At 38.6% G+C, this 48,813-nt stretch carries 33 protein-coding genes; 29 read left to right on the top strand and 4 right to left on the bottom strand.

Annotated elements, in window-relative coordinates; all coding sequences use genetic code 11:
- From ACIQZ6_RS05990 to ACIQZ6_RS05925, 14 genes are all read left to right on the top strand, one after another.
- Window positions 1-2,650 (top strand): PVC-type heme-binding CxxCH protein (locus ACIQZ6_RS05990; RefSeq protein ID WP_395809166.1); only part of this gene is annotated, 2,650 nt, incomplete at its 5' end.
- Window positions 2,651-2,780: 130 nt separating this feature from the next.
- On the top strand, window positions 2,781-4,319 hold the full coding sequence (locus ACIQZ6_RS05985; protein WP_395809164.1) for a N,N-dimethylformamidase beta subunit family domain-containing protein: 1,539 nt from the start codon (window positions 2,781-2,783) through the stop codon (window positions 4,317-4,319).
- Between the two features lie 80 nt (window positions 4,320-4,399).
- Window positions 4,400-6,016, top strand: coding sequence for a N,N-dimethylformamidase beta subunit family domain-containing protein (locus ACIQZ6_RS05980; protein WP_395809162.1), 1,617 nt, complete (start codon window positions 4,400-4,402; stop codon window positions 6,014-6,016).
- Window positions 6,017-6,060: 44 nt separating this feature from the next.
- Window positions 6,061-9,213, top strand: coding sequence for a PVC-type heme-binding CxxCH protein (locus ACIQZ6_RS05975; RefSeq protein WP_395809160.1), 3,153 nt, complete (start codon window positions 6,061-6,063; stop codon window positions 9,211-9,213).
- A 27-nt stretch (window positions 9,214-9,240) separates the two neighbouring features.
- A complete protein-coding gene (locus tag ACIQZ6_RS05970) occupies window positions 9,241-10,065 on the top strand; it encodes a DUF1080 domain-containing protein (RefSeq protein ID WP_395809158.1) in 825 nt (274 codons plus the stop codon).
- Between the two features lie 88 nt (window positions 10,066-10,153).
- Window positions 10,154-11,524 (top strand): DUF1080 domain-containing protein, encoded by a 1,371-nt coding sequence (locus ACIQZ6_RS05965; RefSeq protein WP_395809156.1) that lies wholly within the window; start codon window positions 10,154-10,156, stop codon window positions 11,522-11,524.
- 98 nt (window positions 11,525-11,622) lie between these two features.
- Window positions 11,623-12,909: a Gfo/Idh/MocA family protein gene (locus ACIQZ6_RS05960; RefSeq protein ID WP_395809154.1), complete on the top strand. Its 1,287-nt coding sequence runs from the start codon at window positions 11,623-11,625 to the stop codon at window positions 12,907-12,909.
- 580 nt (window positions 12,910-13,489) lie between these two features.
- Window positions 13,490-14,242, top strand: coding sequence for a phytanoyl-CoA dioxygenase family protein (locus ACIQZ6_RS05955; protein ID WP_395809152.1), 753 nt, complete (start codon window positions 13,490-13,492; stop codon window positions 14,240-14,242).
- A gap of 5 nt (window positions 14,243-14,247) precedes the next feature.
- On the top strand, window positions 14,248-15,207 hold the full coding sequence (locus ACIQZ6_RS05950) for a hypothetical protein (protein WP_395809150.1): 960 nt from the start codon (window positions 14,248-14,250) through the stop codon (window positions 15,205-15,207).
- A gap of 208 nt (window positions 15,208-15,415) precedes the next feature.
- The gene (locus ACIQZ6_RS05945; protein ID WP_395809148.1) at window positions 15,416-16,831 is read left to right on the top strand and encodes a glycoside hydrolase family 28 protein; all 1,416 of its coding nucleotides are present in this window, start codon (window positions 15,416-15,418) and stop codon (window positions 16,829-16,831) included.
- Window positions 16,832-16,896: 65 nt separating this feature from the next.
- Window positions 16,897-18,168: an MFS transporter gene (locus ACIQZ6_RS05940; RefSeq protein WP_395809146.1), complete on the top strand. Its 1,272-nt coding sequence runs from the start codon at window positions 16,897-16,899 to the stop codon at window positions 18,166-18,168.
- 50 nt (window positions 18,169-18,218) lie between these two features.
- A complete protein-coding gene (locus ACIQZ6_RS05935) occupies window positions 18,219-19,124 on the top strand; it encodes a hypothetical protein (protein ID WP_395809144.1) in 906 nt (301 codons plus the stop codon).
- A gap of 7 nt (window positions 19,125-19,131) precedes the next feature.
- A complete protein-coding gene (locus tag ACIQZ6_RS05930) occupies window positions 19,132-19,953 on the top strand; it encodes an HpcH/HpaI aldolase/citrate lyase family protein (RefSeq protein ID WP_395809142.1) in 822 nt (273 codons plus the stop codon).
- An 85-nt stretch (window positions 19,954-20,038) separates the two neighbouring features.
- On the top strand, window positions 20,039-20,992 hold the full coding sequence (locus tag ACIQZ6_RS05925) for an aldo/keto reductase (protein ID WP_395809140.1): 954 nt from the start codon (window positions 20,039-20,041) through the stop codon (window positions 20,990-20,992).
- Window positions 20,993-21,295: 303 nt separating this feature from the next.
- Here the strand turns inward: ACIQZ6_RS05925 and ACIQZ6_RS05920 are convergent, their stop codons facing one another.
- Complete coding sequence (locus ACIQZ6_RS05920; RefSeq protein ID WP_395809138.1) at window positions 21,296-22,567, bottom strand: serine hydrolase domain-containing protein; 1,272 nt, start codon at window positions 22,565-22,567, stop codon at window positions 21,296-21,298.
- Window positions 22,568-23,142: 575 nt separating this feature from the next.
- Between ACIQZ6_RS05920 and ACIQZ6_RS05915 the strand changes: the two genes are divergently transcribed.
- From ACIQZ6_RS05915 to ACIQZ6_RS05865, 11 genes are all read left to right on the top strand, one after another.
- The gene (locus ACIQZ6_RS05915; RefSeq protein ID WP_395809136.1) at window positions 23,143-26,400 is read left to right on the top strand and encodes a SusC/RagA family TonB-linked outer membrane protein; all 3,258 of its coding nucleotides are present in this window, start codon (window positions 23,143-23,145) and stop codon (window positions 26,398-26,400) included.
- Between the two features lie 14 nt (window positions 26,401-26,414).
- The gene (locus ACIQZ6_RS05910; protein ID WP_395809134.1) at window positions 26,415-27,893 is read left to right on the top strand and encodes a RagB/SusD family nutrient uptake outer membrane protein; all 1,479 of its coding nucleotides are present in this window, start codon (window positions 26,415-26,417) and stop codon (window positions 27,891-27,893) included.
- Between the two features lie 163 nt (window positions 27,894-28,056).
- Entirely contained in the window at window positions 28,057-29,292 is a 1,236-nt protein-coding gene (locus tag ACIQZ6_RS05905) for a sialidase family protein (protein ID WP_395809132.1), read from the top strand.
- Window positions 29,293-29,451: 159 nt separating this feature from the next.
- Entirely contained in the window at window positions 29,452-30,387 is a 936-nt protein-coding gene (locus ACIQZ6_RS05900; RefSeq protein WP_395809130.1) for a dihydrodipicolinate synthase family protein, read from the top strand.
- Window positions 30,388-30,662: 275 nt separating this feature from the next.
- On the top strand, window positions 30,663-31,913 hold the full coding sequence (locus ACIQZ6_RS05895; protein ID WP_395809128.1) for a sialidase family protein: 1,251 nt from the start codon (window positions 30,663-30,665) through the stop codon (window positions 31,911-31,913).
- A 105-nt stretch (window positions 31,914-32,018) separates the two neighbouring features.
- Window positions 32,019-33,080, top strand: a complete 1,062-nt coding sequence (locus ACIQZ6_RS05890) for a hypothetical protein (protein WP_395809126.1) — start codon at window positions 32,019-32,021, stop codon at window positions 33,078-33,080.
- 252 nt (window positions 33,081-33,332) lie between these two features.
- Window positions 33,333-35,666: an aminotransferase class III-fold pyridoxal phosphate-dependent enzyme gene (locus ACIQZ6_RS05885; protein WP_395809124.1), complete on the top strand. Its 2,334-nt coding sequence runs from the start codon at window positions 33,333-33,335 to the stop codon at window positions 35,664-35,666.
- A gap of 234 nt (window positions 35,667-35,900) precedes the next feature.
- On the top strand, window positions 35,901-36,788 hold the full coding sequence (locus ACIQZ6_RS05880; RefSeq protein WP_395809122.1) for an aldo/keto reductase: 888 nt from the start codon (window positions 35,901-35,903) through the stop codon (window positions 36,786-36,788).
- A 220-nt stretch (window positions 36,789-37,008) separates the two neighbouring features.
- Window positions 37,009-37,932, top strand: a complete 924-nt coding sequence (locus tag ACIQZ6_RS05875; RefSeq protein WP_395809120.1) for a Gfo/Idh/MocA family protein — start codon at window positions 37,009-37,011, stop codon at window positions 37,930-37,932.
- A gap of 2 nt (window positions 37,933-37,934) precedes the next feature.
- Window positions 37,935-38,717, top strand: coding sequence for an SDR family oxidoreductase (locus ACIQZ6_RS05870; RefSeq protein ID WP_395809118.1), 783 nt, complete (start codon window positions 37,935-37,937; stop codon window positions 38,715-38,717).
- 76 nt (window positions 38,718-38,793) lie between these two features.
- On the top strand, window positions 38,794-39,585 hold the full coding sequence (locus tag ACIQZ6_RS05865) for an SDR family oxidoreductase (RefSeq protein ID WP_395809116.1): 792 nt from the start codon (window positions 38,794-38,796) through the stop codon (window positions 39,583-39,585).
- Window positions 39,586-39,608: 23 nt separating this feature from the next.
- Here ACIQZ6_RS05865 and ACIQZ6_RS05860 read toward each other — a convergent pair whose 3' ends face one another.
- Window positions 39,609-40,475 carry an AraC family transcriptional regulator gene (locus tag ACIQZ6_RS05860; RefSeq protein WP_395809114.1) on the bottom strand — a complete coding sequence of 289 codons (867 nt, stop codon included), beginning with the start codon at window positions 40,473-40,475 and terminating at the stop codon, window positions 39,609-39,611.
- 330 nt (window positions 40,476-40,805) lie between these two features.
- Here ACIQZ6_RS05860 and ACIQZ6_RS05855 point away from each other — a divergent pair, with 330 nt between their 5' ends.
- The 4 genes from ACIQZ6_RS05855 to ACIQZ6_RS05840 all read left to right on the top strand — a co-directional run bounded on the left by ACIQZ6_RS05855 (window position 40,806) and on the right by ACIQZ6_RS05840 (window position 45,345).
- Window positions 40,806-41,795 carry a 3-hydroxyacyl-CoA dehydrogenase family protein gene (locus ACIQZ6_RS05855; RefSeq protein WP_395809112.1) on the top strand — a complete coding sequence of 330 codons (990 nt, stop codon included), beginning with the start codon at window positions 40,806-40,808 and terminating at the stop codon, window positions 41,793-41,795.
- Between the two features lie 119 nt (window positions 41,796-41,914).
- Window positions 41,915-42,850 (top strand): 3-hydroxyacyl-CoA dehydrogenase family protein, encoded by a 936-nt coding sequence (locus ACIQZ6_RS05850; RefSeq protein WP_395809110.1) that lies wholly within the window; start codon window positions 41,915-41,917, stop codon window positions 42,848-42,850.
- Between the two features lies 1 nt (window position 42,851).
- Window positions 42,852-43,934, top strand: a complete 1,083-nt coding sequence (locus tag ACIQZ6_RS05845; protein WP_395809108.1) for a dipeptidase — start codon at window positions 42,852-42,854, stop codon at window positions 43,932-43,934.
- A gap of 19 nt (window positions 43,935-43,953) precedes the next feature.
- Window positions 43,954-45,345, top strand: a complete 1,392-nt coding sequence (locus tag ACIQZ6_RS05840; protein ID WP_395809106.1) for a hypothetical protein — start codon at window positions 43,954-43,956, stop codon at window positions 45,343-45,345.
- Between the two features lie 80 nt (window positions 45,346-45,425).
- Here the strand turns inward: ACIQZ6_RS05840 and ACIQZ6_RS05835 are convergent, their stop codons facing one another.
- Window positions 45,426-46,418: a Gfo/Idh/MocA family protein gene (locus tag ACIQZ6_RS05835; protein ID WP_395809104.1), complete on the bottom strand. Its 993-nt coding sequence runs from the start codon at window positions 46,416-46,418 to the stop codon at window positions 45,426-45,428.
- A 96-nt stretch (window positions 46,419-46,514) separates the two neighbouring features.
- Entirely contained in the window at window positions 46,515-47,750 is a 1,236-nt protein-coding gene (locus ACIQZ6_RS05830; RefSeq protein ID WP_395809102.1) for an MFS transporter, read from the bottom strand.
- Window positions 47,751-48,813: the final 1,063 nt, after the last annotated feature.

Raw genomic sequence — 48,813 nt, 5'->3', positions numbered from 1 at the left:
TAAGCGAACTGAATTTGCCACTGACTTAACTTATCCCAATGGGATACTTCCCTGGAAAGGAGGAGTGTTTGTTACCTGTTCGCCAGATTTATTTTATCTGAAAGATACCAATGGTGACGGTGTTGCGGATATTAAAAAAGTAGTGCTTACTGGTTTTTTTGCCACTCAAACTGCCCAGATCAGAACGAGTCACCCGATTCTGGGACTCGATGGCTGGATCTATGTTACTGGAGGTTTGAATGGCGGAACTATTACTTCTCCTGAACATCCCGAACGCCCAGCAGTATCCTATAAGTCTGCCGACGGCCGCTTTCATCCCGAAACCCTTGAATTTCAGGTTACAGGAGGTAAAAGCCAGTTCGGTTTAACATTCGATCCTTATGGCAGACGTTTTGGATCCTCAAACCGTCATCCCGTTATGCATACTGTGATGGAACCTTGGTATTTGAAGAGGAACCCAAACTTGCTTTTCAATGAAAGTGTGCAGAATGTTTCTAAAACTGAGGCCGATGCCGTGGTGTATCCGATCTCACATGCAGTAACTAGTGCTGACTTCATTCCAAAACTTATTGGCCGCTCACATGCGGGTACGTTCACGGCGGCCAGTGGACTGCTTTTCTTTAACGGAACGGCTCTAACACCGGCTCATCAGGGTAATATATTTATTTGTGAATCGGCGCAGAATCTGGTTCAACGACAGCTTGTTAATCCCGAAGGTATTTCCTTTCGTTCTAAAATTCCTTACCAAGGGCGCGAGTTTTTATCTTCAACAGATGAATGGTTCCGCCCTGTATTTCTGCAACATGGCCCAGAAGGGGCACTCTATCTAGCAGATATGTATAGGAAAGTGATCGATCATCCTGCTTATATACCTGAAGAGGCGCGAGCAGGTCTTGATTGGGAAAGTGGAAAAACCGATGGCAGAATCTACCGTATTGTTAGAAAAGACTTTAAAGATAATATAGCAGAGATCTCTTCCCGACTAAGTTCCAAAAGCAGTATGGAAAAGATTTTGGCCGCTCTGGCATCTTCTGAGGAGTGGGAGCGTGCAACTGCACATCGTTTATTGCTGCAGAAAAATGATGCTTCTGCGACACTAGTTAATGGACTTCGCAAAATTGCATCAGAAGGAGTCTATCCCGAAAGCCGTACACGTGCTTTATGGTTGCTTCATTCACTGAATTCTCTGAACGGCTCAGTTGTTAAGTTGGCCTTGAAGGATAAGGTTTCTGGAGTTCGTGAGCAGGCAGTATTGCTTGCCGGAGGTTTGAGTGATAGATATCCTGAATTGGTGCAAGTGTTACTTTTATCTGCAAAAGATGAAGCCATGCGCGTTCGTTTTAATACGGCGTTGGTATTGGGCTCTTTGGAAGGTTCAGGTGTGGTAAATGCAATGGCCGTAGTTGCAGCACGTGATGGTGCTGATCAATGGGTTCGTGCTGGAGTATTAAGCGGAATTGAGAAACGTATTCCTCAGTTTTTAGCAGCATTCAAAGCACAGAAAAATGCCGATCCAATAGCGTTTTCATTAGTGATGCAAGATTTGGGTCGATTGCTTGGCAACGGAGGCTCTGTTGCCGATTCCCGTATTTTTATGAAGGATGTTTTGAACGCTCCTTCTGGTATGGACTGGCGTATATCAAGCTTGCTGGGATTAGCTGAAGGGGCCTCTGGTAGGGCAAAAGACTTTAACAGTTCAAGTAAGGGATTTATTTATGCTTTGCATGGAGAACAAGCTTCAGATATTCAATTAGATAATTTTATTTCAGCAACTAGTAAGATCGCCGAGAATCCTACTGTGGCAAGTGCAGCGCGTGTTCGCGCAACGGCCTTGCTTGGGTTTACTGATTTTGATCGTGCCAATAAAACATTACAGAAATTGCTTGACCCTGGTAATCCACCTGAACTTTTATTAGGAGTGGTTTCTTCGATCTCACGTTTGAATGATGCAAGAGGCGCAGCTATGCTTACGGCCAAGCAATCCTGGTCGGCATATACGCCTAGACTAAAATCAGCAGTAACCTCGGCATTGGTTTCTAAAACAATATTTATTAAAGAGCTATTTAAGGCTATTGAAAAAGGTGATATCCAAGAAGCCGAGATTTCATCTGCCGACCGTACTCGCCTACTTTCAAGCAAAGATGTTCAGGTAAGTGATCAGGCAAAGCTGCTGTTTAAGGAATTAGAGGGGGGTGATCGAATGAAGGTTTATCAGGATTATAAACGTAGTATCAGCGCTTCATCAGATGGAAGGTTGGGGAAAGCTGTTTTTCAAAAATCTTGTTCAGCATGTCATACCTATCAGAAGGAGGGTGGTAAAGTAGGCCCAGATTTGACAGGAGTAAAAAATCAACCGGCAGAGGCATTATTACTTCATATTTTGGTTCCTAATTACGAGGTTTTACCCGCATACCAATCAGTTTCAGTAAATACAAAAGACGGTCGAACGATTAGCGGATGGCTGGTTTCAGAAACTGAGAACAGCCTGACCTTGCGTACAACTTTTGGTACAGATGAGGCCGTTTTGCGTAAGAACATTGCTGCCCTGGGTAATTCGGGACTATCATTGATGCCCGATGGATTGGAACAAAATATCACTAAAGATGAAATGTCAAAACTGATCGCTTACCTGAAGGGAGGCTCCTTATAAATAGTTAAAGCATATGATTTCAAAAGGGTATAAATTTTATAGTCTAAAAGGAATATCAAAAAATTATTGCTTTCTTTTAAAAGGCCAAATAAAACATATTAAGTACTAATCCTACTGTTAAACTGAGAGAATGAAAAATAGTATAACTAACTTATCACGTCGTAAATTGCTTAAAAATGCTGCTCAGGCTGGATTAGCAGCAACATTTTTGCCATTATCGGGCTTCACAACGATCAATCAGCAAAGAAGAGGCTTGATTGAGGCTGAGAATAAAAAACAAGGTTCAACAGACTGGCAGTTAACCCGTGTACGTCCCGATCGTGATGGTCAGCGTTGTCCTTCTATTGAGGGTTATTGCTCAAAACAAAGTGTTAAAGCCGGCGAATCCATTGATATTATGGTTTCAACAGACCAGAATGTGAAATTTGAGATCGAGATTTTCCGTACCGGCTATTATGGTGGATGCGGTGCCCGATTGCTACAAAAGATGGGCCCTTTTGAGGGCTATTCGCAGCCTGTACCTAAACCCGGGCTTAAAAATTTGCATGAATGTAAATGGAAGCCTTGTACTTCAATTACTATTCCCGATGATTGGTTAAGTGGAGTTTACCTGGGTCGTTTAACAACGTTACCCGGCGATGAAAATATTCCTTACTGGCAAAGTTATGTTATTTTTATAGTCCGCGATGACCGTCCTGCAGACATCCTTTTTCAGTGTTCTGATAATACATGGCAGGCATATAACAGATGGCCAAATAACTATTCGGTTTATACGCACCCTAAAGGTAATGAAGGTCCTTGGGCTGATGTTAGCTTTGATCGTCCATATGGTCGTCAGTCGCAATATACAGGAGTTGTAAATGACCCCCTTTCCTTTGGTTCGGGCGAATTTCTTTCACTCGAGCATCCATTAACTTATTTTCTTGAAGAACATGGATATGATGTAAGCTATTGTTCTAATAGCGACATGATTTCATCTGAACGTGGGCTAAAATGTAAATCTTTTATCAGTGTTGGACATGATGAATATTGGGATATCCGTCAGTATAACAGTGTGGTAAAAATGCGTGATGAGGGTGTAAATCTGTTGTTTTTATCAGGTAATTCAGTTTGTTGGGTTACTCCATTTCGGGCAAATAGCAATGGGCAGGAAAACCGAATAATTTTTAGAGGTGGCCCATATGGAGCTCAAAATAAGTATGCCATTGATCGCGAGAATCTAAACGGACCATTTCCTGAGCGTGGCCCTGATGAAGGATTCTTAATGGGGGTTCGAAATATTGATCCTATTACTGGAGGTGGCGATTGGATTATCACCAAACCTGAACATTGGATGTTTAAGAATACTGGGATTAAAAAGGGAGATCGTATTCCAGGGCTTATTGGCTGGGAATATATGGGCGAGCCGGCACCAATTCCAGGACTTGAGATTGTTGCCGAAGGCACCGCATGGAGTGGCGGAGTAAAACCTCAGCAATGGACATCAACGATCTATACTGCTCCAAAAGGAAATATTGTGTTCAGTGCTTCAACCATATTTTGGGCGCAGGCTTTGGGTATGCCTCCAGGTCATACGCTACCTTGGTCGCACTGGAGTCGTCCGCATGGTCCTGATAAACGGGTTCAGCAAATTATGCATAATTTGTTGCGTAAATCAAGAGCTTTATAAATCGTTTAAACACTGATTAAATTAGTTGAAAATGAGTGCCAATATGTGTTTTTCAATGATGATCTTGAATTTCAATTAGAATGAAGAAGTCAAAAAATAAAATAAGTCGCCGGGATGTTCTTAAAGGGGCTGTAAATGCAGGATTGGCGGCTGCTCTGCTACCATTGTCTGGTTTTTCAAATGCTGAGCAGCAAAGAAGCACCCTGATTGTTGCCGAGAATAAAAAGCAGGGCACTACTGATTGGCAGCTAACTTATGTTAAATCTGAAGAACTACGATCCAAAGAAATAGAAGGATACTGTTCCAAAATGAGTCTTCGTGCCGGCGAGTCAATCGATATTTTTTTAAGTGCATCATCCCAAACTGATGTTAACATTGATTTCTATCGCATGGGATATTATGGAGGCAAGGGTGGACGTTTCATGCAAAAATTGGGACCCTTCTCTGTGCAGCCACAGGTTGTTCCTCCAATTGCGGAACATCGTTTGCGAGAATGCAATTGGAATAAGTCTACATCATTTAAAATTCCTGAAGATTGGATCAGTGGAGTGTATGTAGGGAAACTTTCCTGTACTGCACACCGATACGAGAGTTATATCATTTTCATAGTAAGAGATGATAGAAAGGCTGATTTGATGTTCCAAACCAGTGATACTACTTGGCAAGCTTATAATAAATGGCCTGATACCAGGCACTCACTTTATACCAGTGACCCTCCCCTACAACCGCACAGCGCAAGAACTTGGTCGAGCTTTAATCGCCCTTTTTCGAAATATCCGCAGGTAGTGGATCAGCCACTTTCACAAGGATCAGGTGAGTTTTTACTTTGGGAATACCCACTTTGTTACTGGCTGGAAAAGGAAGGATATGATGTTACTTATTGCAGTAATATTGATACCCATACAGATGCTAATGGCCTTGACCGAGTAAAATGCTTCCTATCCATAGGTCATGATGAATACTGGACGCTTCAAATGTTTGATAATGTGAAAAATGCAGTAGCTCGAGGGCTTAATGCTGCATTTCTTTCTGGGAATTCATTGATGTGGGTGATTGATCTAAAGCCGGAGGTAAAAATTCATTCTGCAAAACTTAACAAAGATGCAGGCCTTGCAAAGGATGGGGGCGATCAAAAACGGGTTGAAAGTGATGCCAATGAAAATCCGTATCGTACAATTTTTAGAATTGGTCGTTTTGGAGGGGTTAGCAAGGTAGAGGAAGCTTTAGGTATCATGGGGCCATTTGAACGGAATGACTGGCCTAATGAAAATACTCTGATTGGTGCCAGAACCATGTATCCATTCAATGGTTCTGCCGACTGGATTGTGAGTAAACCCGAACATTGGATATTTGAAGGTACAGGCATGAAGATGGGGGATAAGATACCCGGGCTTGTAGGATGGGAACATCATGGCGATCCTGCAGATATTCCAGGTTTAGAAGTGGTGGCCGAAGGCGAAACAATCAATACTACTAATGCTAAATCACAGTATGCAGCAACGGTTTATCCCGGAGGAAAAGGTAATTGGGTTTTCAATGCCGCAACTATCTATTGGTCATTTGGATTGTCGCAGCCTCCTGGAATTATTGTTCCATACTCACATTTTGGGCGTTCACATGGCGTAGATGAGCGGGTCCAAAAAATTACAACTAACTTTTTAAACCGTTGCGGGATAAAAACCGCTTCTAAGAAATAATTTCAATTTAAACAGCGTACCATTTTAAAATTTACAATAAACAAATGAACTATTTTACAAAAGTCTTTAAATCACCTTTTCAGCTAGCTGCAGTAGTAGTCCTTTCTGCCAGTGTCTTGTTTTTCCTTGGCAATAAAGAAAAAGAAACGGCTGTTCCTGAACTCGATGGGCTCCAAGTTCCAGAAGGTTTTACCATTGAACGAGCAGTTGATCCCGGAATGATCTCCTATCCCATGTTTGCCTCTTTTGATGGAGATGGCAGGTTATTTGTATTTGAATCGGATGGTAGTTCACCTACAAATCAAGGAATGTTGAAAGACCCTCCTTATCACATTCGTTTGCTTGAAGATACCAATGGCGATGGGAAATTTGATAAGAGCAAGATATTTGCCGACTCATTATCCTTTCCTAAAGGAGGTGTATTTTATAATGGAAGTTTATATGTTACCTCCTCACCAGATCTTTTGCGCCTTACCGATACAGATGGAGATGGTGTTGCCGATAAGCGAGAGGTAGTATTATCAGGATGGGTTTTGAATTCTAATGGGGCATTATTGGGAGGTCCTTTTCTTGGACCTGACGGATGGCTATATATGACTGATGCTCGTCGTGGATTTGACATTACTACTAAAGAGGGGGTAAATCTGAAAGGAAATACTGCACGTATTTGGAGATGCAGACCTGATGGTAGCGGGCTAGAATCTATGGCCGGCGGTGGCTTCGACAATTCGATTGAGCTTGCATTTATGCCATCCGGTGAAACCGTTGGAACAATGACCTATTTTATCGAACCTCAGGCAGGTATGCGTGATGCAATTATGCACTGGGTAGAAGGAGGAACTTATCCAAAAAATAATCCGGTGATTGAAAAGGATAAATTTATTTTAACCGGCGATCTGATGCCAGTGATGAATAAAATGGCCAGAGTAGCTCCTTCTGGGATTATGCGTTATCGTGGAAACACCATGGGTAAAGAAAATCAGGGTAGCCTCTTTAGTGCTGAATTTAATACAGGGCGCATCATGCGTCATAAGGTAATTGCCGATGGGGCAACTTATAAAACTGCCGATGAGCCATTCGTGACATCAAACGTTCAGGATATGCACCTTACAGATGTGTTGGAAGACGCAGATGGCAGTATGCTAATACTGAATACCGGAGGTTGGTTTATCTTGGGATGCCCACTATCCAGGGTTGCAAAGCTGGATGTTCCAGGAGGAATTTACAGGATTAGAAAAACTGGTGCTGCTAAAGTTAATGATCCCTGGGGTACTAAATTGAACTTGAAATCAATGGCTGTACCTGCACTTGTTACCGCAACCAAAGACTCTCGTATCGCAGTTCGTGACCATGCCATTGAGCTATTGATTAGTAAGGGAGAAGCAGCAGTTTTGCCAATTAAAAGTTCATTGCTGAAGTCTACAAGTGAAGAAATACGTGCTGCAGGAATATTTGCACTTTCGCGTATCGCTACGCCAAATGCCATGATAGGAGTACGGTCAGGCCTGATTGATCCTTCGGCAGTAGTAAGAACTTCTGCTGCCCGTGCTTTGGGGCTGGCCAGAGATAAGCTATCTGTAGACAAACTGATGGAACTAGTTCAGAAAGATAGATTTGCTGTCCGCAGACAGGCTGCAACAGCCTTAGGTCAGATTGGCGATAAACGTGCCGTTCCTGCATTGTTGAAAGCATCAGCAATCAATAATGATCGTTTTGAAGAGCATGCATTAATTTATGCCTTAATTAAATTGAATGATGCGGTTCCATTGCAGGAGGCATTGAATAACCCATCTGCCAATGTGAAAAGAACAGCCTTAATTGCACTTGATCAAATTGGGGGTACAGCTCTTAAGAAAGAAAATGTATCTCCTTTCCTAACAAGCAAAACTCCCCAATTACAGAAGATCGGAATCTGGGTTGCTTCCCATCATCCCGATTGGTCGGATATTATAATCGACTTCCTTAAAGGTCGTATGAATACTCTTGAAATTGCTGGTACAGATAATACAGCTATACGCGATTTAATGATCACCTTTAGTAACGATAAGCAATTACAGATTTTTCTCGCTGAACAGCTGGGAAGCAATTCAGCATCAGATACAAAAAAGATATTCTTACTAGATGTGGTGGCCCATGCTTCGGTGAATACTATCCCTCAAGTTTGGGTTCAGGCATTATCCAAACTATTGGATAGCGGAAGCACTGAAATTAAATCCCAGGTTTTGGGACTGATTGAATCTAGAAGAATTAAAGCATTGAATGGTCAGTTGAGTCAGATTGTGCAGAATGAAAATACAAGTCCTGATTTTCGATTGAAAGCCTTGAGCTCTAAATTACTTTCGGTACCAGTTTTGTCGGATACGGAATTTAGTATGGCATTCTCTTTTCTAGGGAATAAAAATGAATCGCCAATCAGGCAAATGTCTGCCCGCTTGCTTTCAAATGCAAAACTAACAGATGATCAACTGCTTCAACTTGCGCAAGAGCAGGTAGCAAAAACCGATGTTTACCTCTTGCCAAACCTGATAAGTGCATTTAAAAATAATAAAAGCGAGCAAGTTGGTATAGCCTTGGTGGCTGCTTTAAGTGCTAGCCCTGATCGACTGGATAATGTTTCAGAAGAAGAATTGAAAGGATTATTGAATACGTATTCTCAAAAAATTAAGAGCTCGGCAGATCCTTTATTGACAAAATTAGCAGAAAAAAATGCAGGAAGATTAGCAGAATTGACAAAACTTGAAGCAAGTTTAACGCGGGGTGATGTGGCCTCAGGAGCAAAAATATTTTTTGGGAAAGGCATCTGCTCCTCTTGTCATGCTGTGGCCGGAAAAGGTGCAATTTTTGGACCAGACCTAACCAATATCGGTCAAATTCGCTCTGGACACGATATTCTAGAAGCTATTTTATACCCAAGTGCCAGCTTTGCCCGCGAGTATGAAACGAGTAGAATTATCACAAAAACTGCAACATATACCGGTGTTCTTAAGGAGCAATTGCCAGATGCTATACTTATTGCAACTGGTCCGGGATTACAGGTTAGAATTCCACGGTCAGAAATTACAGGAATTGAACCACTTGACATTTCATTGATGCCTCCAGGACTCGATAAAATGTTGAGTCCGCAGGAATTATCAGACCTGATGGCTTATTTGAATACCCTTCCGGATGGCTTAGGGAACTTAGTAAAAAGAAAATAATCAAATTAATAATTATCTATCCATATCATGAAAAAAATATTTCTATTCGCCCTGGCCCTTATTACGGGTTCATTCATCTTTGATGGATGCGGTACCACTAAATCAAAATCAAGTGCTGCAACTGTCAGCAACACAAAATCCATTGCTCTATTCAATGGTCAGAATCTGGATGGTTGGTACAAATTTGTAAAAGGTCGCGGACGCGGTATTGACCCAAAGAATGTATTCAGCGTAGAAAAAGGACTGATCCATATCTCAGGAGAGGAATATGGATGTATTACTTCAAATGAGGAGTATAGCAATTATAAACTAACTGTTGAATTTAAGTGGGGACCTAAAACATATGCACCACGTGTAGATAGAGCAAGAGATGGTGGTATCCTTTTACATTCAATTGGTGCTGATGGCGGTTATTCCGGAACATGGATGTATTCTATTGAATGTCAGATTATTGAAGGCGGCACAGGCGATTTTTTGGTAGTTGGCGATGGTAGCAAAAAGTTTTCTTTAACCAGCAATGTGGCCCCTAAGCAGCAGGGTAAAGGCAATGTATATTTGGCAAGCGGGCAGCCATTAACTATCAATGGTGGCCGAATTGATTGGTTTGCCAGAGACCCTGAATGGAAGGATGTTCTGGGATTCAGAGGTAAGAATGATGTTGAAAAACCAGTTGGGCAATGGAATAAAGTAGAGTGTGTGGTTATAGGCGATAAAGTTTCTGCTTATTTAAATGGAGTTTTGGTGAATGAAGCTTATCATGTGAGCCCCACCAAAGGAAAGATTCAGATTCAGTCTGAAGGAGCAGAAATGTTCGTCAGAAAAGTTGAAATCGTACCTCTTACTGTAAACTAACATTTTATAAATCAAGTGAATCTGATTTTAATTTCACGATATAAAAGCTAAATTCAACGCTATAATTTAATCTTAAAAAAAGGAAAATATGTTTTCTCCAAAAAAAATTCGTCCATTTCTTCTGGCTGTATTAGTTCTTCCTGCAATTTTTGCATTGGCAGAGAATTCTATATCAACAAACGCTGTTGGGCAGACTATTGAGAACCCTCAAATGAATGGCTTTACCGCCTTATTCAATGGCAAAGATCTTACAGGCTGGAAAGGCCTGGTTGCTGACCCGATCAAAAGGTCGAAAATGGATGCTAAAACTTTGGCAGCAGAACAGGTAAAAGCTGATGCAGAAATGCGTGAAAGCTGGAAAGTGGTCAATGGCGAGCTTCAATTTACTGGGCATGGAAATAATATTACTACAGTTAAGAAATATGGCGATTTTGAGATGATGGTTGACTGGAAAATCATTGACAATGGAAAGCAAGAGGGTGATGCTGGTATTTATCTCAGAGGAACACCACAGGTACAGATTTGGGATAATGCCCGTGTAAAATCAGGGGCGCAGGTTGGTTCAGGAGGATTATACAACAATCAGGTTAATGAAAGCAAGCCTTTAAAAGTGGCCGATAAGAAATTGGATGAATGGAATACGTTTCGGATCATTATGAAAGCTGATCGCGTGACCGTTTATTTGAATGGTGAGTTGGTTACTGATAATGTGATCTTGGAAAATTACTGGGACAAGAACCTGCCAATATTTGCTGAAGAACAGATTGAGCTGCAGGCGCATGGTTCGCCGGTTTCTTATCGCAATATTTACATCAAGGAATTACCACGTGCAAAACCATTTGAGCTAAGTAAAAAGGAACAGAAAGAAGGGTTTAAAGTGCTTTTTGATGGAACTAATATGTATAGTTGGAGGGGGAATACCAGAGATTACATCACCGAAAATGGCAATTTGGCTGTTCGCCCTAAACCTGGAAAAAGTACCCTTGGCAATAATTTATTTACCAAAGAAGAATTCAGTGACTTTGTTTTTCGTTTTGAGTTTCAGCTTACTCCGGGTGCTAATAATGGTTTGGGTATCAGATCACCTATAACCGGTGATGCAGCTTATGAAGGCATGGAATTACAAATACTGGATAATGATGCACCTGTTTATAAGGATCTAAAAGTATATCAGTATCATGGATCTGTTTATGGTACAATTCCTGCAAAAAGAGGTTCTTTAAAGCCTGTTGGCGAATGGAATTATCAGGAGGTGATTGTGCAGGGACCAAAGATCAAAGTTATTTTAAATGGCACCGTGATTCTTGATGGCGATATTACAGATGCCAGGAAAAATGGTGCTGCCGACGGACAGAAACACCCGGGATTACAAAGAGATAGCGGACATATCGGATTTCTGGGACATGGTTCAGAATTACAGTTTAGAAACATCAGGATTAAGGATTTAAGCAGGAAATAAGAATAATTTTTGATATGGTATTTGGAATGAGCAAGAAGCTTTGGATCTAATAACAACTTTCTCACATCTCAAATCTCACATCTCAAATCTAAATTTATATGAAATTGATTTCAAATCGTAGAGAATTTTTAAGGAAAACCAGCATTGCCGGGATGGGAATGTTAATGTTTCCTGACATGCTGCGCAAGGTAGCTGCAAGTGATCGCTTACGAGTTGCCCATATTGGTCTTGGTGGAATGGGTAATGCGCATATGAAATGGTTTGCAGCAATTCCGGAAGTTGAAATAGTAGCCTTATGCGACGTGGATCAGCTTCATCTAGATTCTACGATGAAAACTCTGGACACGCTTCGTCCCGGGCATAAAGCACAGGCTTACAAAGATTTCAGGCATATACTAGATCGCAAGGATATTGATGCTATAAGCTGTGCCACACCAGACCATTGGCATAGTCAAGTTGCTACTCTTGCGTTTAAGGCTGGTAAAGATGTTTATTGTGAAAAACCTTTGTCTCATGATGTTAGAGGGGGGCAGGAGATGCTTAAGAATCTAAATCGGTACGATAGGGTTTTCCAATTGGGTACCCAGATTCATGCGGGTGATAATTATCATAGGGTTGTGGAGTTGGTTCGTTCGGGTATTTTGGGTAAAGTTCATACGGTACGCTTATGGAAATCTGGTTTTCCTCCTGATTTTGGTCCGGCAGCATATCAGCCGGCTCCAAAGAATCTGGATTGGGATATGTGGCTTGGCCCAGCTCCAATATCGGAGTATGATCCACAGCGTTGTCATTTTAACTGGCGCTATTTCTCTGATTATGGTGGTGGCGTTTTTGGCGATTTCTGGTCACATATTGCCGACGTAGCTTTTTGGGCTCTACAACCTAAAGGATTGAAAAGCATCAATGCCAGAGGTGAACAAAATACAGGAATTTCTAATGTTCAGCGTTGGATTGATGTGGACTATGAATACCAAGACTTAAATATATTCTGGACTAGTCAGGCTCCCAACGTGCCTGGAGCGGCCAGTCGGGGTAATATCGGTGCTTATTTTGAAGGTGAAAAAGGAACGTTGATTTGTGATTATAATACACATGAGGTTAGAATAGGCGGAGAGCTTATGCTTGATTTAACTAAAGTTCCGATCACCGTTGAGCGTTCGCCAGGTCATCAGCAGAATTTTGTGAATGCAGTTAAATCACGTACACAACCAGAATCTAATTTGGAATATGCCCGCAAACTTACGCTGCCTATGCATTTAGGACTTATCTCCTATAAAGTGGGCAGAAAGCTTGAATGGAGCGAGAATAGAGAGAAATTTAAAGGGGATCGCGAAGCAAACAGCTTATTGTCAATAGAAAAGCGGAAGGAATGGGATTTGACGTAAATTGTTTGGGGTGCGTTAGAATACTGCCCAAAGGCAAACTCGAATTGTCTTTGCGTCTTGGTATATTCTTAAGTCCTTTCCGACTTACGAAGTCAAAAATATGCGATCGGAAAGAGAATCGTCAGTCACATTTGGACTTCCCCGATTAAAAGTTGTTTTGCATTTTAAGAAGGTTTACCACATTCAAGAATAATCTAGAAATTGTTCTTGTGGGCTATTCTTTGCCTTTAACCATATTTATTATTTAAAATAATAGTCTAACAAGTACCCTACAAAGGCTTACCATAGTTGGTTTTATAGGCATTTTTTCCTTAAATCACCAGGCTTTGCAGGTTCCGTTGAGTTAGAAACACAACTGGAGTTCTTTTCTTTGACATTTACTAATTTGTAATGCCTATAGAGATAGGCTTAAGAAGCCGTTCAGGAGAAGAATGTCGGGCACTACTGATCTTTTTACACCAGGTATTATTTAGTGTAAAATAGTGTTATCAATTCATATAAATGTGGAAGAGATTGACTTTTAATACATATAAATTTGAATAAAGTAGTATTTGATGCTGCAATACTTTAAATATGTTTTATGAAAGATAAGAATGTTATTAAAGAAGATTTTCAAAAGGATGGTTATGTTTTCCTTCCCGGTTTTCTTTCTGAATATGAGGTTGAAAAGATCAGGCAGAATTTTAATAGGGTGATTGATGAAATCGTTCCAACAATGCCTTCAAATCTTGTAATGTATGAAGATAAAGAGAATCCCTCAACACTCAAACAGTTGATTGATATTCATGCTTATGATCCCTTTTTCGAAGATATTTTAACTAATAGTAAGTTCAAAGATTTGGCTGAACTATTTCTTGAGGAAAGGGTTATCGGGAAAACTCTTGAGTATTTTAACAAACCACCTCTAGTTGGAAAACCTACTCCTCCTCATCAGGATGGATATTATTTCATGCTAAATCCATCGGTCGCAATAACTATGTGGATGGCTTTGGAACCTGCTGACGATGAAAATGGATGTGTAAAATATGTGAAAGGTTCACATGCTAAGGGTATGAGATTACACGGAAGAACAAAAATATTAGGCTTTTCGCAAGAAATAACCGATTTCGGAACTGATGATGATATGGCGAATGAGGTAAGTTTCCCGGCAAACCCTGGTGATCTGTTAGTCCATCATTCTTTAACCATACATCGTGCAGATGGGAATACAAGTATTTCCAGATCTAGAAAAGCCTTAGGGCTTATTTATTTTGGAGAATCTGCTAAAGAAGACGTTAAAGCAAAGGTTGCTTATCAGAAAAAGCTTCAGGAAGAAAGATTTTCTGAATCCTGATATTTATGCTAAGCAAAGCTTTATATATTATTGGACATAACTCTCATCAATATGAAGTAGTGAAAGGATGGGGAGATTTAAACTCTAATGAATATCCCGTTGCCGATTGCCATGAAATGGTTATCGATAAATCAGGAAAGATATTTCTTTTAACTAATGAAACTAGGAATAATATTCTGACCTATGATAATTCCGGTAAATTTGTCGGTAGCTGGGGGCACAGTTATTCGGGTGGTCATGGTCTGAGTATTACCGAAGAGAACGGTGAAGAATTTCTGTTTATTACAGACATTATCAGGCACCAGGTAATAAAAACTACCCTTAGCGGGAGAGAGATAATGGTTTTAAATTATCCGAATGAAATAGAAGCATATCGTTCTGCTGAACAATTTAATCCTACCGAAACTGCTATAGCGCCTAATGGCGATATTTATGTGACCGATGGTTATGGATTGCAATTTGTTATTCAGTATGATTATTTTGGTAAGTATATCCGGCATTGGGGCGGTTTGGGGCAAGCTGCAGATAAACTTGATTGTGCCCACGGGATCACAATAGATTGGCGCAATCCATCAAGACCCACGTTATTAATAACCTCTAGGAACCACAATGCCTTCAAAAGATTTAGTATGGACGGCCACTACCTTGGTTCAATTTCTTTACCGGGTTCGTTTATTTGTAGGCCCGTTATTAAAGATAAATTTCTCTATGCGGCGGTCTTCAGATCTGGTACCAATACTAACTTTGGATCTGGATATATCACAATTCTTGATGAGAATGATAAAGTAGTATCTACCCCTGGTGGTTCAGAGCCCGAATATATAAATGGTATTCTGCAAACGCAATATCAGGATAATAATATTTTTATTCACCCACATGATGTTTGCATTGATGAAGATAATAATATAATTGTCTGCCAGTGGAAATCTGATCAAACTTATCCCATTAAGCTGAAAAGGGTTTAATTCAGGATTTTTTTAGTAAAACATGGATACTTTGCCTAATCGATATTAATTGGAATATTTCATCTAGTGTATTTTGGAATATAAAATAGGGAGTTCCTTCAAAAATAGTGTCATTAATGCAAAATAAAGTAGCATTAATTAATATTCTTAAAGAATATATTTGAAATAATCAACTGTTAAGCGTAATGCTGAAATGATACATACCTCAATGACAAGAATAAAAAAATATAATCTTATCGGTCTGGCAATTTTTATATGTCACTTCAGTGCTATTGGACAGCACATCTCTCAAAGTTATAATATTTTAGATTATGGTGCAAAGGCTGATAGTATAACAATCAATACACAAGCTATCCAGAAAGTAATTGATATATGTTACGATAAAGGCGGAGGTATAGTTATTATCCCTAATGGAATATTCATCACTGGTACATTGCAACTGAAGGACAATATTACCCTCCATTTGGAAAAAATGGCTGTGCTTCGCGCGAGCATTGATACTTTAGATTTTCCAGGTGGCGTGGACACCCAAAGCCTTATTTACATCAATCAAGCTAAAAATGTTTCTGTTAATGGTGAAGGAACAATTGACGGAAGGGGCAGTTCATTCATAGTTAACAAGTCTAATCCTGATAACCGCCCTAATCTGATATTGGTAAGAGACTGCAAAAATATCAGAATAGAAGATGTAACGCTTAAAAATTCGGCTTATTGGACACTTAGGTTACAGGGTAATGAGCATGTGTTCATTAAGGGAATCTCTATTTATTCGCATGCCAATCTTAATAACGATGGTATTGATATTGACAGCAAAGATGTAGTCATATCAGATTGCATTATTGATACTGATGACGATGCATTATGCTTCAAAAGCAGCCAGAAAACCCCCTGCGAAAATGTAGTTGTAACCAATTGTATTATTGCATCTAACTGCAATTTTATAAAAATGGGAACGATGAGTCGTGGAGGTTTTAAAAATATTACGATAAGTAATTGTGTTTTAAGGCCCGCATCAGAATCAAATTTCCGGGCATGGAACAAAAATTTGACTGGTATTACCGATTCAATTACAGGGATTTCTGGAATTGCCCTTGAAGTAGTTGATGGTGGGTTTTTGGATCAGGTAAGCATTACCAACATTAGTATGGAAGGTGTTCAAACTCCTGTATTTATTCGACTTGGTAGCCGAGAAAATCCTACAGGATCATTAAAAAATGTACTCATAAGTAATATTATTGCCACAACAAAAAGTTTAATATCAAGTTCTATAACTGCTGTACCGGGGTTTTATGTTGAAAACGTTATATTAAGGAATATAATTATTAATTGTAAAGGTGGTGGTACTTTGTCAGATATTAATAGGTCAGTGCCTGAAGTAGAAAAAAATTATCCAGAGAACCGCATGTTTGGTAATACTTTACCAGCTTATGGCTTATATGTACGTCATGCCCGAAATATTACCCTTGATAATGTTCAATTTAAACTATTGCAACCAGATGCACGATTTGCTCTTTGGTTAGAAGATTCCCACGATATCACAATAAAGGATTTTAAGACTTCTAAATCTCAAAGAAAAAACGAAATAATAAAAAAAATAGAAACATCGGGGATTATAATACGGTAACGAAACACACGACACGAAAAGAAAGCACTAACGCATAAATCTTTCAACCGTTAATAGAATATTTTATGGCTATAGCGTACGATAATGTAATTACATCAAAAAACGAAAAACCAGCCTTCGCCGCATGGCTGGTAGTTGGATTGCTGTGTGTTGTGGGGGCACTGAATTATTTAGATCGTATTATGATCACCACAATGCGGGAATCAGTAGTACAATCAATTCCGATGACTGATGCGCAGTTTGGATTACTAACCTCCGTTTTTTTATGGGTTTATGGTTTATTGAGCCCTTTTGCCGGATTCCTGGCAGACCGTTTTAATAGAAGCCGGGTTATTATCTTTAGTCTGTTCGTTTGGTCGGGAGTGACCTGGCTTACAGCGCATGCAACAACCTATGAAGAACTGCTTGCTACCAGGGCGCTTATGGGAATAAGTGAAGCCTGCTATATTCCTGCCGCACTTGCTCTTATAGCCGACTATCATAAAGGAAGTACACGTTCTATAGCAATTGGGATACATCTGGGAGGGGTAACAGTAGGACAAAGCCTTGGCTTTTTAGGCGGTTGGATTGCTGAGAAACATCAGTGGAATGATGCGTTCAGTATTTTTGGAACAATTGGTATGGTTTATTCATTCATATTATTTTTCCTTTTACGCGATGCAAAAGCCGGTATTAGTACTTTGGAAGAACGAAATGATTTAGCCAATATTAGTTTCCCCTCGGCTATAAAAAACCTCTTTTCCGGAAAGTCATTTATTCTTTTGCTAATGTTTTCGGGCCTGCTTGGAGTGGTTGGCTGGATGATCTTAGGCTGGCTCCCAACATACTATAAAGAACATTTTAGCCTGTCACAAACAAATGCAGGAATATATGCAACATTATATTTGTTCCCATTAAGTATAGCTGGGGCACTATTTGGAGGTTATATTTCAGACAGATGGAGCAGGAAAAATAAAAAATCGCGTATTCTCATGCCAATAATTGGCTTGTGTATAGCTACTCCCTGTGTCTATATAGCCAGCAACACTGATATACTTTATATTGCAATTGCAGGTTTCATGCTTTATGCTTTTACGCGCGTATTCAGTGATACTAATCTCATGCCTATTTTGTGCATGATTGCAGACAAGCGCTACATTGCTACCGGGTACGGTGTCCTGAATATGTTTGCAACTATAATAGGTGGGTTAGGAATATATGCAAGCGGCGCATTGCGTGATGCCCATGTAGATATGTCTCTACTCTTTAAGATAGCGGCATTTACTATGATAATTTGCGCAGGTCTTTTGTTCCTTGTAAAAAAAGAAGTAGAAAAATCCTTTAATAGTCAGGAATGATGATATTTTATATATTAACAGGTATTATAAATTTCATAAATATATCCCAAATGGAAACTATTTCGCTTTCTATTCAGGAGAAAAAAGCCATTACTGAATTAAACTTAACATTAGAGCATAGGCAAAAATGGATAAAAGTTCATGCCGCTGAATATTTAATATGGGCTGGGTATCCCGAGGCGGCACTAAAGGAATTTCTGAAAGAAGAGAAAATCCATTCAAATGAGCCGCAGTACCGGATTGGTATATGGAGGGTGCTGGTACAGGCAGAGAAAGAGCCTGCGCATAAAAAAATGTGGCTTAAAAAGATATACGATGCGTATAAGGATATGAGTGGCCCTGATCGTACGCATGCCACAGAAACCCTGGCAAAACTGAAGCAGCCTGTTGCTAACCTGTTTCCACAAGTGACTGCAAAAACACTGGCATCCAGTGATAGAAATTTACAAGCCTATGCATTATGGGCAAGTTCATTCGGGTCTGACTGTCTGATGGATAAGAATAGACAAAAATTTATTGATATGGCCTTAACGGATACAAATTTGATCATACGTAAAATCAGCGCCTTCGTGTTGCGTCAGTCAAAGGGGCTTAACCTGCACCAATGGGAGCGGCTGACATCGTCTGCTTTATCATTAGAAAAGACTGATCATACATATCTTACTTTTCTTGCTACTTCACTTGTAACCGCACCGGTCGGTGCCGATAGTAAAAAGCTTTTGAGGATCAATGATCTTCTGATTAAAGATGTTAAAAAGTATACAGCAGGCCAGCGTACAGAATTATCTCAGGCGCTGGCAGAAAAAGGTGATAAAAGTCACCTGGAAATCCTACAGGGCTTTATTAACGATGAAAATAGCGAAGGTATATATGACCCATCTTCGGATGAAGGTGCCGATTTGAGAGCTGCCGCTGCCTATGCAATCCTGAAAATAAAATCAGATAAAGAAAAATAATAAAGATATGAAGATGAGAGAAAGCCGTGTATTGGCAAAACTTAGATCCGGGAACACCGCAAGTTGTTTAAAGGTGAACCTTGGCGACGGACAAGCAGCCGAAATAGCGTCTATTAGTGGTTTTGACTGTCTTTGGATAGATCAGGAACATTTAGCCCAGGACTGGTCGGTATTAAACTCACAGATATGGGCAGCAAAAGCTCATAATGTTGATGTGATGGTGCGTGTTCCACGCGGCAGTTACAGCGGATATGTTAAACCGCTTGAAATGGATGCAACAGGAATCCTTGTCCCACATATTATGAATTTGGAAGAAGCTAAACAGATTGTACAAATGACACGTTTCCATCCTATTGGTCGTAGGGCAATCGACGGTGGATGTGCGGATGGTATTTACACCCAGATGGATTTTAATTATTACCTAAAAGAGTCGAATCGTCAGAAATTTTTAGCTCTTCAAATTGAAGATCCTGAAGTTTTACCTGATATTGAAGCAATTGCCGCATTAGATGGTGTTGATATGTTATTCTTTGGCCCCGGAGATTTTAGTCAGGGATTAGGTGCTCCAGGAGAATGGAACCATCCTCGTTTGATTGAAGCACGAAAGCTTGTTGCAGAAGTTGCGAATAAATATGGAAAATTTGCCGCCACTACTGGAAGTATTGATAATCTTGAAAGTTTTTTAGAAATGGGGTACACTTTTGTTAATGTAGGTGCCGATATAATTGGTTTAAATAACTATTGTACAAACCTTGTCGAAAGATTTAGAAAATCAGCATTAGGAACTAAAACGCCTAATTCCATTGATTCAGGTAAGCCATATAGGTAGTTCTGTAAATATTGAAATCTATTGTTTAAAAACTAATAATATTATACTAACAATAGGTTTAAACATTTTTATAATTATTTCTCAGATGAAAATAAGAAAATTAGGTAGAACCGGGATAGAAGTTTCTGAACTAGCATTTGGTGGAGTTGAAATTGGACTCCCTTATGGGTTAGGAGTAAAAAGCAAAGCAGATATGATTTCCAGAGAAAAAGCAATAGAGCTTTTGCATGAAGCTTTAGATAAGGGAATTAATTTTTTTGATACAGCCCGATTATATGGTGAAAGTGAATCTATTATGGGTGAAGCTTTTCAAAATAGGCGCAATAAAGTGATTTTATCAACTAAATGCGCACATTTTAAAGATGACCTAGGAGTAATACCTGCATTTGGCCTACTAAAAAAAAAAATCGACGCATCTCTCCATGAAAGTTTTACTAATTTAAGGACTGACTATGTTGATGTATTTATGCTGCATCAGGGAGATCTAGAAATATTGAATAATGATGATGTGAAAGAAATATTTACAAAGCTAAAAATCTCAGGGAAAGTAAGAGCAATAGGAGTATCGACATATACTGTAAAAGAAACTAAAGAAGCGATTGCCAAAGGATGGGATGTCATACAGTTACCTTTTAATTTAATGGATCAGCGGCAAGGACAAAATTTTGAGTTCTCAAAAGAAAGTGGAGTTGGTATTATTATCCGTTCCGTTCTTTTGAAAGGACTATTAAGTAATAAAGGCATAGGTTTACACCCTGCTTTGCAGGACGTTGAAAAACATATAAAAAAATTTCAAAGCCTTTTAACAAATGAAATCAAAGAAGTTGCTGATCTAGCTACAAACTTTGCTTTGTCATTTGATGAAGTTTCCTCTGTTTTGGTTGGAATAGATAACATGGAATATCTTAATAAAGCTTTATTTTCAGTTTCGAGAAAAATATCAGATAAGATTGATTTTTCAAAAGCAAAAGATCTTGCATACCCAGATCCAGAGTTTCTGGACCTGCCTAAATGGGACAGGATGGGTTGGTTAAATTAAAATAATCTGATTGGGATAATTTATCTTGATCGATTATTTGAAATTTAAGTGGGGGTAGTAATTCCCATTTACCAGTTCTTCCTTTAAGTCCACTTAAACATCATTTTTCAAACCGATGATAAACATTTTAGAGGCTTAAACCGAACTTGCGTTATATTAAGTACACCTCATCAATTTCTTGCGTAAATTAATTTCTTTAGCAACTAAAAGTCTTTCTGAAGGAACTTTTGAATCATTCAGATTTGTTCGATTTCTTGTTTGTAAATGAATTTTTCTTCTATAATAATTGTGTTTAAGACAATATCAATAGTTTAAAGCCTGATAAGTTAAAGCTCTGAACTTTTCTACAATTCCGTTAGGTACTCCTGACTGTAACTGACAGTAAAATAGATAAACCATTTTCTCTTTAGGATCTACCCAATAATAAGTTGCGAAGGCTCCGCCAGCACTAAACGTGCCAACCTGTGCAGGCGACCCAACACTATTTTGATCTGTAACTATCCTAAATCCCAGTCCGAATGGCCCAATAATAGATGGTATATCTTCAATCTGATTAGTTGTCATCATTCTGACAGCATTTCGACTTAATAATCTTTTACCATTATAAACGCCATCGTTTAGAAGCATCTGGAGGAAGATTGCATAATCATAAAGCGTAGAACTTAAACCGGCACCTCCTGTAAAGTAGGTATGTGGTATCAATGGGAAATTAGAAGGAGCTGTTCCATTTAACATTCCTGAATAGGATTTAACTAATTTGCCTTGCTGTGTCTTAGTGTAAAGGTTAACTAAGCGATTTGCTTTATTTTTAGGTATGTTAAAATAAGTATCCTTCATCCCTAGAGGAGTGAATATGTGGGTTTTGAAAAATTTATCTAAGCTAATACCAGATATGACTTCAACTAAACAACCTAAAACATCGGTATTTAATCCATAAGTAAATTTTTCTCCTGGATGGTGCATTAACGGTAGTTTACCTAGGTTGGTCATTGCCGGAAGCAATGACCCATATTTTACTCCTAAACCTGCTGTAATATTATTCTTTGAGTAAATGGCTCTGGCCTCTTTTGATCCAGTTTGTGCATAGTCGATTCCCGATGTATGTGTCAAAAGATCTTTAATAGTAATTTCTCTTTTTGCAGGAACAGTAGTAAAGGTGGTATCTTTTTCATTGAAATTGACTAATACTCTTTGATTTTTAAACGAAGGAATATACATTGAAACCGGGTCGGTTAGTAATAACTTCCCTTCTTCAAAAAGCATCATTATGGCTACACTAGTAATTGCCTTGGTTTGTGAGGCTATTCTGAATATTCCATCTTTCTGTAGGGGTAATTTATTATCAAGATCATTAAAGCCATTTGCCCTATAATAGGCAATTTTACCATTGCGCATAATTAAAGCTGCAGCTCCATTTATGTATCCTTTGTCAATCCATTCATTCATAGATCTATCAAGGCGCTTTAAGCGTTCTAATGAAAAGCCTGCTGCTTCTGGCGTTGAGTTTATGATCGTCTGACTAAAGGCTGATATAATTGAAGAAGACAATAACAGAAGGGTTAATATTTTTTTCATTGATTTATTTGTTTTTTATAATAAAAATGAAATAATAGTAAGTTCAAGTAATAAATGCTATTTTTTGACGTAGCACTTGACTAGTTGTTGATGGGTTAAATTTTCTTACTGTTCTATTGTTTAATTTTGCTTCTTCAAGTTTAACATATTTTTACTAACAATCATAAGGTCTGTTATCTTAGGAAACAATCTTCTAAAAACACGATATTTTCAAACTGATCCAACTAAAGGATTTTGCGCCTGTTAAAATAGATAGTGCTTTCTATTAAGAATAATATCACAAAATTAATTTTGATTTATTGTTATCAATTTCAATTTTACTTTCATAATAATTCACATTAACGTATAGTTTGGCTTGACTACAATAAGGTGATTAATTTTCTCTTTACTTTTCTGTCTATTTAATATTTAGGGACTTAGGTAATTATAAATGGCTGCCTGATATTTTTAAAAAAAAGTGTTATAAATCAGTTTAATAGTAGCATATAGATACTAACTAAATTCTTTACTTTGAAATATTAAGTGTTTTTTAAAATCTACAGAGATAAATAAATATTATTAAACAAATAAAAAAAATGGAGCTATTTTTCAAAAAAATCCACGGATTGAGTAAGATGTGTATTAATCTTTTACTCATCATTTTCTGTTTCCTTCCAATAATTACACTCGCTGATAAATCAGAAAATGTAAAAAATACATTAGGCCATCCACCCAAAACAGTCAATGGGATAATTAGTGACAATAATGGGAATCCTTTGCCTGGTGTAAATGTAAAAATCAAAGGGAGTAATATCGGAACGGTAACTGATTCTGACGGGAAATTTACCATTAATTCATCTGAAGGAAGTGGTTTTCTAGTTATCAGTTTTATCGGGTTTGTAACTCAAGAAATTTCTATAGAAGGTAGATTATCCTTTAATATTAGATTAAAAGAAGATTTATCTCAGTTAGATGAAGTCCTTATTATTGGTTATGGAAAACAATCACGGGAGCTTTTAACAACGTCTGTATCTAGACTTGATAATAAAGCATTTGAAAATGTTCCATTTACAAATGCTGCTTCTGCTTTGCAAGGGGCTGTTAGCGGAGTTAGAGTGCAAAGTACTTCCGGTCAACCAGGGGCTGCACCAAGGATAATAGTTCGCGGAGGAACTTCAATTAATAATCCTAACGGAGCTTCTCCATTATATATAATTGACGGTGTCATCCGCACGGATATGAATGATATCAATCCTGATGACATCGAATCTTTGCAGGTGTTAAAAGATGCTGCATCAACCTCTATATATGGTGCTAGAGGTTCAAATGGTGTTGTAATTATTTCTACTAAATCAGGTAAATCAGGTCAGAATAATGTTTCCTATTCGTATGATTTAACCACCTCTGATCCCGGGAAATTATATGAAATGACAAGCGCTAGAGATTTTTTGACTATTAATAGGTTAGGAGTTTTTGGTGACCCCAAGTTTGGAAATAATTCAGGCAGGTTAACATTGCCAATGGGTTATGGAACAGGAAATGATCTTACAAATAATACTTCATACACTACTCAGTATCTTACTTCGGCTAATGAATATAAATTAAAGGATGGTTGGGAATCAATGCCAGATCCTGTTGATCCAACTAAGACACTTATATTTCAAAATACTGATTTTCAAAAGCTTACATATCAAACTGGTATTTCTAATAATCATAACATATCAGTGTCTGGAGGAACAGAAAAGGCAACATTTAACGCAGGTGTAGGTTATAACAAGGCTCAAGGAACTGTTATTACAACAGCATATGATAGATTAAGTTTCAATCTAAACGGAGATATAAAGATTAGGGATAATTTAAGTGTTTTTTCGCGCATACTTTATTCCAATGCTAACAATAATGTTCCTTATGGAAATACAGATGTTGTGTTTTATCGAAATGCTGGGTTAGCACCAACGGCTAAGTTTAAGTTTGAAGATGGTACATTAGCTCCAGGGTTGAATAGTAATTTTGGGAATCCTGTATATTATATGAATAGTTTCATCCGAGAAAATTCGAATGAAAAATTAAGTGTTTCCGTAGGTTCTCATCTCGATATTTTACCTGGGCTTAGTTTTGATCCTCAGATCTCGCTTTATAATACAACAGGTGATTCCCGTAGTTTTGATCCAGGTTATTGGAATGGACCACTTGCTTATGTTGTTTCACGTAATGCAAGTGCAAGTAATTCAAAATGGAGACAGACACAGGCAGATGCGGTATTCTCATACTCTAAATCTTTTCACTCAGATCATAATCTGGAGGCAAAAGCAGGTATTTCCTATTTTGGAAGAGAATCTTCCTCATTGAGTGCAAATGGACGGAATGCTTCTACAGATTTAATACCAACGCTTAATGCCTCAGGTGAGGCCACCTCTGTAAGTAGTTCTATTTCTAATCAGGTGATACTTGGTTATTTTTCAAGGGTAAATTACAACTATCAGGAAAAATATCTTTTTTCCTTCAATATGAGATATGACGGGGCATCTAATTTAGGATCTGAAAATAAATGGGGTCTTTTCCCAGGAGTTTCGGTTGGATGGAATGTGCATAGGGAGAAATTTTGGGAATCTATCCCACAAGCTTTTTCAAGTTTTAAATTAAGGGGAAGTTATGGTATTAATGGCAATATTGCGGGGCTCGGAGACTTTACAGCACAAGGAGCTTATGGTGTTGGGGCTAAATACGGTGGTTCTGCAGCTATTCAAAATACAGTTATTCCAAATGAAAATTTGCAATGGGAACAATCAAAAACTTTTGATATTGGGACTGATATTGGTATTTTCAAAAATAGAATTAACATATTATTCGATTATTATCGAAGAGTGACTGACAATTTAATTACAAATTTATCTTTACCACAGTCTACAGGTTTCGGAAGTATTCTTACTAACCTTGGTAGTTTGGAAAATAAAGGAATTGAAATTGAATTAGGTGCACAGATCATGTCTAAGCCATCCGGTTTTCAATGGAATATTTCTTTTAATGCTTCTAAGACAAAAAATAAGATATTAAAATTACCATATAATGGTACCGAAAACAATCGTGTGGGTGGGTTTTATCTCTGGGATGCAGCAAAGGGTGATTATGCATGGAAAGGTGGGTTACAGGAAGGTAGCCCGATTGGGGAAATGTACGATCGTAAGCAAGTTGGGGTATATACAACTGATGCAGCTGCAAAAGCCGGGCCGATAGCAACCTACATAGTTGGCGCTAACAAAACACAGTTCGGTGGTGATGTTGAATATTTGGATACAGATAAAAATGGTCTTATAGACTCTCGCGACCTAGTTTACATGGGTAATATGTTTCCCGATTGGACAGGTGGTTTTACAAATTCCATCAGATATAAAAACTTCAGCTTGGATGTTCGATTAGATTATACTACTGGTCATACTATTTTCAATTGGGCCAGAATGGGTATGGATTTGAATGCATATGGAGATGGCAATCTTACTCAAAGGTATGTAGATAGATCTTGGAAGAAACAAGGAGATGTTACAGATATGCCAAGGTCGTACTGGGGTGGGGAGAGAACTCAGCGAAATATTTTTGCCGGAGTAACTACCTCAGGTAATTCTTTATATAATGAATCAGGTAATTTCTTAGCGCTTAGGGAATTAACGATAGGCTATAACATTCCTAGCAGGTTATTGGAAAGGTTTAAAATGAGAAATATGAGGCTCAATGTTACTGGCAATAATCTTTATTACCTTACTAATTATATTGGCTTAAATCCTGAAGAAGGTGGTCAAGATAACGGACGTTATGCAATGCCAAGGAATTTGATTTTTGGAGCGAATATTTCATTTTAATTTATTGATAAATCATGAAAAAACTAAGAATAATTCTGTTGTTACTAATTTGGAGTTTAACAATTCCATCATGTCAAGATACATTGGAGGTAAATCCAACTAGTGTAATTACCAATTCATCCTTTTGGAAAACAGAGAATGATGCAGTTGGAGCTCTAAATGGCATGTATGTAGATTTGAGGTCAATGTCAGAGGCTATATATCAGAACGGAGAACAAAGAAGTGAAATATATCAAGGTGGTGCCTTTGGTGTCGGGGTCTATAATTTGTTATTTAATGATTTAAGCGGAGCCAATCCATACCATTCGGAATGGACTGGGTTTTATAAGATCATTAATAGTGCTAATCTAATTATAAAGTATGTACCAAGCATTAAATTTAAATCTGAGCCTACGAAAAATAAAATATTAGCGCAGGCCTATACAATGCGAGCATATGCTTATTTCAACATGACAAAAACTTGGGGTAATTTGATTATCCGAACCCTACCTACAGAAGGGTCTAATCCTGAGGAAACGATTAAGGAAAGGTCTCCTCAGTCGGAGGTGTTCGCACTAATTAAGGCTGATATTGAAAATGCCATTAAACTTTTTCCTGATAACATTTTCCCTACTGGCAGGTATTTTTGGTCACTACCAGCGGTAAATGCATTTAAAGGCGAAGTGTTTCTTTGGACAGGTAAGAAACTTGGCGGTGGAGCAGCAGATTTTACTACAGCTCTAAGTGCATTGAATCTGGCAGAAACATCGGATGTGATGTTACTTCCACAATTTGGTGACCTATTCCAATATACCAACAAAGGGAATAAAGAAATTTTAATGAGTATAAGATATCAGGATTTAGATGGTCCAACTAATGGATTTTGGCATAAATGGATCATAGGTGGAGCGGTTCCTAGTAATATTGATGCCGAAACTAAAGCTTTGATTAACCCAATAGGTAGTGGACAAGGACTTTTAGTACTTACAGATCTAGTTAGGAAACAATTCAATGATAAGGATACACGAAAGAAAGCATCTTTTCATGAGATTTATACTTATGACGCTAATGGTAAAGCTACTTTTTATTCTACTTTATGTTTAAAAGGGAAAGGCCTACTTACGGGCGGCTCAAGAGTTTTTGTAGATGATATAATACTTTACAGATATGCGGATGTATTATTAATGAAGGCTGAAGCTAAAAATGCCTTAGGTCAAGATCCTTCTCTTGAAATGAATCTGATAAGAAAGCGTGCTTATGGAACTAATTATGCATCAAATGTCTTTGTCAATGGCACTAAAACACAGAATGATGATACTATTCTTAAGGAAAGGCTTTTTGAACTGCTTTATGAAGGTAAAAGATGGTGGGATTTGGTGAGGTTTGACAAGGCATTTGATCTCGTTCCTAATCTCCAAAGCAGAAAGGGCCAGGATTATCTCTTGTTATTTCCTATTTCGAATACTGTTCTTAGTTTGGAACCAAAAGTGAAGCAAAATCCAGGTTATAAGTAAGAAAATTTTTGACTAAAAAAATAATCTGGATACTGTTACAGACTATCAAGCTAAATGAGTTTAAAATTATTATATAATTTATTATAAAGAAAATCATAGAATAAAACACTTAATTACACCAATTTATACCTAAAAAATTAAAATGAAATTAGCTAAACTTTTATTGTCAATAAGTGCGTTTATTTATTGTAATATTTTAGTAGTTCAAGGCGGGATATCAACATCATTAAAATCAAATTTTAATGATAAAATTCTTTACTCTAATGACTTTGGATACAATCCAATTGGTGATAGTACTCAGAGACTAGGAAATAATATCAAACAAAATAAATTAAATGCAAAAGGACTAAATTTTAGGGTTAATATAGATTCTAGGTTTGTTTCTGTAGATAATGTTTGCGCTTGGCCGAACCTGACGGTGTTGCGCGACGGTACGATCATCGCAACGATCTTTAATCAGCCTAGCCATGCTAAGAGAGAGGGAGATGTGGAGTGCTGGGCTAGTACAGATGGCGGTAAATTCTGGGAAAAACGCGGCATAGCTGCTTTGCATGATCCTAATGCTAACCGTATGAACGTCGCCGCGGGCATGGCTAATAACGGAAACCTAGTTGTGGTTGCCTCGGGATGGTCATTGACACCTGCTTCAAAACCGGGTGGTGCACGGGATATTATATCTGTTCTAAGAGCATGGGTATCCGTTTCTTCAGATGGAGGTCGCACATGGAAGGTAAAGAAAGATGCGTTTCCCCTCGCAGAAAAAGATATGACTGAATTTGTTCCATTTGGTGACATTCTTACCGGCAACGACGGGTCTATACGGGTACTTGCTTATGCACAGTCCTTGGACAAAAAAATCAACAAAGTTTCAATGTTTCGCAGTACGGATGATGGAAAAACATGGCGTTGGTTGTCACAAGTCAGCGATGGTCACAAAGTCAAGGAAAGCATGGATGGACACAATGAAACGGCTTTCTTTCACTTAGGGGGAGGAAAATGGCTCGCTGCAGCAAGACGATGGCGAGGTGGACAGGCGCTCGATTTGATCAGAAGTGATGATGACGGCAAGACCTGGCGTTATGATCAGCCTCTGACCCAATCCAATCAGCATCCGGCACATTTGCTTCGACTCAATAATGGCCATTTGCTTTTAACTTATGGTAATAGAATTCCAGGTCAGTTCGGTGTGGCAACTAAAATTAGTCAGGATGAAGGGATGACCTGGAGCAATGAGTTTTTGGTTATTGATGATCTAAAAAGTGGCGATAGTGGTTACCCTTCCAGTGTGCAGCTTCCTGATGGGAAAATTATGACTGCCTATTATTCAGTTGGAGTAGCCTCTCATCAGCGTTATCATATGGGAACAGTAATTTGGAGCCTACCTTCTCAGATAAAATAAAATTCTGGAGAGTTGATTAGCATGATAATTAAATGTTTAACATTTTCAGGTAAAGTGCTGATGATTAATTAAATTGTCATCTATCATCAATTCAGATAAATAAATTAGTCTGTGCGAACTATATAACTATCGAGTGAAAAACGAAGTGTAAAACTTGAAATGACAAATCAATTTTCAATCAATAAGCGCTATCGCACTTGCATACTTGCCGCTTGTTGTGTGCCGTGGACGGAGGAATTCGCCTTTGCCGAGGAGATTTTCCGGAGCCAGATACGTCATCTGATTGGGCATGGTATTTCCGATCTCTACATTTTCGGGACAGCAGGTGAAGGCTATGCAGTTACTGAAACTCAGTTTGATGATATTATAGAGGTCTTTCAAGATGAAACTCGCGGGGATGGAGTGCAGGGAATGATTGGTGTGATCAGCTTATCTTTACCAACGATCATTGAGCGAATCGAACGTGCACGAGAAATGGGCGCACGCAGATTTCAGTTGAGCCTACCAAGCTGGGGTGTTTTGCGGGACTCAGAACTTGATGTTTTTTTTCGTGAAACTTGCGGTAGGTTTTCTGATTGTGAGTTTCTCCACTATAACCTCCAGCGCACAGGTCGTATCATTACCGGCGCAGAGTATAATCGACTAGCAGAACAGCACCCGAACTTGGTCGCCACAAAGAACAGTACGACCGACAAGCAACGCCTGCACACTTTACTAACCGAAGCACCACAGCTTCAACATTTTATTACCGAGGCGGGGTTTGCTGAAGCCGCGATGATGGGTGAATGCGGCCTGCTGATCTCGGTGGCCAACACCAACATTGCTCTCGGCCGGACTTACTTCGAGGCTGGCCGTCGCCGCGATGGAGCAACTCTTGCCGAAACCGGACGCGAAGCTAGCCAGCTAATCGCTGAACTGTTAAAACTTGTTGGCTCCGATACGCATATGGACGGCGCGTTCGATAAGTTGTTTTGCCGTGTCAACGATCCCCAGTTTCCTCTGCGCTTATTACCGCCCTACGAGGGAGCTAATGAAGCCGTTTTCGAACAATTCGTCGAACTATTGAAGAAAAAATATCCACGCTGGAATATGTGAATTCTTTGATAGTCAGAGGATATGTGAATTGTAAGGGAGAGAAGTGATTTTGAAAATAATATAGTTCAATTTAGACCTGTTCTCAAATCTGCATCAACTAATTCTACTGCCTTAAATTTCACCAGTATATGTTTTATTCTATAAGGTATTCTGAAAAAAAATATCATAAATCAGGCTAATAGTGGTGGGAATGTCTATATAGAAGGTTTAGTTTTATAAATATTAAAAATAAGTAAGGACCTAATGCAATTTTAAACTACTAAATCAGACAAATTATGAAACTGTTTTTTACCAAATTTCATGCATTTACCAAAAGATGTTGTAATATTTCATTACTGATTTTTTGTTTAATTTCATCTGTAACATTTGCAACATCAATTGTAAAAGAGAAAGTACCGTATTTAAAAGCCTATGAATTTCAAGGCTTCGGGGATACTATTCATGGCGTTCGCAAAATAAAAGATGTTGTAATCTATGAAGATGCCATGTTCTACTCTTCATTCCCATCGGTAGTAAAACGACCCGATGGGCAAGTACTAGTCGCTTTCCGGCGGGCTCCGGATCGTAAAATCTTTAGCGAAAAAGGTACTGGCCATACAGATCCTAATAGCTATCTGGTGATGGTTCGTTCAGATGATGGTGAGACATTTACCAAAGAACCTGAATTAATCTATGCACATCCGTATGGCGGCTCACAGGATCCCTGTTTACTGCAGTTACGTGACGGAACACTGCTTTGTGCAAGTTACGGCTGGGCTTTTGTCCGTCCGGATGGTTTACCGAACCTCAAAAAACCTGTCTTCCAGTCAGGGGATGCCACATTTCTTGGTGGGTATCTTGTTCGTTCTGCAAATGGAGGAAAAACTTGGCAAGCACCAATTTATCCTCCTCATATAGAGCCTGAAGTTAACTTTAATGCTTATGGAACGCCGGTGCCTGCATATAACCGGGGTGCTTTATACGAAGGGAAAAGCGGACGCATTTTTTGGGCAGTAGCAGCTTCAGATGCTTCGAAAAAAACTTCTGTACATTTAATTACTTCTAACGATAAAGGGCTGACATGGAATTACTCAAGTCCTATTGCCGTTGATTCAAAGGTGGCCTTCAATGAAACATCTGTTTATGAAACTCCAAAAGGAGATATTCTGGCTTTCTTGCGTACAGCTAATTTCGATGATCAGGCATGTATAGCCCGTTCAACAGATGGTGGAAAAACGTTTAGTAAATGGGAATCTATGGGCTTTCAGGGACATCCTTTAAATGCTTTGCGTTTGCCCGATAACCGGGTTTTACTTACTTATGGCTATCGTCACAAGCCTTTTGGGATTCGTGCCCGGATTCTTAATGCTGAGTGTACAGACTTTGCAACAGCACCAGAATTTGTGTTACGGGATGATGGAGGCAGTGGAGACATAGGATATACCTGGCCCGTACAATTGGATAAAAAGCGCGTGATGGTGGTTTATTATTTCAATAAAGATAATGGTACACGTCATATTGCCGGGACTATTCTAGAAATTAAGTAAATTAAATTTGCACCTATGGTAGCTTAGATAATCATCAGAAGTAAATTCCAAAGGGTTATTAGAGATAAAGGCATTTTTGTTATCTATATTAAAATTACATATTAAATGAAATCAACAGTTATAAGATACGTTATCATTTTAATCGCGCTATTCAATTTTGATTATGCAATAGCGGAAAATTTGAAACTTCGTGACACTATTGAAGTATCCAAAATATGGGATCAGGGGGTACATCAGGCTTTTACCGATTTAATTCGATTTAATGGGGCATTTTACTGCTCTTTTAGGGAAGGCAAGAACCATGTTGGAGCAGAAAATAATGGTAAAGTTAGGATACTCAAATCGACAGATGGAAATGATTGGCAAAGTGTGGTATTGCTTGAACTAAATGGATTGGATCTACGCGATCCGAAACTATCTTTAACACCGGATAATAGAATTATGATTACCCTAGCTGGGGCTATTTTTGAAAATGGATTAATGAAAATGCTGATTCCTATGGCGTCCTTTTCTGACAAAAAGGGATTGAATTTTTCACTTCCTGATAAAGTAATTCTTGATCCTACAATAAAACCTAGTCTGGATTGGATTTGGAGGGTTACATGGCATGATAAGATTGGGTATGGTATTAACTATCAGCTCAAGGAAAATGCCAGAGATCGTTCGACTCTAAAAAAAGACGCATGGGTTTTGTACCTTATGAAAACCACTAACGGAATAAATTTTGAAAATATTTCTGAACTTGATGTAATGGATCTCCCTAACGAATCGACTATACGTTTTGATAAGAATGGCAAAATGTATGTACTTATCCGGCGTGAGGCTGGCAACAAGTTGGGAGTAATTGCCGAAAGCAATCCACCATATAAAGAATGGAAATATACTCCAATAACCTTTAGACTGGGTGGCCCTAATTTTATTTTCTTAAATAATAAAAAATTGCTGATAGGAACAAGAATGTTTCACCCTGAAGCATCTATGGGTTTTTATACTACGGACCTAAAGGGAAGTGTAATCAATAGCTTAAAATTGCCAAGTGGAGGTGATACCAGCTATCCAGGTATGCTAGTTTATAAAAATAAGCTTTGGGTTTCCTATTATTCTAGTCACCAGGGAAAAACAAGTATTTACCTGGCAAAGATCCCTCTTGGCAGCTTATTAAACTAGTTTTAGCCTGGTTTTATTATAATTGGACTATTGGCATATAGTCTCTCTCATCTTGATGCGTAATTATAATTGGGTTTTATTATTTCAGGCAGATCTTGTATTCTGAGGGTACCATTAGATAATATTTGTATGCTGTTGGTTTACTATTTCAATATATATAGATTATGACATGTCTCATATTGCAGGCACTATTTTGAAAATTATTTGAGCTAGGATGACTCTGACCTTGTAGAAATTTAATTAATTTACTTGATGAAATATTCTCATTTTATACCTGAAAAGGACTTTGAATTGGCTTCATGTCTCGATGGGTTTCTTCCTCAAGAAATTTTTGACATCCATGCTCATCCTTATAATCCGGTTAATTTTTCCGTGGATGCATTCCCCTTTTTAAAAGATGCCGGTATCTTAGGTTGCGCCGAACATCGAAATACATTGTTGAAATATATGCCTACGAAGACAATTCATGGACTTTACTTTGGACTGCCCCATCGAAGCGCAGCCCGAGATGACATGAACAAATGGGTAAGAGAAGAAACCAATTTGAATGGCTCAGCACTCAGTCGAACTTTGAAAGTTGTAACACCCAATGACGATCCTATCCAGACTTCCGATGAGCTTCGAAATGGTTTATTTTGTGGCTTAAAGGTTTATCATATTTATGCATCCCGCCCGGATACGATGAATGCATCAATTACCGAATATGCTCCAGAATGGATGTGGGAAGTATTACATGAAACGCATGGTATTATGATGCTTCACATTGTTCGTAATGATGCAATTGCTGATCAAGATAATCAGCGGGAAATCCGCCGGCTTTGTCAGACCTATCCACACGTCCGACTAATACTTGCACATATAGCCAGGAGTTTTAATTATCGGAATGCCCGTGGCGGTTTACATATGCTGGCCGATCTTGAAAATGTAGTTGTGGATACTTCTGCCATTTGTGAATCCGAATCGTTTCGCGCGGCCCTAGGTGTATTCGGCCCTCGCCGGATCTTATGGGGTTCTGATTTTCCAGTAAGCGAAATGCGTGGCCGTTGTATCACAACCGGATCAAATTTTTACTGGCTTCATCCGGAGGTGCTCAGGCCAGATTTCAAGCCAGCTACTGAAACTGAAATGACCCTGATTGGAATAGAATCGCTGGTAGCCTTAAAAGAGATGTGTGATGATGCAGGGCTGACCCATGGGGACATAAACGATATTTTTTTTAACAATGCTTTGCGATTGCTTAAACCGCATCTTCCGACCGAAGTAGCCCAAACTGAGGAAACTGGGCCGGAGTTGTGGAAGCGTGCCCGTACGGTAATTTCAGGTGGCACGGGCTTGCTCTCCAAGCGTTCTGAGATGTTTGATGCGGCTTCATGGCCATCTTATTTCTCTCGATGTTCAGGCTGCGAAGTATGGGATTTGAATGACCGACGTTATATTGATTTTGCTGGGGGTATAGGAGCCGTGCTTTTGGGTTATGCAGATCCTGACGTTGATTCAGCCGTTACTAAACGAATATCTGCTGGCACCTATTGTTCCCTAGTAAATCCACAGGAAGTTGAGCTGGCTGAAACGCTGCTAGAACTCCATCCATGGGCGGGCAAGGTTCAGTTTGCACGGAGTGGAGGCGAAGCAATGGCAGTTGCAGTTCGTATTGCAAGAGCGGCCACTGGTCGTAGTGGCATAGTATTTTGCGGTTATCATGGCTGGCATGATTGGTACTTGGCAGCTAACCTTGGTGAAACTAATGCGCTCGATGGGCACCTATTACCAGGCTTGGAACCCAAAGGGGTACCGCGGGAATTGCAGGGGACATCTGTTCCCTTTATTTACAATGACCTGGAATCTCTGGATAAGGCACTTGAGCTACTAGAAGGGAACCTGGCTGCAGTTGTCATGGAGCCAATGCGTTCTCAATTACCTACAGATAATTTTGTTGGTCGTGTGGCCGAAAAATGCCTTGCCGCTGGTGCTGTGTTTATCGTTGATGAAATAACCAGTGGACTTCGTTATGGGTTTCCAGGTGCATTGTCCAGAGTGGGGCTTGATCCGGATATTGTGGTGTATGCAAAAGCGATGAGTAACGGTTTTCCATTTGCAGCTATTATTGGCCGTAATGAAATCATGTCTGAAGCAGGAGCTAGTTTTATTTCATCAAGTTACTGGACTGATGGAATTGGAACAGCAGCAGCTTTGGCAGTTCTTGAAAAAATGAAACGTTTGAATGTGCAGCAAGTTGTTTGGGAACGTGGTATTAAATTGCAGGAGGCGCTTAAAAATCTTGCTGGTTGTCATCCTTCCTGCAAATTGCTCATTGGCGGCATGCCTGCAACACCTACAATGACCTTTCAGCTTGGAAAGGAATCACTTGCCGCTAAGACTCTTTATACACGAAAGATGCTCGAACATGGGTTTTTAGTTTCATCAACATTTTACTTAATGTATGCACATGAGGAACAATATATTGCTAAACTAATTGATGTACTTGATATAGTTCTCGGTGAAATTGAGCAGGTTATCGCCGCTGGCCAACTCATTGATAAGGAACTGGGTAACCAGAGCCAACCTGGCTTTGCACGTTTAGCATAATTTTGGTAAGCAGTTTCCTTTCAATCCTATGTATGTTAGGTAGTATTAATAATTTGCTTTCGCAGTGAAAAAAGGGGACATTAATCCATTAATTGTCTAGTTGGATTTTCTCCAGTAAACTTACTTACAATAGTGCAAAACTTGGTATCATAGGACTTAACAAAGCAGCGGCCTTTGAAGGTGCTGTTAATAATATTATAATAATTAACTGAATTTTATTTATCTCAAAAATAAATGCACGGCTATTCTATTAACTCAAGCAGACTGGGCCTTGGCTGCGTAACCTTTGGGAGAGAGATTGACAGGGACACTTCATTTATGTTAATGGATAATGCTTATTCAAGGGGCATAACTTCATTCGATACTGCAGCGGTTTATGGTGATGGCTCATCCGAAAGAATAATTGGACAATGGTTGGCTCAAAGAACTTTTTCAGAAAAATCTATTAGTATTGCAACTAAAATAGTTCCTCCTTATGATCCTTTGCATATTAGGATATCAGTAGAACAATGCCTTAGACGTATGGGGATAGACACTATAGATATTCTTTATTTACATAGGTGGGATGCAAAAGTTAAAGATTACGAGACCTGGTTAGAGCTGGCTGACTTAGTGAGTGAAGGTAAAGTAAAAAAGCTGGGTGTAAGTAATTTCAATACAATGCAACTGGATGACACAGTTAATTTACTTAAAGAACTCAGTGGCGTTAGCCTAAGTTATATCCAAAATAACAATAGTCTTGCAGTCAGTGATTTAAGTAATGACATGAAGAAAATATGCAGTGAAAATAATATCAGCATAATTACCTACAGCCCGCTGGGAGCAGGATTTCTGACAGGTAAACATCTATATGAAGTTCAAAAACATTCGCGTTTTGCAGTTATGCCAGCTCATCAGGAAATTTATTTTAATGAACATTCGCAAAAACGCCTTGAAACACTTATAAGAATTGCAGACAGTACCGGTTATTCTACCTCATTTTTAGCCATGGCTTGGGCTATACATCAACCTGATGTGCATTCAGTATTGGTGGGTGGCCGTTCTATTGCTCATCTTGATCTGGCTTTCGAAGCAGGAAAATTTTATTCCTCGGAAATATTCGCCGAGCTGGAGAAGATATAACCTATCTATCTTCATTCGTTGGTAAAATAATGCCATTAATGCAAAAGAAAATAGTATCCGATTAAATGCTATAATGCTAAATTTGGAATTCAACCTTGTTTGGTAAAATATTTTTCTCCTTTTCTGCGATTTTTATTCCTGTTATTAATCGCATTAAGAAAAAACTACCTTTTATCTCGCAAGATCCCTTTTATATAGTTAAGTATTAAGCATTAATAAAATGATAAAAATAGGTATAATCGGGATGAGCCCGGGTAATGCTCACCCATCTTCTTGGTCAGCTATAATAAACGGATCTTTTAATGGAGAAGAGATCACAGCTCTTGGTTATCCAGGAGTTACTAGTTATTTACAGGCAAACAGGGCAACATTAGGTTTGCCTGCAGCAAAGGTTACTCATATTTTGTCCCAGGATAAAGCCCTTTCAAAACAAATAGCCATAACTGGCTGTATTGAGTATGTTGTGGAGAGTGCTGAAGAAATGATTAAAGCTGTGGATGCCGTTATCCTGGCAAGAGATGACCCTGAGAACCACCGCGAAATGGCCCGGCCATTCATTGACGCAGGAATACCAATCTTTATCGATAAACCATTATGCAGTAACCTGGAAGATCTTGATTATTTTGCTTCAGAGATTGCAAAGGGTAGATTTATCATGTCCTGTTCTTCTATGCGATATGCAGGTGAGTGTATGACAGCGAAAACTGAACTGCCTTCTCTTGGTAAGATTGAACTCATAACAGCTGTGGGAAAAAAGGACTGGATCAAATATGGTGTTCACATGTTGGAGGCAGTTTTTTCAATCATGGATGATCCTAAACCGCTAAGTGTGACAAACATAGGAAAAGAGGGTCAGGCAATTGTTAAAATAGATTTTGAAGGCGGTTTGCAGGCAACTATTCATTTGTTTATGGAGATCTCGGGTACTTTCCAAATCTCTCTGTTTGGCCAGCAGAACTGGAAACTGGTAGAAATAAAAAATTCATATTCCATGTTCAGGGATAATATCATTGAGTTTATACGCTCAATTGAGGAAGGTAAGCCAAGACTTGAATTTTCTAAAACAGAACAGATCATTAAAACAATCATTGCCGGAGAAGAGAGCTTAAAACAAGGCGGAAAAACAATCTTTATAAAATATTAGAAATGAACGTCAAACAACTTTTTGATCTTACAGGTAAAATAATCCTAGTAACAGGCGGTGCGGGGAATTATGGAAAATGCATAGCGGAGGGACTTGCCGAAGCAGGTGCAAGGGTTATCATTGCTTCACGCAATGCAGAAAATATAGAAGCAGTAGCTAAGAGCTTCCAGAAGGAAGGTCTGGATGTGCATGGCTTACAGGTTGATCAGGGGAACCATGATTCTGTAATGGAACTTAGCAAGGAGATCCTTAATAAATTCGGGAAATTGGATGGTTTTATAAATAATGCGGTTTCAAGGCCAATGAAAGGCTATTATGCACCCATAGAGAAATTTGCGGAATCAATGAATGTGAATGCAACGGGAATGATGGATATTTTGCGGGAGATGGGGGAGCTAATTGGCCTGAACAAAGATGGAGGAAGTATAATAAACATCAGCTCTATGATGGGAATGTTTGGCCCTGACTATTCTAATTACGAAGGCACGGATATGGGTGAAGATCTTCCACCGGATTATTTCTTCCACAATGCAGGTTTGATTAACTTGACTCGTTTTATGGCGCAGAATTTTGCCGGTAAAAATATCCGGGTAAATTGTATAAGTCCGGGTGGTTTGTTTAATAATCAACCCGCACGTTTCTTAGAGAATTACACTAAAAAAGTGCCTTTGAAAAGAATGGCAAATAAAGACGATATCAAAGGCCTCGTAGTTCTTTTGGCCTCAAAAGCTGGTGAATATATTAATGGCGAAAATATATTGATGGATGGTGGATTAAATGCATAAACAATTATGATAAATGAGCCGGGATATAAATTAGTGGCCAGAATTTATTAATACCGCTGCAATTACAAAGAAGATAATGAATACAAATTTTTTAAAAACTTTTGGGCTGTATGGAAAAGATGTATGGGTGGTAGGTGGTGCCGGCTATCTGGGTCAGTCAACCATTAAATTATTACATAGTGCTGGTGCTAAAGTTCTTTGTATTGATATTGAAGATCGGTCTAGGAATTTTATCGAATCTTTATCGAATAATTCTAACCTTAATGCAGTTACTTTAAATACACGCGATATTGAAAGAAGCAAAAATTTTGTTTTAGAGCAACTTTCGAACCGCGGAGTACCTGATGGTCTGATCGATCTCAGTTATGCTTCCACTGCAAAAGGGTTTGATGAACTTTCTGCTGAAGAATTTGATCAAGTTAATCATGATGGAATAACAGCTTCGTTTATTTTTGGCAGAGAAGTTGGAAATGCCATGAAAACTAAAAAGTCAGGAAGTATTGTTTTGTTTTCAAGCATGTATGGTTCTGTGTCGCCTGATCCTAAAGTATATGAAGCTCCGATGAATGTTAACCCTATAGAATACGGAGTAAACAAGGCGGCGATTATTCAAATGACACGATATCTGGCAGTTCATTATGGTAAAGATAATGTCAGGTGTAATTGCATATCGCCGGGTCCGTTTCCCAGCCCATCAGTACAGAAGTTATATCCTGAATTTGTGGGCAGATTAGTTAGCAAAGTTCCTATGGGTCGAATTGGCGAACCCCAGGAGGTTGCAGGTGCTGCAGTATTTCTAATCTCTGATGCTGCTTCATTTATTACAGGACAGAATCTGTTTGTAGATGGTGGATGGACGAGTTGGTAGTCTTCATATGAAGGGAGTGGAATTTATACATCTATTGTTTTCCGGTACTCGCTTGGTGTCATATTCTTAAAACGTTTGAACTGCCTGTTGAAATTACCAAGGTTTTTGAAGCCGCTTCTGAAAGCTATTTCAACAATGTTATGTTCTTCGCCTGTCAACATTTTACAGGCATATCCTATTCTAATGGTATTTAGATATTCAATAAAAGTTACCCTGAAATGAGCTTTAAAAAAATGGCAAAATGTTGTTACTGACATATTTGCTATTGAAGCAACTTCCGGTAGTGAAATCTCTCTATCGAAATTTTGGATGATGTATTCGGTTACTTTATGAAAGCGGTCGGATGCTTTCAGTTCATTTTTTTGGGTATAGCTTGGACTTGCAAGTATTTCATATTCTGTAGAGTTAGCAAGTAAGTCGAAAATATTAAATAATGCAGATAAACGTTTTAATCCATTCATATTTAACATCTCTTTCATGATCATATTGATCTTTTTCTTTGTTTCGCCATTATAGGTTAAGCCTCTTGACGATAAATTCAGCACATTTTTAAAATTTGCCATCTCTGGTATTTCTAAAAACTTTTCGCCTAGAAAACAATTACTAAAGTGGATAACGATAGCATCAGCTTCATAACCTGCTTCCCCTAGTATAAATTTTTGATCATTAATCCACACATGCGGAATGCCTGAGCCCATGAATACTAAGTCTCCTTTATCAAAATAACCGATATGATCACCTACCATTCTCCGGCCTGTTGATCGTAAAATCAGGACAATTTCATATTCTGGATGAAAGTGCCAAGGACATGGAAAATATTTGCCGGTCTCCCGGAACAAAACGAATGATTTGTCAAAATCTCGTGGAAGCCGAAATTCTACTGCCTTCATTAATTAATCAGATTTATTAATACAATATAATATTTATTTTTTTAATGCTCATATCGGTAAATTTTAATGCGAAAAATAATGTTATAAATAGGTAGGAAAGTAATAGTATCCTAACTAGTCTGATATTATTTTTGACATAAAATTAATCAGTCTATTATTTCTTAATGCAATCAATATACTTATAATAACTTATGACTAAACAAAAAATATACAGCCTGAATGCAATGCAAGGTTTGATACAAGAACATTTTCTCATGCTATTGAGATTAAGAGCTTTGTGCTTGTCAATAGCTAAGCCTGTGTTTATTTAAAAACCCATATATAAAGATCGTGGATACTTTAAAAACTAAACCTGCAGATATAGAGGTTGGGGTTGTTGGCATCGGACTGATGGGCAGCAGTATCATTGTATCGCTTCTTGCATCTGGCCATCATGTTAAAGCAATAGCGCCCATTCCTAACGACCTTGAAGGTGCAGAAAAAAGAATTACAGAGCATTTACTAGCTTGCTCGCAGACGGGTTTGTTAAAGGATAGTGTTTCCTCCTGTCTTAATAGACTTGATATAAGTATAGAGTATAATCGTTTGTCAAACAGCAGCTTGGTTTTGGAATGTGTTGTCGAAGATATTGATATTAAGTCTCAGGTTTACAAAAAAATAACAGATGTTGTCCCGGCCAGTACAGTTATTGCCAGTAATACTTCTGCTATTTCTATAACACTTTTACAGAAATTAGTTTCAATTCCTGAAAGATTTATTGGTATTCATTGGGCTGAGCCTGGGTATGCTACTCGTTTTATGGAAATAACATGTGGTAATGTTACAAACAGCAGGTATGCCGATTGGGTGTTTAACCTTGCACACTATTGGGGTAAAGAGCCTACTTTATTAAGAAAAGATATGAGAGGGTTTATTGCAAACCGTTTGATGTATGCTGTTTACAGGGAGATTTTCTACCTTGTTGAGAATAGTAAAACCACAATGGATGATGCAGATAAAGCATTCAGATATGATGTTGGTTCATGGATCACATTGATGGGAATATTCAGGAGGATAGATTTTACTGGGCTTGCAGATCAAAAAGAGATTTTTAAAAACTTATTTCCTCAATTATCTAATTCAGATAATGTTCCTGGTATAATGCAAAAGATTGTGGATGGTAATGGCCGTGGCATTCAGAATCTATATGGGTTATATAGTTATACCAGCACAGAAGCCAAAGAATGGGAAGATGCTTTTGCTGCATTTAATAAAGATATATTCCTTCTGGCATCACTTCATCCTGCTCCTCTTTCGGAAAAAGAAAGAGTATCAGCTTAGCCCTTAAAATTGATCTTGGAATATCAAATGGGAACTTACATTTTGAATTTAGAAAAGTTCGTAAAGTTTTAAAAAAATATTTAACAGGCCTTCCTGGGGGGCTGCAATAAGATGTATTGATGAAGACCTTAATAAAACATACAGATTCGGTTTTACTGGTAGGAAATGGTGATTTAGTAGTAAGTGTAGCTATGTGTTTACTATTTGCTGGGCATCATGTAAATGTATGTACTGAGAATGTAGCTGCATTTAAACAACTTTTGAAGAAATCCATGGTTTCACAGAAAAAAGATGCTACTTTAAATAATATTAATATCGACACAGAGTATAATATTAATAATGATTGTAAACTCGTTATTGCTATTGATCAGGAAGATTTACAGATTAAGCAACAGCTAATCAAAAAAATTGAAAGTTTTATTACAAAAGATGCCATAATAGCAATTAATACAGAAAGCATCGACTTAAATATACTACAAGCAGGATGTATGTATCCGGACAGATTAATTGGCTTGAATTGGACTGAACCTGCAAATGCAACTTTTTTTCTTGAAATTATTGCTTCTGAGAAGAACTATGGTTTAGCAGATGAAGTTTTTATTCTGGCTAAATCATTCTGGGCTAAAGATCCTTATATTGTTAAAAATATAGGTATCCGCAGTCGTTTAGTAAGTGCTATGGTAAGGGAAGCATTTTTTATGGTAGATAACGGTTATGCCTCTGTAGTTGATATTGACAGGGCTTGCAGAAATGATGCTGGTTACTATTTGCCATTTTCTGGTAATTGCAGGTACATGGATCTGATGGGTACCTCTGCTTACGGTGTAGTTATGAAAGACCTAAATCCTGATCTCTCTAAAGATAAAGATCTACCGGATTTTTTTGAAAAAATATTGCATGATGGTGGGCTTGGTATGGAAAATAAGAAAGGGTTTTACGAGTATTCTGATAAGGAAGTTGAAAAATGGAAAAATACAATGGAAGAATTCAGTAGCCAGATACATTCCATCATAGAAAAATATCCCTTTAATTATAAAAAAAAGTTGACGGAATAATATGAAGAGGCCTTTTATTGTTGATGGGCATTTAGACCTTTCTATGAATGCTATGGAATGGAATAGGGATCTTACTCGCCCTTTGTCAGAAATAAGGCAAAGGGAAATGTTTATGAGAGATAAGCCAGATCGCGGTAAGGGAACGGTTTGTTTACCAGAACTAAGAAAGGGGAGGATCGGATTAGTGGTTGCTACACAATTGTCTCGTTATACTCCGCCCGGTAGCGCACTGCCCGGATGGAATTCTCCGCAGCAAGCCTGGGCTATGACACAGGCACAGCTCTGCTGGTATCGTGAAATGGAAAAATTGGGAGAAATGGTTCAAATAACCGACCTCAAGAAGTTGGATAACCATTTAGCGCTATGGGATAATGCGGCTATTGAAGATGATAAAAAGCCCATTGGTTATATCCTTAGTCTTGAGGGAGCAGATTCTTTAGTCGATATTGATTACTTGCATACTGCCTATGATTACGGTTTACGGGCCATGGGGTTGTCGCACTTTGGACCCGGAAGATTTGCTCCCGGTACAAAAATGGAAGGTGCTCTAACCGATAAGGGAGTGGAGCTCATAAAGGAGATGAACAATTTAAATCTTATTTTAGATGTGACTCACCTTACTGATCAGGGATTTTACCAAGTACTCGACCTATATCAGGGACCGGTGTGGGCAAGTCACAATAACGTCCGAAAAATAGTTCCTAATCAGAGGCAGCTAAGCGATGAACAAATTAAGCTACTCATTGAAAGGGGAGCCGTGATAGGGGGGATGCTTGATTGTTGGGCAATGGATATCCGGTTTATCGACACCGTTTCAGATCCATGGCAACTAGATATTAGACTCGAAAATCTGGTTGATCATTGGGATCATATTTGCCAGATTGCTGGTAACAGTTTGCATATTGCAATAGGAAGCGATCTAGATGGAATATTCGGCACAGAACAATGTCCCTGGGATATGAATTCAATAGCTGACCTGCAGAAATACGAAGATATCCTTTCAAAAAGAGGCTATAAGCAAAAGGATATCGAAAATATTTTTAGTAAAAACTGGCTTCGGTTCCTGAGAAAAGCTTGGACATAACATGAAAACTTTTTTAAATATGAATACTAAACAGTTATTGGCAGGAGCATCAAATGTAGACATCACTCCACCTATAGGCACGCGCATTAATGGCGATTTTATATCTCATTATGCACATACTATTCATGATAATTTATATTCTAAAGCGTTGGCCTTAAAAAGCGGTGAGGAAACAGTTGTTATGGTTGTGGTGGATATCTGCTACATGCAAGATGACTTCCTTCGGCCCATCCGGAAAGAAATAAGTCAGAAGACTGGCCTGCAGGATAAAAATTTGCTATTCTCTTGTACGCATGCTCATTCTGCGGGAGCTATTTGCGATCTGTTGCTTGGTGCAGCAGATCTTCCTTACACCAGAAAACTGCCGGCACTTATCGTTCAGTCTGTTATTGATGCATTAGATAATTTGGTTCCGGCAAAAATTGCTTTCTGTTCATTAGATGTTCCTGATCATATCTTGTGTCGTCGATATTTTATGCAGGATGGTTTTGAACCTTATAATCCGGTAACAGGGAAATTAGACATGGTGAAAACGAATCCATTTGGTGCAGAAGATCAGATAGTAGGACCTGTTGCTAAAATGGATACAGAACTCAGTTATTTGGCTGTAAAAAGTACTAAAGATCAATGGATAAGCCTGTTTGCTAATTACTCACTTCACTATGTAGGAGATTTTGAAGCTGGTACTATTTCCGCTGATTATTTTGGAGAATTTGCCTCACAGATTAAAAGTATTTTAAAAGCTGGCGATGATTTTGTTGGCATATTATCTAACGGAACAAGCGGTGAAGCTAATATTTGGGACTTTATAAATAGGGATCGATACCCTAAAGAAAATTTTAAAAAAAGTAAGCTGATTGCTAAGGATTTAGCAGAAAAAATTGAAGCATCTCTAAAAGATTTGACTTGGGATAATGAACTTGCTTTATATACCGAATACGAAGAATTATTTCTTGACATTAGAAAACCGTCTCAACAGGAATTTGAAGATGCTATTAAGATTGTGAAAGACAGTAATTATGAAAATATTACCCTGATTGATCACGATGTTCTGAGAAGGTTATATGCAAGGGAGCAGGTTTTATTATATGAGGGAGAAGACAATGAAGTGTTGCCGGTGCAGGCTATTAAAATTGGGAATGTTGTTATAGGCGCACTAGCAGGCGAATTTTTTGCCGAAACAGGTTTGTGGCTAAAGGAGAATAGCCCTGTAAAAAATTATTTTTCTATTGGTCTTGCAAATGGTTGTGTAGGGTATGTTCCTCCGGCTCATGAAATTGAGCGTGGTGGTTACGAGACATGGAGGTGCCGTACCAGTAAACTGGATAAAGGTTCAGAGGTTATTGTGAGAGAAAAACTGATGAATATTATTAATAAAGTTGCCCTTTATAAAAAAAATTCTATTAATTGATTTAACAAATAATTAAAGTTCATTTTTTTTAGATTCCCAATTCAGTATTTGATCCTAAACGCCTGGTTTGACAATAAAACTTATATACTAATCCATTTCCCACTTTCAGAACTCTTAAAAACAGCTTCAATTACCAGCATGTTGTTAAGTGCATCATTAAGCGGGGTAGGAACCGCTGTGTTATCCAAAATTGCCTTTGAGAAGAGATCGCCCTGAATGGTGTATTGGTCACAGATATCAAAGACAATTTCCTTAGTGCCTTCTGCGGTATTAATCCATAACCTGGTTGGTTTGTCTGGTGGAGCATTAAACGGAATTTCTATTTCTATACTCCCCATATCCCCAAAAATATTCACCCTCTGATAGGGTATTAATTGTGTTGAACAGGTAAATGTTGAAATGCCATTTGAAAAATCAAGTATTCCAGAAGCCATCCGATCTGTTTTAAATATCGGATCAAACTCAACAAATCCACTAACCCGTTTGGGCTCTTTACCAAAAATAAACCGCGACAAGGAAATGCAATAGCAGCCAATATCCATCAGGCCACCCCCTCCAAAATCCGGATTATGACGAATATTAGTTGGATCTGTATTGTGATACGAAAAGAATGACTGGATAGATTTAAGTGTTCCGATTTGTCCATTTTCTACCAGTTCTTTAGCTTTTTGCCATTGAGGATGATGACGGTACATAAACGCTTCCATTATTTTTAGCTGGGGTTTCCCTTTCGAAACCTGTATTAAGCTTTCAGCCTGCTTACTTGAGAGTCCTACAGGTTTCTCTAGTAGCACATGCTTCCCGGCCTCCATGGCCTTTATAGCCCATTCTACATGCAAATGATTAGGTAAAGGAATATACACTGCATCTACCATAGGGTCAGACAGGAGCTCTTGGTAGGAACCATAAGCTGTTGGAATTCCAAGTGAATCTGCCGTTTTTTTTGCCTCATTTAAACCCCGGGAGGCTATCGCAGTAATTTCACAGTATTTTCCCTTTTGCATTGCGGGAATAACCTTTACTACTCCTATTTTTGCGGTGCTAAGTACCCCCCAGCGAATTTTAGTTTTCAATTACGAATTTTAGTTTTCAATTACGAATTACGAATTACGAATTACGAAATACCAATTACGAATTACGAATTTTCAATTACGAATTACGGTCCATTTTTAGCTTTTCTCAGCGTCTAATTTCACAACTTTCTTAGGTTCACGGAAGAAAACAACAAATATTACAAGTACAGCAACCGAGCCCCAAGCAGGATAAATCCAGATACCTTGCCAGTCATGCGCTATTGTTCCAATAGCATTTTCTAGCGTATAGGCTGATTGCGAAATGCCTGCCATATTTGTACCTACGAATGCTCCTAAACCCCAAAGTATAAATGCGATCAATCCTTGAGCAGCACCACGCATTCTTTCATTGGCCTCGTCATCAACATAGAGCTGACCGGCAATGAATAAGAAGTCATAGCATACTCCATGAAGTAAAATGGCACTAAAGATCATTACGTTTTGCATGGATACCGAGTCAATACTTCCAGCTAAAAGGAAATAGCGTGCAGCCCAGGCGGCAATACCAATAAAGATTGTTTTTTTATAGCCAAGTCTGCTTAACATTATTGGTAGCAGGATAAGGAATATCACATCCGAAACCTGGGCTAAAGACATTTTAGCTGCTGTAAATTCCCATCCCAGTTCGGTAACATACAAATTCATATTTACGAAATAGAAATAGAGTGGAATGCAGATAAGAAACATGCATAAAATGAATATTGCAAAGGATGGTTTTTTCAATAAAGCCAAGGCATCTAATCCAAGTATCTCTCCCAGACTTACATCTTTTCCGGTTTTCATCGGAGGAGTATGTGGCAAAGTAAGACTGAACAGCCCGAATAGTATCGATATTGTTCCAGCAACATAAAACTGTATGGCTGAAAGCTCTCCTTGAAAGACGAAGCTGAGCAATAATCCTGCAGCAATCCATCCTACCGCTGAGAGGGTTTTCACTAATGGGAAATCGCGCTTTGGGTTTTCAAGATGGTGTAACGAGACTGAATTTCCAAGTGCCAAAGTAGGCACGTAGGTACAGCAATACAGTATCAACATGGGGTAGAAGCTTCCGAATGTAGTCATTTCAGGTAGCAGAAATAAAAGTAGGCCACCAAAAATACCCAGAAAAGCCAAAATCTTTTCAGATGCAAAATACCGGTCGGCGATCAAACCAACAAAGAAAGGTGCGATCATTGCTCCGATGGCAAAGGCGCCATAGGCTAGTCCAATTTGCTCTCCGCTAAACTGCAGTGTTTTGCTCAGATAGCTTGCCATACTCACGTACCATGATCCCCAAATTAGATATTGAAGAAACATGAAGATTGATAATTTGATTCTTATTTGTTTTTGCATCTTCTTATTTTTTTTAACTTTTTTTAGATTAAATAGATGTTAACTGTAAATCAATAAATGAATAGTTTAAACTATTCATTTTAATTTAATTTAACTAATAATAATATAAAAATTCTGAATCTTAAATTTTTCCCTTATGCTTGGTGTTATCCACTAAGTATATATCATTTCAATCCGCTCATAGCCGCGGGGGACAACATAATCGTTTAAGATTTTTCGAAAACAGGTTGTAGTTTGATGTTATAATCAAATTTTCCTTAGGCGCCTAGTGTCCACCGCTGGCGGGGGAATAAAAGGGGGTGGTTTTTAATTTTAGTGTCGAGAATCAACACGCATAGGAAAGTGCTTGGTGGTACCCACCAAGCACATATAATTTCATTCCGCTCATAGCCGCAGGGGCCTTACCTTTTTCTGTAGGAAAAAAGGACCAAGCCGAGGCGGCACGACGAGACCATGAGGGCCTTTAAAAAACAATAAACTACACCGAATAAATCCCACCGCTGCGCCTGCTGCTATGAAAGGTTCTGCGAGGGCTAAGACTGTAATTGCCGCACCAGTCAATGCGGAAGAGAGGTTATTAAAGGTCTGTGCAAGCGTGGCGGAGAAAAAAAATTGTGCTTCACCATCTTGCGCGGCATTGGACAGGGCGGTAGCTATAAAAGCATCCTAAATACAAAAATCAAAGCCCTGTACGTAGCCGTTGGTGGATGAACGTTCATAACCCCCACTAACGTTAACCTTAGTACTCTGTCAGATTTTCACTAATGAAAATAACTATTAAATGAACTACAATACCCGCGCGGTGGGATGAAAGAACGGCGGGCCAGGTGTTTTGCCCTCGGCGGTGGAAGCATCGTTCTTTCTTGATTTTTTGGATACTTTTTCATCAAGAAAAAAGTATCAAATATTGATATAAAATTATTTTAGAATAATTTTATGTTTCTTCTGCTTGGTGTTACCAAGCATTCATATATTTCACTCCGCTCATAGCCGCGGGGGCCTAGTCCTTTTTCTGTAGGAAAAAAGGACCAATGCCGAGGCGGTACGACGAGACCATGAGTGC

This window comes from Daejeonella sp. (assembly GCF_044348475.1).
GTDB lineage: Bacteria > Bacteroidota > Bacteroidia > Sphingobacteriales > Sphingobacteriaceae > Daejeonella.
The sequence above is the reverse complement of the archived record's forward strand: the minus strand, read 5'-3'. Positions and strand labels throughout refer to the sequence as shown.

What these genes read in the sequence shown, in the direction of transcription:
- ACIQZ6_RS05985 (WP_395809164.1), top strand. Translation starts at nt 2,781, where the DNA reads ATGAAAAATAGTATAACTAACTTATCACGTCGTAAATTGCTTAAAAAT.
- ACIQZ6_RS05980 (WP_395809162.1), top strand. Translation starts at nt 4,400, where the DNA reads ATGAAGAAGTCAAAAAATAAAATAAGTCGCCGGGATGTTCTTAAAGGG.
- ACIQZ6_RS05975 (WP_395809160.1), top strand. Translation starts at nt 6,061, where the DNA reads ATGAACTATTTTACAAAAGTCTTTAAATCACCTTTTCAGCTAGCTGCA.
- ACIQZ6_RS05970 (WP_395809158.1), top strand. Translation starts at nt 9,241, where the DNA reads ATGAAAAAAATATTTCTATTCGCCCTGGCCCTTATTACGGGTTCATTC.
- ACIQZ6_RS05965 (WP_395809156.1), top strand. Translation starts at nt 10,154, where the DNA reads ATGTTTTCTCCAAAAAAAATTCGTCCATTTCTTCTGGCTGTATTAGTT.
- ACIQZ6_RS05960 (WP_395809154.1), top strand. Translation starts at nt 11,623, where the DNA reads ATGAAATTGATTTCAAATCGTAGAGAATTTTTAAGGAAAACCAGCATT.
- ACIQZ6_RS05955 (WP_395809152.1), top strand. Translation starts at nt 13,490, where the DNA reads ATGAAAGATAAGAATGTTATTAAAGAAGATTTTCAAAAGGATGGTTAT.
- ACIQZ6_RS05950 (WP_395809150.1), top strand. Translation starts at nt 14,248, where the DNA reads ATGCTAAGCAAAGCTTTATATATTATTGGACATAACTCTCATCAATAT.
- ACIQZ6_RS05945 (WP_395809148.1), top strand. Translation starts at nt 15,416, where the DNA reads ATGACAAGAATAAAAAAATATAATCTTATCGGTCTGGCAATTTTTATA.
- ACIQZ6_RS05940 (WP_395809146.1), top strand. Translation starts at nt 16,897, where the DNA reads ATGGCTATAGCGTACGATAATGTAATTACATCAAAAAACGAAAAACCA.
- ACIQZ6_RS05935 (WP_395809144.1), top strand. Translation starts at nt 18,219, where the DNA reads ATGGAAACTATTTCGCTTTCTATTCAGGAGAAAAAAGCCATTACTGAA.
- ACIQZ6_RS05930 (WP_395809142.1), top strand. Translation starts at nt 19,132, where the DNA reads ATGAAGATGAGAGAAAGCCGTGTATTGGCAAAACTTAGATCCGGGAAC.
- ACIQZ6_RS05925 (WP_395809140.1), top strand. Translation starts at nt 20,039, where the DNA reads ATGAAAATAAGAAAATTAGGTAGAACCGGGATAGAAGTTTCTGAACTA.
- ACIQZ6_RS05920 (WP_395809138.1), bottom strand. Translation starts at nt 22,567, where the DNA reads ATGAAAAAAATATTAACCCTTCTGTTATTGTCTTCTTCAATTATATCA.
- ACIQZ6_RS05915 (WP_395809136.1), top strand. Translation starts at nt 23,143, where the DNA reads ATGGAGCTATTTTTCAAAAAAATCCACGGATTGAGTAAGATGTGTATT.
- ACIQZ6_RS05910 (WP_395809134.1), top strand. Translation starts at nt 26,415, where the DNA reads ATGAAAAAACTAAGAATAATTCTGTTGTTACTAATTTGGAGTTTAACA.
- ACIQZ6_RS05900 (WP_395809130.1), top strand. Translation starts at nt 29,452, where the DNA reads ATGACAAATCAATTTTCAATCAATAAGCGCTATCGCACTTGCATACTT.
- ACIQZ6_RS05895 (WP_395809128.1), top strand. Translation starts at nt 30,663, where the DNA reads ATGAAACTGTTTTTTACCAAATTTCATGCATTTACCAAAAGATGTTGT.
- ACIQZ6_RS05890 (WP_395809126.1), top strand. Translation starts at nt 32,019, where the DNA reads ATGAAATCAACAGTTATAAGATACGTTATCATTTTAATCGCGCTATTC.
- ACIQZ6_RS05885 (WP_395809124.1), top strand. Translation starts at nt 33,333, where the DNA reads ATGAAATATTCTCATTTTATACCTGAAAAGGACTTTGAATTGGCTTCA.
- ACIQZ6_RS05880 (WP_395809122.1), top strand. Translation starts at nt 35,901, where the DNA reads ATGCACGGCTATTCTATTAACTCAAGCAGACTGGGCCTTGGCTGCGTA.
- ACIQZ6_RS05875 (WP_395809120.1), top strand. Translation starts at nt 37,009, where the DNA reads ATGATAAAAATAGGTATAATCGGGATGAGCCCGGGTAATGCTCACCCA.
- ACIQZ6_RS05870 (WP_395809118.1), top strand. Translation starts at nt 37,935, where the DNA reads ATGAACGTCAAACAACTTTTTGATCTTACAGGTAAAATAATCCTAGTA.
- ACIQZ6_RS05865 (WP_395809116.1), top strand. Translation starts at nt 38,794, where the DNA reads ATGAATACAAATTTTTTAAAAACTTTTGGGCTGTATGGAAAAGATGTA.
- ACIQZ6_RS05860 (WP_395809114.1), bottom strand. Translation starts at nt 40,475, where the DNA reads ATGAAGGCAGTAGAATTTCGGCTTCCACGAGATTTTGACAAATCATTC.
- ACIQZ6_RS05850 (WP_395809110.1), top strand. Translation starts at nt 41,915, where the DNA reads ATGAAGACCTTAATAAAACATACAGATTCGGTTTTACTGGTAGGAAAT.
- ACIQZ6_RS05845 (WP_395809108.1), top strand. Translation starts at nt 42,852, where the DNA reads ATGAAGAGGCCTTTTATTGTTGATGGGCATTTAGACCTTTCTATGAAT.
- ACIQZ6_RS05840 (WP_395809106.1), top strand. Translation starts at nt 43,954, where the DNA reads ATGAATACTAAACAGTTATTGGCAGGAGCATCAAATGTAGACATCACT.
- ACIQZ6_RS05830 (WP_395809102.1), bottom strand. Translation starts at nt 47,750, where the DNA reads ATGCAAAAACAAATAAGAATCAAATTATCAATCTTCATGTTTCTTCAA.